Below are 50,568 nucleotides of genomic sequence, written 5' to 3' on the forward strand. Positions count from 1 at the left end.
TTCATGGGCGCCAACACTTATATCGGCAATGCGCCGAACTTCATGGTCTTTGCTATCGCCAGACATCGCGGCTTCAAGGTGCCGGGCTTCTTCGGCTACATGGCGTGGTCCGGCCTGGTGCTGATCCCGACGTTTTTGATCGCGGGGTTTTTGTTTTTTAGGTGAAGCGGTGCAGAGCTTTACCTCCCCTTGTGGGGAGGTCGGGCCAGGTCCGGGTGGGGCTCGGCGCCAGCTCCCGCTGCTTCGCAGTGACCTTCAGCCCACGCCCACATAGCGCCGAACCGCGGAGGGGTCGGCGCGCAGTTCCTCGACATCGACGGTCTCGCGGTTGCGGCCGTTCTCGATGAATGAGATGCGGTCGGCGACCGACAGCACGGCGTCGACGCGCTGCTCGACCAGGATCGTCGAGACGCCCAGATCGCGCAGCTTCGCCACCGTCTCGCGGATCTTGGCGATCATCGAGGGCATCAGCCCTTCGGTGGGCTCGTCGAGAAGAAGCACCTGCGGCTCGAGGCAGAGCGCACGCGCCATGGCAAGCATTTGCTGCTCGCCTCCGGAAAGCGTGCCGGAGCGTTGCTTCAAGCGCTCTCGCAACAGCGGGAAAAGGTCGAGGACGCGTTCCCGCGTCGCCTTGCCCTTGCCGCGGGTCATCAGGCCGATCTCGACGTTTTCCGCCACCGTCATGTCGGCGAATAATCGCCGGCCCTGCGGCACATAAGCGACGCCCGTCTTCGGCACGTCATGTGCGGCAAGTCCGGTCAGCTCCTTGCCGGCCAGTCTGATCGAACCGGCAGCGGCCGGAACCAGCCCCATGATCGCCTTCAGCGTCGTCGTCTTGCCGGCGCCGTTGCGGCCGAACAGGCAAAGCACTTCGCCCTTGTTGAGGACAAGGTCGAGCCCGTAGAGCACCTGCACCTCGCCGTAAAAACAGTCGAGGCCGGAAATGGCGAGCAGCCCGCTCTCGGTGCCGGGGAGATCAGCCATGGGTCGCTCCGAGATAGGCATCCTGCACCTCGGCATTGGCGCGGATCTGCTCGGGCGTGCCCTCAGCGAGAATCTTTCCCGAATTGAAGACGGTGATGCGGTCGGCAAGCTGCATGACCACCGGCATGTTGTGCTCGATGAGCAGCACGGTGGCATGCTTGGCGATCTCGCGCACCAGTAGGACGAAATTGTCGATCTCGCTGTCGGCCAGCCCTTGCGTCGGCTCGTCGAGGATCAGCAGGCGCGGCCTCAGCGCCAGGCCCATTGCCACCTCCAGCAGGCGCTGGTGGCCGTAGGAAAGCTGGCCGGCCGGGGTGCCGGCGCGGTCGGCGAGGCCGGTGCGTTCCAGCGCCGCCATGACGCCGCTCCTCACCTGCCCCTTCGAGCGGCCGTCGGTCAGCGTGCGCTGCACCGGCAACGCGACATTGTCGTAGGCCGTGAGATTGGCGAAGACGCTGGTGATCTGGAAGGTGTAGGCAACGCCGAGGCGAACCCTTTTGTAAGCCGGCATGGTCGTGATGTCGGCGCCGTCGAAGACGATCATGCCGGAGGAGGGTTGGATGCGGCCGCTGAGCAGACTGACGAAAGTTGTCTTACCGGCGCCATTGGGGCCGATGATGGCGCGGATTTCGCCCGGCATCAGCGCGAAATCGACGCCGTCGACGGCGCGCAAGCCCCCGAAACGGCGCGAAAGACCCTTGGTGGTGAGCAGCGGCATCACGGCAACCATCCGAGCCAGCGCTGGCGGACGCTGCCCAGAACGCCCTTCGGAAAGAAGAGCACCAGCAGGATCAGCGCCACGCCGACGATCAAAAGATAGGCGGAGGTGAAGCCGCTGGTGATGTCGGTGACATAATACATGAACAGCGTGCCGATGAGCGGCCCGAGAATGGTCGCGGCGCCGCCGAGCAGCACCCAGAGCAGTGGCAGGATCGAATACTGCACCGACGCGAAGCTCGATCCAATATAGCCGAACAGCAGCGCATAAGCCGCACCGGACGCGGCGCAGATGGCGCCTGAGGCAATGACGGCGACGAGCTTGTTGGCGACGGTGTCGTAGCCCAGCATCTTCGTGCGCTCCTCATTCTCGCGAATGGCGACCAGCACGCGGCCGAAGCGGGAGCGAACGATAACAAGCGTGATGAGCAGCACGACCGAGAACAGCGCCAGAGCGCTCATGTAGCGCACAGTCGGATTGGTCAGGTCGAGCGATGCGCCGCCGATCGCGATTATTCTCGACGGCTGCTGGATGACAAGGCCCTGGTCGCCGCCGGTCCAGGCGGCGAAATAAAGGATGAGCAGATAGAAGACCTGCGCGAACATCATGGTGACGATCATGAAGGCCACACCCGATGTGCGCAGCGCGAGCAGGCCGATGACCAAGGCAAGCAGGGCGCCGCAGGCAACCCCGGCGACGAAGGCTTCCGGCACGCCCCAGCCCAATTGATAGACAGCCAGCCCGGCACCATAGAGGCCGGCCGAGAAGAACATGGCGTGACCGAGGCTGAGCAGGCCGACATAGCCGAAGAGCAGGTTGTAGCCCATGGCGAAGACGGCAAGCGCCATGATGCGCGCGAACAGGCCCTGATGATAATCGGGCAGGACGAAATTCAGCGCGAACAGGAGCGCGATGACGCCGATATGCAGCGCGTAGGTCTTCGCGGGGGAAGCATCCTTCATCGCGCCGCCGTCCCGAACAGGCCTTGCGGCCGGAACACCAGCACCATGGCGACCACCAGCGTGGCGATGATCTTGGCCAAGGTCGGCGAGAAGAACACCGAGACGATGCCGTCGGAGAGGCCGATCAGGATGGCGGCGACCACCGTGCCGCGCAATGAGCCGAGGCCGCCGATGATGACGACGATGAAGGACAACAGCAGCGGGTCCTGCCCCATCAGGTAATGCGCCTGGCTGATCGGCACGATCAGCACCGCCGCGATTGCCGCCAGCATGGCGCCGATGGCGAACACGCCGGCATAGACGCGCTCGACCGGGATGCCGAAGGCCTGCGCCGTCTCGCGGTCATACTGGGTGGCGCGCATGATCAGGCCGATTTTCGTCCGTGTCAGCACCAGCCAGGTGATCACCAGCAGAACCGCGGAGGCGGCAATGACCGAAAGCTTGTAGCCTGAATAGCCGAACCACGGCAGCAGGATGCGGTAATTGAAGGGTGGCTCGACCGGGCGCGCTTCCGGGCCGTAGAAGGTCAGCGCCAGTTGCTGGATGATATAGAGCATGCCGATGGTGGCGACGATGGTGCCTTCGGGATTGTAGTTCAGCCGGCGCAGCACCAGCCATTCGGCAAGAAACGCGACCAGCCCGACCAGCAACGGCGCGATCACCAGCGCGGCGACGAAGCCGATAGCGGGATGGCCGGAAATCGCCGTCGAGATCGCCCAGGCAAGCACGGCGCCCAGCATGAAGAACTCGCCATGCGCGACATTGACGATGCGCATGACGCCGAACACCAGCGACAGGCCAAGCGCCGTCAGCGCCAGCACGGCGGACGTGACGAGGCCTTCCAGGGCGGCGAGCAGGAGGTGGGGTCCGAAGTGCATGGGCTAGATACCGGCGGATGCGCGAGGCACCCCCCACTGCCCTGCCGGACTGTCCGGCAGGACAGAGGGGGGTGGCTTGGCGCTCACGCTCGGTGAAACGTCGAAGCTCACAGCGCTTGCGTCGTGTAATCCCCTTCCGGCTCGTAGAGGCCGTCCTCGATCTTGGTCTTGTGGACGACCTTCAGCTTGCCGCCTTCGACCTTGGAGATGTTCTGGATGCCGAAGCATTGGTGGATCTTGCCGTTAAAGGTTTTCGGACCCTGCGGATGCTCCGGCCCTTCGGCGAATTCCTTCAGCGCTTCGGTTGCCTCGACCAGCTTGGCGCGGTCTTCCGGCCCCTTGTAGCCGGCATCCTCCATCGCCTTCTTGACGACATAGAGCGTCTCCCAGCAGCCGAACATGTGGGCAGCGGTGGAGACGTCCTTGGGGTCGCCGACGGCGGCGCCATTGTCGTCGATGCCGACGGCGGCGCGATAGGCCTTCTGCGCGGCCGAGTCATCGGGCTGCGCGTAGCGCGGCGAGCCTTCCCAGAAATGGCTGCCGTCGAGGAATTCGAGGCCGGGGCTGTTGATGTCGACGGCCTCGAGGGAGTCGATGAAGCCGAAGAGCTGCGGCCTTTGCGAGCCGTAGAACTCGCCGAGTTCCTTGACGAACGTGAGCACGGCCGGACCGACCATGACGTGGTAGATCACCTCGGTCTCGGCCGGGATCTGCGGGAAGTATTTGGTGAAGGACGACTCCGTCGGGGGGATGGCGATCTGCGCGATCACGTCGGCGCCTTGCGCCTTCAACGCCGGCGGCAGGTAGTCGCGATGGTCGTAGCCGAAGGCGAAGTCGGGGAAGATCTGCGTCACCTTCTTGCCGGCATTCGCCGCGATCCACGGCGCCATCGACTGGATCTGGCTCTTCACGTCGGTGATGCCGGGCTGGAAGACGTAGCGGTTGAGCTTGGTCGAGGCGACGTGGTGGCCTTCGCTGACCACGAAATAGGGGATCTTGTTTTCGCCGGCGGCGGGCGCCGAGCCGATCACCACATGCGAGAACAGCGTGCCGAAAACGATGTCGGTCTTATGCTGCGTGGCGAACTTGCCGACCACCTCGGCGCCGCGGGCAGGATCGGTGCCATCATCTTCGATCACCAGTTCGACCTTGCGGCCGCTGATACCGCCGGCATCGTTGATCGCCTTGACGGCGGCAGCGCTCGTCTTCTCGTACCAGCGGCCGTAGGCGGCGCCGATGCCGGTGCGGTGCGACTGGAAGCCGATCTTGATCGGCGCCGAACTCTGCGCCTGGCTGTAGCGAACGAAGCCGGGCGCGAGCGCCAGGCCGGCGCCGGCGGCGATGCCTTTCAGCGCTGTGCGGCGGGAAAGCGTGCTTTTGGAGAGGTCGAAAAATCCGTTCTTGTCAGCCATGTCCGTTCCCCTGTTTTCAGTTTTTTGACCAGCGATAAGGCGGCTCGATCCTCCGCGCTCGGAGGACGCGAAAATTGCATGTGTACAAACTAAATCACCAAAGCCGTGACGTGGCAAGCGAGCTTCCACTCCAGCGCCGCCGCGCGTCCTCTAGGGGACGCGCAAAGGACGCTGGAGCACTTTCATTTTGCGCATGATCCTTTCCGAAAATCGAACCCGATTTTCGGGGTCATGCGCGCGTCATGACGGGCCCTTGTCTCATCCGGCCGTCGGCGTAGCAAGCAGCCATAGGCCGAATATGGTGTAGGCGATCATCAGAAGCGTCAGCGGCAGCTGGCTGAGCGCCGCGCGCGACGGCTGCGGGTGGAGTCGCCAGGCTAGGCCGTGTGCGATCAAGACCGCTAGCACATGGCCGACGATGATGACGCCGGCCTGCAGATTCCAGAGCCACCAGGCCGACTCGGCGCCGGCGACAACGCCCGCCTCGACCATCCTGTCGGCGGTGCCGAACAGGTTCCAGCCGAGCGCGAACGGGTCGGACAAAGCGACCAGCGCGTATTGGCCGTCGACGAGCAGCGCCGTGAGGTAGTGGGCGATGTGGTAGGCGAGCGCGATCGGCACGATCGACCAAACCAGGAGGCCGGCGGCTTTCTCGAACGGTTGCCCGTCGCCGGCAAGGCGCTGGCCGAGTGAAACGGCAAGCGCGAACACGGCCGCCAACAAGATGAATGTCAGCACCAAGCCAAAGCTGCCGATGCCGATCAACGCGGTGCGGCCGGGAAATTCCAGCGGATTGACGCCGAACAGGCCGAGCCAGAAGAAGGTTTTGGAAAGACCGTCGAAGGATACGGACGAGAGCGCCAGCAGCAGGAACGCCGTGCCGCTTGCCGGCAGCGACGAGGCGGAAAGCAGCTTCGCACCGGGCCAGCCGAGGTGGAGCCGGCCTTTCTCGCGCTGCAAAGGCGCGAAGCGGGCGACCATGGAGAAAAAGACGGTGAGGAATTCGCCGCGCCGACTCCAGTCTCCGTAGCCGAAGACGCATATGGCGGCGAAGCTGAGCAGCCAGTAGATGCCGGCGGCGAAGGCCAGGCGCGACGGATCGTCGGGCGCGGGATCGATGAGCTGGAACCAGGCGAAGCCGAAGAACAAGACGAACGCCGGCCAGTAGCCGAGCCATTTGGGAAGGCGCGATGGGTCGGCTTCGTCAGTGCGAAGGCTGAAGACGCGAGATGCAACACGCCAGGGGCCGTACCACGGGTTGAGCCAGGACCAGAGATCGCCGAGTGCGCCCTGCAGCAGCGTGAAACCGGCCCAGAGCAGTGTCCAGATCACCAGAGGCAAGGGGTTGGAGAGTGGATCACGGCTGCCGAACAGGCCGGTGGCGATGAGAAGCACGAAGCCGGCAAAGGAAAGCAGGCTGAGGACGGTGCGCGGGTGATCGCTGACAGTGAACAACGAGAGGCGCCGGCGCCAGAAGCGGTCAAGAGCGGCGGGCGGCAGCAGCGCCAGCGTCAGAAAGCTGAAAGCGACCGCAAGCGCGCCACCAGCGATGTAGTAGCCCGTGGGAAGAAGCAGGACGTGGCCGCGGTCAGAGGCGTGGGCGAAGGCGGGGGTGGGGAGGAGAGGTATGAATGAGGCCGCCATTGCGAATGACGTATTTCGAAGCCGTCGATTTCCACCGACGTGCTCCTTCGCACCCACCTCTGTCCTGCCGGACATCTCCCCCGCAAGGGGGGAGATCGGATGTCGCGCGCGATTTCGCCAATTTTGACCGCCGCAGAAAGAGGCAGATTGCGCGAAACTGCCAATCTCCCCCCTTGCGGGGGAGATGTCCGGCAGGACAGAGGGGGGTGGGCGGGAACTCAAGTTATCCGGTTATCCGAAATTCTATTCGAGCAGTCCTCACACCTTGACCAGCTGCTCCACCCGCCCCTTCTCGCCGAAGATGCGCAAATAACGCTTGACCTCCTTCTCATCGCCGGTCGACTTGGCGGGGTTGTCGGAGAGCTTGACCGCCGGCCGGCCATTGGCTTCGCTGACCTTGCAGACCAGCGAGATGGCGTCGAGGCTGTTGGTCTCGGTCGGCGCGCAGCCTTCGAAATCATTGGTGAGGTTGGTGCCCCAGCCGAAGGACATGCGCACCTTGCCGCGGAAATGCTTGTAGGTCTCCTCGATGGTCTCGACCTCGAGCCCGTCGGAGAAGATGAGCAGCTTCTGTTTCGGATCCTTGCCCTTCTCGCGCCACCAGGCGAGGATCTTCTCGCCGCCTTCGATGGGCGGCGCGCTGTCGGGGCGGAAGCCGGTCCAGTCGGCGATCCAGTCCGGCGCGTCGCGCAGGAAAGCGGACGTGCCGAACGTGTCGGGCAGCACGATCAGCAGATTGCCGCCATAATAGCGCTGCCAGTCCTGCAGCACCTTGTAGGGCGCCTGCCTCAGCTCCTCAACGGAATTGGCAAGTGCCGCAAACACCATAGGCAGCTCGTGCGCATTGGTGCCGAGCGCCTCGAGGTCGTTGTCCATGGCCAGAAGCACGTTCGACGTGCCGGTGAAAGCCTCGCCGATGCCTTCCTTCAGCGCCTCGACGCACCAGCGCTGCCACAGGAAGGAGTGGCGGCGGCGGGTGCCGAAATCGGAAATGCGGATGCCGGGCAGTGCCTTCAGCCGCTCGGTCTTGGCCCACATCTTGGCCTTGGCGCGGGCGTAGAGCACGTCGAGCGCAAACTGGCCGAAGGAGCGCATGGCGGCGCGCGAGCGCAGTTCGTTGATGATGGCGAGCGCCGGTATCTCCCACAGCGTGGTGTACATCCAGGGACCGGGGAAGGACAGTTCGTACTGGCCGTCGCGCTTGGTGAGTTCATAGTCGGGAAGGCGGAAATCCTCCAGCCAGGCGAGGAATTCCGGCTCGAAGATCTGCTTGCGACCATAGAAGGTGTTGCCGCCGAGCCAGATCATCTCCTTCTTGGTGAAGCGCAAGGTGCGAGCGTGGTCGAGCTGCTCGCGCAGTTCGCCTTCGTCGATCTCGTCGGCGAGCCGCACCGAGGTCGTGCGATTGATCAGCGTGAAGGTGGCGTCGACGTTGGGGTACATGCCCCAGATCATCTGCAGCATCAGAAGCTTGTAGAAATCGGTGTCCAGCAGGCTGCGGACGATGGGGTCCAGCTTCCAGGTGTGGTTGTAGACGCGCCGCGCTATATCGGTTCGTGCCATATCTGCTCACCCAAAAAGCGCGTCGCGCTTGCGTGATTCCAAGCGCGGCGCCTCAAGTCCCTGTTATGAAGCATTCCGGACGGAAAACCGCCGCGCAGCTCCCAGAATTGTTAACCAGCTGCGGTCTTAGCATTGTATTTTTGAAAGCGCTTCCTGCTTTGCAAGCTGGCCCGACAAAAAGCAGCTATGCAAGTCCAGCGATCATGACGCTGCGCCAGAGCATTTCACCGTTGCACGGCAACCGCGAAATGCTCTTGGCTTTCTTGTTGTTGACGCGAATCTCCGGACGGAAGACCGCTCACACTTTTCCTGGAATCGCTCTAGCCCCGATCACCTTGAGCGCCGGGCGCTTCCTGCGGCTCGGCACACGGCCGGCGACCGGGGCATCGGCGCGGCCCTCGTCCTGCTCCTTTTCGGCAAACAGCCAGTCGATGAAAAGCTGGACGATCGGCGCCGAGCGCATCTCGTTACGGCAGACGACATAGAAGTCATCGACCGCCGGCACCGACAAAGCGAAGGGCGAGACGAGCATGCCTCTGGCGAGCAGGGCGCGCGCGGTCACGGAATCACCGAGCGCCACGCCGTGGCCGTGGACGGCGGCCTCCACCGCTATGCGCGCGTCGCCGAGGTGATGGCGGCGGCCGCGCTCCAGGTCGAGCGCGTCGGCGGCGGCCAGCCAGGTGTGCCACTCGCGGCCGTCGTCGCCATGCAGGAAAACGTGGTCGGCAAGGTCGCGCACACTGCGGATCGGGCGGTTGTTGATCAGCGTCGGGCTGACCACCGGAAACAGCTCGAGACCCGACCATTTGCGTATCCAGCAGTCGCTCCAGCTGCCATCGCCATAATGCACGCAGACGTCGATGTGCGGCGCGCGGATGTCCCTGGCGTCGTTGGAGGGGATCAGCGTCAGCTGGATGTCGGGATATTGCGCGGTGAAGGAGCCGAGCCGCGGCGTCATCCACAACAGGAGCAGCGCCGGCACGCAGGACACCGACAGCACACCGGTGCTTGCGGGGCGTGTCATGCGTTGCGTCGCGGCGGCGATGCCGTCGAAGGCCGCCGAAACCGCCGGCAGGAACTCAGCGCCGTGCGGCGTCAGCTTCACGCGCTGACCCGCGCGCTGGAAAAGCTTTACGCCGAGCGATTGCTCGAGCGCCTTGATCTGGTGGCTGACCGCGCCATGCGTGACGTTGAGCTCGCCTGCCGCCTTGGTCAGCGAGGCATGTCGCGCCGTCGCCTCGAAAGCGCGCAACGGGTTCAACGGCGGCAAGCGCTTGGCCAAGGACAGCTCCCGACTTTGTGAGATTTTCTCACAGCAAAGACCCTAACAATATCAATTGATTTTTCAATACAGTTGCCCGACACTTTTGCCCGGAACAGCTCAACAGACGTAGATTTCGCAGGCGCCGGCGGGCAACGATCAGCCGGATGACTGCTGGCTTGGCAGGCGTCGGTGCAGCCGCCGCGCTGCAAGCAGTCACGGAGGAGGACCGGACATGGGTTACGATCGCGGCAAGCTCGAAGCGTTGCGCCGCAAATATGGCGAGAGCCATGGCGGCGAGATGTTCGATCCGAAATTCCGCAAGGTCGCCGACAAGATCTTCAGCAAAAGCGGCACCCGGCTAGCGCCCTATTCCGGCATCCCGACCTTCCTTGCCGCGCCGTACCGGCAGGTGGCGGCCGACAATCCGGATTTCGGCGACTTGCAAGTGGCGATGATCGGCGTGCCGATGGACCTTGGCGTCACCAACCGGCCGGGCTCACGCTTCGGGCCGCGGGCGCTGCGCGCCATCGAGCGCATCGGCCCCTACAATCACGTGCTGGAATGCGCGCCGACGCATGAGCTGCGCGTCGCCGACATCGGCGACACGCCGTTCCGCAGCCGTTACCGGCTGGAGATCAGCCACGAGGACATCGAAAAGCGCACCAACCAGATCGTCGACGCCGGTGTGCTGCCGCTTTCGGTCGGCGGCGACCACTCGATCAGCCATCCGATCCTGAAGGCGGTCGGTAAGCAGGCTCCGGTCGGCATGATCCATATCGACGCCCATTGCGACACCAGCGGGCTGTTCGACATGACCAAGTTCCACCACGGCGGACCGTTCCGCAACGCGGTCCTGGACGGCGTGCTCGATCCCACCCGCACGATCCAGATCGGCATTCGCGGCTCGGCCGAGTATCTGTGGGAGTTCACCTATGAATCCGGCATGACGGTGGTCCATGCCGAGGAGGTGACCAGCCTCGGCATACCCGCCATCATCGAGAAGGCGCGGAAGATCGTCGGCGACGGCCCGACCTACATCTCCTTCGACGTCGACAGCATCGATCCGGCCTTCGCCCCGGGCACCGGCACGCCTGAAGTCGGTGGGCTGACGACGCGCGAGGTGCTCGAGCTGCTGCGCGGCCTGAAGGGACTCAACATCGTCGGCGGCGACGTCGTCGAGGTGGCGCCGCAATATGACGCGACCACCAACACCGCCCATGTCGGCGCGCAAGTCCTGTTCGAGATCCTGAGCCTGATGGTGTTCAGCCCGGCAATCAAGAAAGGCTGACACGAGAGCGTTTCACCGCTTCATGGAATCGGCGAACCGCTCTAACGCTTTGTTTCTACGCAATTCCGGACGGAAGCTATACGAAGTCGCCAAGCGTAGACCGCTTCCCGCTTTTCCTGGAATTGCTAACCAGTACGGCCGTCGCGCTGGAGCCGGCGGCCGGTTTCAACAACAAGCTTCCAGCAGGGGAACTAAAATGACTCTTCGAAACACACTGAAATCCGCACTTGCGGCACTCATCATGCTCGGCGCCGCCGGTCTTGCCTCGCAGGCCAAGGCCGACGCCATCGACGACATCACCAAGGCCGGGGCCATCAATGTCGGCATCTTCTCCGACTTCCCGCCTTTTTCCTCGGCCAGCGCCGACATGAGCATCAAGGGCTATGACATCGACGTCGCGCAGGCGATCGCCGATTCCTTGAAGGTGAAGCTGAACCTCGTCAGCGTCACCGGCCAGAATCGCATCCCGTATCTCACCGACAAGCGCGTCGATATCCTGATGAGCGTCGGCTATTCGAAGGAGCGCGAGCAGGTGATCGATTTCGCCGCCGCCTACGCGCCCTATTACATCGCCGTCATCGGCCCGGCCGAGCTTGCCGTCAAAGGCAAGGACGACCTTGCCGACAAGTCGATCGCCGTCAATCGCGGCACGCTGGAGGATACCTCGCTCACCCAGGCGGCGCCCGCCTCGGCCGACATCCGCCGCTTCGACAACTACAATTCCGTCATCCAGGCCTTCATCTCCGGACAGACGCAGCTCATGGTGGTCGGCAACGATGTCGGCGCGCAGGTGCTGGCCAAGCAGGTTGCATTGAAGCCCGAGCAGAAGTTCCAGCTGCTGACCTCGCCCTCGCATATCGGCCTCAACAAGAACGAGGATAGGCTGAAGAAGGCGGTGAACGATGCGGTCGCCAAGATGCTGGCGGACGGCAAGCTGGACGAGAGCTCGAAAGCCTGGCTGAAGACGCCGCTCAATCCCGACAACCTCAAGGATTGATCTCGCTTGGCGGTTCAGCGCGCATGAAGCGCTGAACCGCTCCCGTACTTGTTTCTTGCGCTACACGCTTTCCAACAGGGCCAATCGCGATGGGCTACAGCCTGGACTTCGGCTGGCTTGCGGGTGCAGCGGGCGTGATCGCGCGCGGCGCGGCGATGACGCTGCTTCTGATCGTCGTCACCACGCTGGCCGGCACTTTCCTCAGCATCCTGGGCGCCGCCGGACGCCGGAACGGCCCGAGGCCGCTCAAGCTGGCGATCGGCTGGTATGTCGAGGTGATGCGCAACACTCCGTTCCTGGTGCAGCTGTTCTTCATCTTCTTCGGACTGCCCAGCCTCGGCATCCGACTCGATCCGATCCTGGCCGCCATGCTGGCGATGACGCTCAACATGGCGGCCTACACGATCGAGATCGTCGGCGCGGGTCTGGACGCGGTGCCGCGCGGGCAGACGGAGGCAGCACTTGCGCTCGGGCTCAGGCCCAGGCAGGTGTTCATCAAGATCGTGCTGCCGCAGGCGCTGAAAGTGATCTATCCGGCGCTGACCAGCCAGATCGTCATCATGATGCTGGAATCGGCCGTGGTGTCGCAGATCGCGGTGCGTGAACTGACCTACGAGGCCGACATGCTGCAGGCGCGCACCTTCCGCGCCTTCGAAACCTATCTGGTGGTGACCATGGTCTATCTCGGCCTGTCGATGGGGCTGCGCCGGCTGCTGGTCAGCGGCGGACGCCGCGCACTCGGAGCCGGCGTGTCATGATCGAATTCACCCTCTGGGACATATTGCGCAACCTTCTGCTCGCCGCGCGGTGGACGGTGCTGTTGTCGCTTGCGGCCTTCGTCGGCGGCGCGCTGGTCGGGCTGGTCGTGCTGTTCTTCCGCATAGCCAAGAACAAATGGATCAAGCGGATCGCTTCCGGCTATATCGCGCTGTTCCAGGGCACGCCGCTCCTCATGCAGCTTTTCCTGATGTTCTTCGGCCTGCCGATGTTGGGGCTGCGCATCGAGCCATGGACCGCCGCGGCGCTCGGCCTCACCTTCTTTGCCAGCGCCTATCTCGCCGAGATCTGGCGCAGCGGTGTCGATGCGCTGCCGCGCGGCCAGTGGGACGCCGGCGCCAGTCTCGGACTGCATTATCTGCAGGAACTCAGGCTGATCATCCTGCCGCAGGCCTTCGCCATCACGCGCGCCCCGACCGTCGGCTTCCTGGTGCAGCTGATCAAATCGACGGCGCTGACCTCGATCATCGGTTTCGAGGAGTTGGTCAGGACCTCCAACGCCATCAACAACGCGACCTTCGAACCCTTCACCGTCTACGGGCTGGTGGCGCTGATCTTCTTCGTGATGTGCTTCCCGCTGACGCAATATGCGCGGCGGCTTGAGCGTGTCGCCGCACACTGAAGGTCGACGAGGGCCGCCGCCTGACCGGCGGCCGCCCTTCTCAATGGCTGAACGACAGTGCCGGCGCGATGCGATCGCGCCGCAGCCAACGGACGAGCAGGAGCACCGCCACCACCGCCAGGCCTGACGAAAGGCCGATCCAGATGCCGACGCCGTTGAAGCCGAAATGGAAGGCGAGCAGCACGCCGAGCGGAAGGCCGACCCCCCAATAGCCGATCGCGGCATAGATCATCGGCACCTTGGTATCGTGCAGGCCGCGCAGCATGCCGGCGGCCACCGCCTGCGCGCCGTCGAAGATCTGGAACAGCGCGGCAAACACCAGGAAGGACACGGCAAGCGTGATCACCCTGGCATTGGCCGGATCGGCGAGATCGATGAAGGCGCTGATCAAAAGATGCGGCCATAGGATCATCACCAGCCCCATCAGCGCCATGAAGGAGACGCCGATGACAAAGCTGGTCCAGCCGGCGCGCGAGACGCCCTCGGGATTGCCGGCGCCATGTGCCAGGCCGACGCGCACGGTGACCGCCTGGTTGAGGCCGAGCGGCACCATGAAGGAGATCGAGGCGATCTGGATGGCAATCGCGTGGGCTGCCAGCGAATCCGCGTCGATCAGACCCATCAGCAGGGCTGCCGCATTGAAGATCGTCACCTCGAAGGCGAGGATGCCGGCGATCGGCAGGCCGAGCCTCAGCAGGCCGCGGAAGCGCGGCCAGTCGGAGCGCCAGAAGCGGCCGAAGAGGTGATAGCGGCGGAATTTTTTCTCCAGCACCACCACGGCCGCCAGTCCAACAAACATCAGCATGCTGGAAAGCGAGGTGGCGAGGCCCGAGCCGGCGATGCCCATCGGGCGGACGCCGAGGTTGCCGAACATGAAGACCCAGTTGAAGTAGGCGTTGCAGGCGACGGCGACGAAAACGATGATCAGCGCCCAGCCGGGCCGCTCCAGCGCCGAGATGAAGGAGCGCAGCACGATATAACCGTAAAAAGGCAGCACCGCCCATTGCAGCCAGTGCAGGTAGATGCCTGCCTGGTGCGCGAGGTCCGGCTTCTGCCCCATGGCCAAAAGCACTTCTTCGCCATGCCAGAGGAACAGCCAGATCGGGATCGAGACGAGGACCGCCAGCCAGAGTCCTTGGCGCACGGTGCGGCGCAGGTCGCGCACCGAATGGCGGCGGCGGCCGAGCTCGGTCGCCATCATCGGCGAGGTGGCGAGCATCAGGCCAAGCCCGAAGATCAGCGGCATGAAATAGAGGTTGGAGCCGAGCGCGCCGGCGGCCAGCGTGTCGGGTCCCAAACGGCCCATCATCATGACGTCGGTCGCGGTCATGGCGGTCTGGCCGAGATTGGTGAGCACCATCGGCCAGGCAAGCGACAATGTTGCCCTGATTTCCTGACGCCAAAAATTTTCCGGCGCGCGAGCGCCGGCTTCGATCGCAGACATTTTCCGCTCTTCAGACCACGGCGCGTCGGGACTCGCCCGGAAGCCGCACGCAAACGGCGCAAAATGGCGCCGTTTGCGCCGTCTTGTGAACGAAATGCGACATATTGGCAAGGAGGAGGAGCGGCGACCTATTGAGCCAGCGGGAAGCGCAAGAGCCGGGCCTTCTATTGGATGGTGTCGAGCGCCTGCCGCTGGCGGTGCATTTCGAGGAAGATGCGATAGTCGCGGTCGAAGCGAGCGCCGGCCGCCGGATTCGGGGGCCGCGTCCTGCCGCCCTGCTGCATGGCCACGCAAGCGGCGTTGAGGTCGGGGTAAAGCCCAGCGGCGGTCGCAGCGACCATTCCGGTGCCGAGCAACACCGCCTCGTCGGCCAGCGGCTCGATGACGGTGCAGCCGGTGGCATCGGCATAGAGTTCCATCAAGAGCGGGTTCTTGGTGTGGCCGCCGGTGACGTGCAGCGTGTCGATCAAATAGCCGTTCTCGTTCAGCGCCTCGAGCACATGGCGCACGCCGAGCGTGATGCCGACGGCGGTGCGCCAGTAGAGCTTGCACAGGCTGTCGAAGGAGGAATCGAGTGTCAGCCCGCTGACGACGCCAACCGCGTGCGGGTCGGCGAGCGGCGAGCGATTGCCGTGGAAATCCGGCAGCACATGCAGGCGCGCCGCCAGCGCATCGCCCTCGGCGGCGCGCAGTTCGGCGACGCGCTTGGCGATCCTGGCATGCATTGCCGCATCCGGCTCGCCGCCGGCGCCGTGCCAGCGGATGATGTGGTCGAGCAGAGCGCCGGTCGCCGACTGACCGCCTTCCGACAGCCAGAGCTTTGGCAACGCCGCGCCATAATATGGTCCCCAGACGCCGGCGAAAGGCTGCGGATCCTGCGACATCGCCATGACGCAGGACGAGGTGCCGGCAATCAGCGCCAGGTGCCGGCTGATGCCCTTCTCGTCGCCGGCGAAGCCGCCGAGCACACCGAGCGCGCCGGCATAGGCGTCGATCACCCCGGCGCCGACCCGGCATTTTTCCGTGAGGCCGAGATCTGCCGCCGCATCGGCCGTGAGTTGCCCGATATCGGTGCCGACGGGGCTCGCCTTGTCCGGAAGATTGCCATGCTCGAAGAGATCGCCGATGCCGACGAGCTTGAAGAAATCGCGCCGCCAGCCCGTCTCCTCATGCGCGAGATAGGTCCATTTGGCCGTCAGCGTGCATTGCGAGCGGGCGAGCGATCGGGTCGCTTTCCAGGTCAGGAAATCGGCGAGATCGAACAGATAGCCGGCTTCATTCCAGGTTGCGGGCAGGTTGCGCTTCAGCCACATCAGCTTCGGCGTTTCCATTTCCGGCGACATCACCCCGCCGATATAGTCGAGCACTGCATGGCCGCTTCTGGTGCATTCGTCAGCTTCGGCGATGGCGCGATGGTCGAGCCAGACGATGGTGTCCCAGCGCTTCTCTCCCGTGACCGAGACGCTCAGCTGATCGCCCCGCCTGCCGCGCACCACCAGCGAGCAGGTGGCGTCAAAGGAGATGCCGACAATATCCGATGCGGCGACGTTCGTCTTCTCGCGCGCGGCCCGCACGGCGGCGCAGACTGCCGACCAGATATTTTCCGAATCGTGCTCCGCGTGATCGGGCTTAGGCTGGTGCATGGCGATCGGCCGCTCGGCGCGGCCGAGCAGGTTGCCATGCGAGTCGAGAATGCCCGCGCGAGCGCTCCCGGTGCCGACATCGACCGCGCAAACGAAACTCGTCAAGATGCTTTTACTCTCGCTCCCAGGTCTGCAATCAGGTCGGGCAATTGCAGCATGTCAGCGAATATAAAGTCCGGTTCGGTCGACGCAAGCCGCGCCTTGAGCGCAGGGTTGTTTGCATGCGATCCGCCGGTGAAGGCAAAGACACGCATCCCCGCCGCTCGCGCCGCGGCGATGCCGGCCGGGCTGTCCTCGATGACAAGGCATTTGCCCGGATCAGCGCGCATCGCGGCGGCGGCATGGAGAAACAGGTCCGGCGCCGGCTTGCCGCGCTTGACCATGGCGGCGCTGAAGAGGTGCGGCTCCAGCAGGCCCAGCAGGCCGGTGACCTCGAGCGCGTAGCGGATGCGCTCCAGCGTGCCGGAAGAGGCGACGCAATGGGGCAGGCCAAGCTTCGGCAGGATCTCCTTGATGCCGGGGATCGGCTTCAGCTCCTCGCGGAACTTGCGCATCAGCTCGACGCGCATGGCGGTGAGATGCTGGTCGCTGATCTCAAGCCCGAAATCGCTGCCGAGGATCTCGCGCACGCTCTTCATGCTCTTGCCGAGGAAATGCTCGTAGGCGGCGTCCTCCGAGACCGTGCCGCCGGCGAGCTCGATCATGCCCAGCAACGCGGTCACCGAAAGCGCCTCGCTGTCGACCAGCACGCCGTCACAGTCGAAGATGACGAGCTCGGGCGTCATTGCGGCTGCGTCCAAAGAGCTTCAGAGCTTATCGGCGAGATAGCGCGTCAAGGTTTCGCGCGCGCCGTTCGCCCACAATTCGTTCAGCGCATGGGCGAAGGCTTCGGCAAAGACGGCGGAGCGGCCGACATCGCCATAGATGTCGTCCATCGCCAGCCAGGCCTCGGGCGAGTTCTTCGCCGCTTTGGCGGTCGCCTGCATCCGGTCCCAGTTCGGATCGTTCGGCTCGATGACGGCGCCGCTGTCGGTGGTGCCGAAGCAGTAGCGGCACCAGAGCGCGGACTCCAGAGCCAGGCCGGCAACACCTTTCCCCGCCTTCAGTCGGTCCGCGGCGGTCGGAATTATGAATTTCGGCTGGCGGTTGGAACCGTCGAGGCAAAGCCTTCGGATGGTGTCGCCGATCTTGGGGTTGGAGAAGCGGCGCTCGATGAGCTGGTAGTAATCCTCGAGCACCGTGTCGGGCACCGGCGGCACGGTCGGGATGATCTCGTCGCGCTCCACCTTGGCGAGAAAGCGGCGCACCAGAGGCTCCTGCATCGCCTCATGCACGAAATGGATGTCCATCAGGCCCGCCGGATAGGCAATGGCTGCGTGGCCGCCGTTCAAGATGCGGATCTTCATCAGCTCGTAAGGCGAGACATCCTTGACGAACTGGACGCCGGCCCGTTCCAGCGGCGGCCGGCCGGCGGTGAAATGATCTTCCAGCACCCATTGTTTGAACGGTTCGCAGAAGACCGGCCAATTGTCCTCCAGCCCGAAATCATTGGCCAGAATGCTGCGCTCGCGATCGGTGGTGGCCGGCGTGATGCGGTCGACCATGCCGTTCGGGAAAGCGACGTTGTCCCTCACCCAGTTGGCCAGAGCCTCGTCGATCAGCCGGGCAAGGCCGATGACGCCGTCGGAGGTGACGTGGCCATTGTGGGGGATGTTGTCGCAGGACATGACCGTGAACGGCACGATGCCGTCGGCGCGCCGGCGCACCAGTCCGGCAAGAATGATGCCGAAGACCGTCTTCGGTGCCGCACCGGGCTGGGCATCGGCGACAATGTCGGGATGGGCCGGATTGAACTTTCCGGAGGCCGGATCGATGAAATAGCCGCCCTCGGTGATGGTCAGCGACACAATCTTGATCGCAGGGTCGGCGAGCTGCTCGACGATCGCCTCAGCATCGCCCGGCATCAGGAAATCGACCATGGCGCCGGTGACGCGGGCGCTCATATGGCCCTGGTCCTGCTCGACCACGGTGGTCAGCCAGTCCTGCTCCTGCAGCCTGGCGCGGCCGGCCTTCTCGCCCTCGAACACGCCGGCGCCGATCAGCGCCCAGTCATGGCCGAGGCCGGAATTGAATAGGTCGTCGAGATAGACAGCCTGGTGCGAGCGGTGGAAGTTGCCGACGCCGAAATGCACGATGCCGGCCTTCAGCGCGGCGCGATCGTATTTCGGACCGGAAACCTTCGACGGAAGCTTGGCGAGGTTCGAGGAAGAGAGTTTCACGGTCATCTTACTTACCCTTTGGCCGATATGCAGCCCGACAATCCAACCCCCAATTCACCCGCTTGGGGGAGCGGTGAGGGGCAGCATCCGTTTGCCGGTATGCGCCCCTCACCTGCCCCGCGACGCGTCCTCCCCGGAGGAAGAGGGGCGCGCTTCCCCCTCAACTCATCCATTGACCGCCATCGACGTTGTAGGTCTGGGCGACAATGTATTCGGCCTCGTCACTGGCGAGGAAAACCGCCATGCCAGTCAGATCTTCGGCTCGACCCATGCGGCCATAGGGCACGCTTTCGCCGACGAGCCTCTTCTTCTCGCCCTTCGGCCGGTTCTCATATTTGGCGAACAGCGAATCGACGTGATCCCAATGCTCGCCGTCGACGACGCCCGGTGCGATGGCGTTGACGTTGATGCGGTGCTTGATCAGGTCGAGTCCGGCCGACTGGGTAAGCGAGATGACGGCGGCCTTGGTGGCGCAATAGACCGCGACCAGCGGCTCGCCGCGGCGCCCGGCTTGGCTCGCCATGTTGATGATCTTGCCGCCCCGGCCAGCAGCGATCATCGAGCGGGCCGCCGCCTGCAGCATGAACAGCGTGCCGGCGACATTGACGGAGAAGAGCTTGTCGTAGCTCGCGCGGCTGATCTCGACGATGGGCGCAAGGTCGAACAAGGCGGCATTGTTGATCAGGATGTCGAGGCCGCCGGCGTTCGCTTCGACGGCTTTCACGCCGGCCTCGATCGAGGACTGGTTGGTGACGTCGAGCCGGATCGCGTAAGCGGCAGAGCCGATATCCTTTGCCGTCGCTTCCGCCGCTTCGAGATTGATGTCGGCAATCGCCACCCTGGCGCCTTCGCGAACATAGGATTCGGCGAAGGCCCTGCCGATGCCGCGCGCCGATCCGGTGATCAGCGCCGATTTGCCTTTGAGCCTCACTGCGCCAGCGCCTTGCCGTCGGCGCCGAAGCGATGGAGCTTGGCCTTGTCGGGCGTCAGGTAGACGGTGTCGCCGTGCTTGACGGCAACCTCGCCGTCGGCGCGCACATTGATCGTGCCGATGCCATCGGTCTGGACATGCAGGAAGGTGTCGGAGCCGAGATGCTCGGCAACGCCGACCGTCGCCTTCCAGTCGCCGGCCGTGGTCGAGATGTTGATGTGCTCGGGCCGGATGCCGATGGTCTTGGCGCCGTATTTGTCGGCCGGCGCGCCTTCGATCAAGTTCATCTTCGGCGAGCCGATGAAGCCGGCGACGAACAGGTTCTTCGGCGTCTTGTAGAGTTCCATCGGCGAGCCGACCTGCTCGATGTTGCCGGCATTGAGCACGACGATCTTGTCGGCCATCGTCATGGCCTCGACCTGGTCGTGGGTGACGTAGATCATCGTCGTCTTCAGCTGATGATGCAGCTCGCTGATCTCCAGCCGCATGGTGCCGCGCAGGGCTGCGTCGAGGTTGGACAGCGGCTCGTCGAACAGGAAGGCCGATGGCTGGCGCACGATGGCGCGGCCGATGGCGACGCGCTGGCGCTGGCCGCCGGAGAGCTGGCCCGGGCGCCGCTCGAGATAGTTGGTGAGGTTCAAGACGCGCGCCGCGTCCTTGACCTTCTTATCGATGGTCGCCTGGTCCTCGCCGGCCATCTTCAGCGGGAAGGCGATGTTCTTGGCGACCGTCATATGCGGGTAGAGCGCGTAGGACTGGAAGACCATGGCAAGCTTGCGCTTGGCCGGCGCCTCGCGGGTGACGTCGCGGCCATCGATGCTGATGGTGCCGCCGCTGGTGTCCTCCAGCCCGGCGATCAGCCTGAGCAGCGTGGACTTGCCGCAACCCGAGGGGCCGACGAACACGACGAACTCGCCGTCCTCGATGGCGAGGTCGATGTTCGGAATGATCGTCGTCGACCCGAAGGACTTGGAGACGTTCTTGAGCGTGATGTTTCCCATGGTTTCCTCCCCGGATTTCGTCCGCCGCTTACGGCTTACTTCACGGCGCCAAAGGTCAGGCCGCGCACCAGCTGCTTCTGGCTGAACCAGCCCATTATCAGGATCGGCGCGATCGCCAATGTCGAGGCCGCCGAGAGCTTGGCCCAGAACAGGCCCTGCGGACTGGAGAAGGAGCTGATGAAGGCGGTGAGCGGTGCGGCCTCGGTGGTGGTCAGGCGGATCGTCCAGAACGCCTCGTTCCAAGCCAGGATGATGTTCAAGAGCATGGTCGAGGCAATGCCGGGAACGGCCATGGGCGTCAGCACATAGATGATCTCGTTCCACAGCGAGGCGCCGTCCATGCGCGCCGCTTCGAGGATCTCGCCCGGGATCTCGCGGAAATAGGTGTAGAGCATCCAGACCACGATCGGCAGGTTGATCAGCATCAGCATGATGGTGAGGCCGATGCGGCTGTCGAGCAGGCCGGTGTCGCGGAAGATGAGATAGATCGGGAACAGCACCGCGACGGCCGGCATCATCTTGGTGGAGAGCATCCACATCAGGATGTCCTTGGTCCGCTTGGTCGGCGAAAAGGCCATCGACCAGGCCGCCGGCACGGCGACGATGAGCGCAAGGACGGTCGAGCCGACCGACAGGATCACGGAATTCAGGAAGAACTTGAAATAACCGCTCTGCGCCTGCACCTCGGAGTAGCTTTCGGTGGTGCCGGACGGGATCAAGGCGAAGCCCTGGATCGCCTCCTGTTCCGACTTGAAGGAGGTGATGATCGTATAAAGGATCGGGAAGAAGATCAGCAGGGCGACGACCCAGGCCGCGACTGTTGCGATCGTCTTGTGCTGGGTGGTGACTGCGCGTGCCATGTCAGGTCCTCCCGTATCGGCGATGTTGGCGGCAGGGTCGACCCCCACTCCGGTTTGCTGCGCAAACCACCTCTCCCCCGATCGACGGGGTAGAGGAAGCGCGGGGCTTCGATGCAGGCGTTTCCTCTCCCCCGGGCAGGGGGAGAGGTGTCCGGCGCAGCGGGACGGAGTGGGGGTGGTTCAGCGCAAGTGGCATCGTCTTGCCCCTACTTGTCCAGGTTCCTGCCGACCGCGCGCATGACGAAGAAGGCGACGATGTTGGCGAGAATGACCGCGATGACGCCGCCTGCCGACGCCTGGCCGATTTTGAATTCCAAGAGCGCCTTCTGGTAGACGAGGAACGGCAGGTTGGTGGAGGCGTAGCCGGGACCGCCATTGGTGGTGACCAGGATCTCGGCATAGACCGAGAGCAGGAAGATGGTCTGGATCAGGATGACGACGGTGATGGCGCGCGACATGTGCGGCAGCGTCAGATACCAGAAGCGGCTGAGGAAGCCGGCGCCATCCATCTCGGCTGCCTCTTTCTGCTCACCATCAAGCGATTGGAGCGAGGTGAGCAGGATCAGCGTCGCGAAGGGCAGCCATTGCCAGGCGACGATCAGGATGACGGCGGTCAGCGGGTGCTGACCGAACCAGTCGATCGGGTTGGCGCCGAAGAAGCGGGCAATATCGGCAAAGACGCCGTATTGCGGGTGCATGATCATGTTCTTCCAGACAAGCGCCGCCACCGGCGGCATGACGAAGAACGGCGAGATGACCAGGATGCGCACGAAGCCCTGACCCCAGATCGGCTGGTCGAGCAGCAGCGCCAAAAGGATGCCGCCGATCACGGTGATGGCCAGGACACTGACGACGATGGTCAATGTGTTGAGGATCGACTGCAGGAAGGCGGGGTTGGAATAGAAGAGCTTGTAATTGGCGAACCAGACGAACCCATCGCGGATCGGATTGAGCGGGTTGTACTGGAGGAACGAGAACCACAGCGTAAAGACCAGTGGCACGATCATCCAGACGAACAGCAGGATCACCGACGGCGCCATCATGAAACGGGCAAGCGAACGGGTTTGCTGAGTAGCCATGACGGTCACCCTCCCAAGGTCAGCCGGATTTAGACTTGTGCCAGAATTCCTGATTACAGAGGTGGCCGCCCGAACTGGGTTTCGGGCGGCCTATGCCGGTCATGATCCGCTACCGGCGTTCGGCACCGGGAGGAGCCTTACTTGAGGTAGCCGCCTTCGGTCATCGCGGCGGTCGCCGCGTCCTGGGCCTGCTTCAGCGCATCATCGACGCTCGACTGGCCGGCAAGAGCGGCGGAGAAGAGCTGACCGACGGTGGTGCCGAGGCCCTGGAATTCCGGGATGGCCACGAACTGCACGCCGACATAGGGCACCGGCTTGACGGTCGGATGCGTCGGGTCGGCGGCATTGATGGAGTCCAGCGTCATCTTCGCGAAGGGCGCTGCCTTCTGGTACTCCGGATTGTTGTAGAGCGAGGTCCGCGTTCCGGGCGGAACGTTGGCCCAGCCTTCCTTCGAAGCCACCAGTTCGAGGTAGTGCTTCGAGGTCGCCCAGGAGACGAACTTCTCGGCGGCGTCGGCCTTCTTGGTGCCGGCGGGGATAGCGAGAGACCATGCCCACAGCCAGTTGCCGCGCTTGCCGAGACCCTTGTCGGGCGCCAGCGCATAGCCGACCTTGTCGGCGACCTGGGAGGCCTTCGGGTCGGAGACGAAGGACGCGGCGACGGTGGCATCGATCCACATGCCGCACTTGCCCTGCTGGAAGAGCGCAAGATTCTCGTTGAAGCCGTTGGAGGACGCGCCCTCAGGACCGTCTGCCTTCATCAGGTCGACATAGAACTGCAGCGTGTTCTTCCATTCCGGCTGGTCGAATTGCGGCTTCCAGTTCTCATCGAACCAGCGAGCGCCGAAGGAGTTCGACATGGCGGTCAGGAAGGCCATGTTCTCGCCCCAGCCGGCCTTGCCGCGCAGGCAGATGCCGTTCACGCCATTGGCGCGATCGGTCATCTTGTCGGCGGCTTCCTTGATGAAGTCCCAGGTCGGCGCGTCGGGCATTTTTAGGCCGGCCTTTTCCATCAGGTCCTTGCGGTACATGACGAAGGAGCTCTCGCCGTAGAACGGCGCGGCATAGAGCTTGCCGTCGACCGAAAGGCCGCCGGCAATGGCCGGGATGATGTCCTTGACGTCGTAGTCGTCGCCGAGCTTCTCGAGCGGCAAGAGCCAGCTCTGCTTGGCCCAGATCGGAACCTCGTAAGTGCCGATGGTCAAGACGTCGTACTGGCCACCCTTGGTGGCGATGTCGGTGGTGACGCGCTCGCGCAGCACGTTTTCTTCGAGCGTGACCCAGTTGAGCTGGATGTCGGGATTGGCCTTCGTGAAGTCGTCCGTCAGCTTCTGCATGCGGACCATGTCGCCGTTGTTGACGGTGGCGATGGTGATGGATTCGGCATGCGCGGCGAATGCAAGGGCGCTGGCCGACAACAGGCCCAGGGTGAGCGTGCGAAGTTTCATCAATTCCTCCCTAAAACCAAGATGAGCATTTGCCTTGGCTGTGGGCAATTACTCACTAAGTGTGAATTATGTCAAGCCGGAATCGATGCTGCAGCGCAGCACAAATCGATGCCGCGCCCGTCTGGGCGATGCGTAGCGGAGACGGCAGGCTGTGATGCCGGCCTACTGACAGGCGATCTCGGCGAGAATCCAATCGCGGAAGGCGCGGATCTTCGGCACGTTGCGCCGGGCAGTGGGATAGACCAGCCAGTAGGCGTGGCCGTCGTCGCCGACGAGGTCGAAGGGCTGGATCAGCCGGCCGTCGGCAAGCTCGTTCTTGAACAGGGCGCTGGTGACGATCGCAACACCTTGCCCGGCCATCGCGGCATTGGCCTCATAGGCCTGCGCGCCCATGCTGGTGCCGGGACGGCTGGCGAGTTCCTCCGCGGGCAGGCCGGCGAGCGCGAACCATTCCTGCCACCAGATGTCGCCGGGATCGAGGATGGGGAGCTTGAGCAGGTCGGCGGGCTCCTTGACGCCGCCGATGCTCGCCGCAAGCCTGGGGCTGAGCACCGGGGTGAAGTCGGCCCTGAACAGCATATGCGTTTCCACGCCGGGCCATTTGCCGCCGCCGGAGCGGATGGCGATGTCGACGTCCTCACGCGCGAAATCGACGACTCGGTTCGAGGTGTCGACACGCACGGCAAGCGAGGGGTGCGCGACCTGAAAGGATCCCAGATGCTGCGCCAGCCAGTTCGAGGCGAAGGTGAGCAGGGTGGAAACGCAAAGCACGCCGTCGGCGCCGGCTCGGGCGGCCGCATAGGCGCCGCTCAGCAGCGCGAATGCCTCGCTGACAGCCGGCGCAAGACGCTGGCCGGGTTCGGTCAGCTCGATCTGCCGTGGACGGCGCAGGAACAGCGGCGCGCCGATGCGCTCTTCCAGAAGCTTGATCTGATAGCTCGCGGCGGCCTGGGTCATGCCGAGCTCCTCGGCGGCCTTGGTGAAGGAGAGGTGCCTGGCCACGGCCTCGAACACCCGAATCGCCTGCAGGGGCGGGAGCTGGACATTCTGCCGGGAGCTCAGATCGGGCATAAGGCCTCTTTATGGGTCATGATCGACGTTTGATTGGAAGCACGTGCCGATCAGCCCGATATTTTGGGTCGACGATCACTCCAGTTCAAGCATAGCGAAGGCTGACGATCATGACCCCGATGCAGGAAAAACTCGATTCGACCCCAATACATGGATGGATTTCGCTGCTGGCGCGGGAATTGTCGTGGTTCGCCAACCGCAGGCGCGGCTATGTCGATGTGCGAGAACTGTCGGAGCACCTGCAGCGGGATATGGGCTTCCTCGACGGCAACGATCCGCATGGACGCTACAAATAGCCGGGTTTCTTTTTATCGCCAACGGCTCGTCGCGTCAGATTCGCCCGAGCCCAGCATCACGATCACGCGCCGCCGAGCAGGGCGGTGGCTGTCCGTTCATCGGTGATGAGGCCATTGACCAAACGACGGTTCACGGCGGCGAGAATGCCCGGCAGCTTGCGCTCGCCCATGGCAAGCGCGATGACCAAGGACTTCTCGCGTGACGGCAAGGCGGCGGACGAAACGCGGTCGTTGGTGATGCCTTCGATCATGCGGCCTTCGCGGTCGAAAACCCAGCCGACGATCTCGCCGACGCCGCCGGCTTTCTGCAGTGCCTTCAGTTCCCCCTCCGAGATGAAGCCGTCCTCGTAGAGCGGCGCCTTCGGGCCGAGATCGCCGATGCCGACGAATGTGACGTCGGCTTCCGCGGCCAGCGCCAGCGTCGGCTGGATCATTGGCTGGCTGAGCAGCATGTCGCGCTCTTCCGGCGAGGAGGCGATGACCGGCAGCGGCATCGGGAAGGAGCGCGCCTTGACCCGGTCGGCCATGGTGAAGATGACGTTGTAGAAGGCGGCCGAGCCGTCGGGCGAGATGTTGCCGGTCAAGGACACCACCTTGTGCTGCGGGCACTCCATCGGCGGCAACAGCTCGATCGCCGCCTTCAGGGTGCGCCCGGTGCCGATCGCCATGACGATGGGGGCGGCGGAGCGCAGCCGCCGCTCGATCTCGGCAGCCGCCGCCTCGGCGACGCCGATCGTCGTCGAGGACGAGGTCGGATCGCTCGGCACCACCTCGACGAGATCGAGCGCGAAACGCGACTTCAGCCGCGCGCCAAGGTCGAGGCAATTGGCGATCGGATGATCGACGCGGACCTTGATCAGCCCTTCCGACATCGCCAGCGAGACGAGCCGCTGCGCCGTCTGCCTGGAAATGCCGAGCTTGGCGGCGATCTGATCCTGGGTGTTGCCGGCAACATAGTAGAGCCAGCCGGCCCGCGCGGCGTCGTCCAACCTGGTGCTGCCGGTTTCCTGTCGCGCGTTCACATTCTGCCTCCCCAAGCCCGACAATAGCGGGCCCTCTAGATTACAGCGAAAGCGGCCCTGCGCAATTGTCAAATTGAAAGAGCAATTGCTTGCGCCGCTGCCGACCAAGGTTGGCCCTGTTCGCACTCGCTTCAACCATTTGCCGGGAGAGCGGTTTATCTCTGACCGGAAACCCATTAAGGGATCGGCAAAAGGAGCCTTGCATGACGCCGAAAGCGGTTTTCTGGGACATGGACGGCACGCTGGTCGACAGCGAGCCGCTGCACGAGGCAGCACTTGTGGCCGCTTTGCGCAGCGTCGGCATCACGCCGCCGACCGACCTGCACGAACGCGTGCTGGGCGTCGCGGCATGGCCGGTCTACGAAATGCTGCGCGACCAGTTCGGCCTCGACCTGCACTTCGATGACTGGATCGTGCGCAAATACGACCACTATCTGCCGATGGCCGAGACGCTCAAGCCGCGGCCCGGCGCGATCGAGGTGTTCAACCAATTGCGCGCGCTAGGCGTCGAGCAGGCGGTGGTGTCCAATTCCGACCGGCTGATCGTTGACGCCAATCTCGGCGCGGTCGGTCTCGTCTATCCCGGCATGCACACGGTGAGCCGAAACGACGTACGCCAAGGCAAGCCGCATGCGGAACCCTTCCTGCGCGCGGCTTATCTCGCCGGCGTCGATCCGGCCGACGCGGTCGCGGTCGACGACAGCCGCACCGGCGCGATGGCCGGCCTGGCTGCCGGCATGAAGACGATTTTCTGGCCGGAAGCGCCGATGGAAGGGCCGCCCGGCGCAATCGTCATCAACAGCGCCGAGGAACTGCGGGCGCAATTGGGTCTCTGAATAGACTTTCCAGGCCTCGACGCTGCCCCTCATCCGCCTGCCGGCACCTTCTCCCGGTGACTACGGGGAGAAGGGACACGCTCCGACGCTGCGATTTCCCTCTCTCCGTGCTTCACGGGGAGAGTGTGAGGGGCAGCGCCCGGCTTCGAAAATAAGCGAAAGCCAAGCCTCCAGCGTCACCCACAACCGCGGAGCTCAGTTCCTGTAGACCGGCTCTTCCTCGTCGAGGATTGCCTTCAGTTCGGCAAGGTGGCGCTCGGCCTGCCCGGGATAGTCGTCCATCTCGCTCGCCGTCTTTTCCGCGATCTCGTCGGAGAGCGTGCGCAGCGGCCGACCGGTCCACAGCGCCTTGATGTAGGTCTCGGCGGCACGCTCGAAATAGAACATGCGATTGAAGGTGTCGGCGACAGAATCCCCGATGACCATCACGCCGTGATTGCCCATGACCATCACCTTGACCTTGGGATCGACGAGCAGTCTTGAGCAGCGCTCGCCCTCCTCTTCGAAGGCCAGCCCGCCATAATGAGGGTCCACGACATGACGATTGAAGAACATGGCCGAGTTCTGGTCGATCGGCGGCAAGGTGGAGTCGGCCAGCGAGGCAAGCACCGTGGCGTGGATCGAATGCACATGCATGGCGCAGCGCGCATGCGGCACGTTGCGGTGGATGGCGCCGTGCAGGCCCCAAGCCGTCGGGTCGGGCGCGTTGGGGCCGGAGAGCGTTTCGGGATCGTTGGCGTCGATCAAAAGCAGATCGCTCGCCTTGATACGCGAGAAATGCACCTGGTTCGGGTTCATCAGGAACTTCGTGCCGTCCTCGTTGACCGACAGCGAGAAATGATTGGCGACCGCCTCATGCATGTTGAGCCGCGCCGTCCAGCGGAAGGCGGCGGCGAGATCGACCCGCTCCTGGTAATAAGGCAGGTTGGTCAGCGTTTCCTTCTGCAGACGGGCAAGGCTCATCGAAAATCCTCCGGTTTGGCCGAGCATGCCGTGCATGGCGGCTGCCAGCAACCGCAAACTGATGGGTCAGGCGGCAGGCCGCGCCGATTGCAGCCCGCCCAGCTCGACGATGAACTCGATCACCTCCTGCAGACCCTTGCCGCGCGACAGATCGGTGAAGCCGAATGGCCGCTTGCCGCGCATGCGGGCGGCGTCCGCCTGCATGACGTCGAGGTTGACGTTCACATAGGGCGCCAGATCGCTCTTGTTGATGACGAGGAAGTCTGAGCGGGTGATGGCCGGGCCGCCCTTGCGCGGTATCTCCTCGCCCTGGCAAACGGAAATGACATAGAGGGTCAGATCGGCAAGGTCCGGCGAGAAGGTGGCGGCGAGATTGTCGCCGCCGGATTCGATGAAGACGATGTCGAGGTCGGGGAATTTGCGGTGCAGCTCGGCGATCGCCCGCAAATTGATCGAGGCGTCCTCGCGGATGGCCGTGTGCGGACAGCCGCCGGTCTCCACGCCGACGATGCGCTCCTCCGGCAGCGCCTGCAGGCGCGCCAGCATCATGGCGTCTTCCTTGGTGTAGATGTCGTTGGTGACGACGGCGATCGAGAACCTGTCGCGCAGCGCCTTGCAGAGCTTTTCGGTGAGCGTCGTCTTGCCGGAACCGACGGGACCGCCGATACCGATGCGCAGGGGACCATTGGCTTGGCTCATGCCGGAAACTCCGTGATGGCGAGGATTGCGAAGCCCAGCCCGATCAACAGGCAGAGCGGCGAGTAGAGGCGCTGGTCGAGCCGTGCGAAAGGCTGCTCCGGCGTCAGCCCGCGCCACCAGGGCGTGAAGCCGGCGATGCCTCGCCCGAAGAAGACGATGCCGAAGAGCAGCGCGGTAGCGGCAAGGCCCTGCCTGGGAAAGGGCGAGGCGAAGACGCCTTCAAGGGCCAGCGGCCATAGCGTCGCGAGCGCCAGGCACGCGGCGACGGCAAAGCTCGCGACGGGCGAGGGCATGTCATCCACGCCGCGAAAGCCGACGACGGCGCGGGCGCAGGATTTCGCGTCCTTTCCCGGCCAGATGCCGCCTATGCCCCAATAGACATGCAGCGTGGTGATCAGCAGCAGGATGAGGGAGAGGACAAAGGCAAGTATGATCATGAGCGGAACAGACGCGAATATTGGGTTTCGTGCTTCATCGCCGCAATGTCGGATATCAAGGCCGAGCCGCCGAGGTCATCGAGCGTGGAGTTCGCGGCGCGAGCAGCTGTCGCGAGCGCCAGCGGTTCGAAGCCGGCTAACAAAGCGGTGGCATCGACCTGTCCTACAACGCCGAGCCGGATAGCGGCCTGCACGAGGTTGGAGAAGAAGGCCTGCAGGAAGGCCGACAGCGCGTCCGCCAAGCCGATGCCATCGCTGCCAGCGATCGCGCCGACAGCGACGCAATAGGGGCACTCCGCAGGCAGCCGCTCGAGCGCATGACAAGGCCAGGCAGAGGCGGCTTTTTGGAAGGCGGCGCCTTGGAGCATGGTTTCCACGTGACGCTCCTGCGATCCGGCAAGCGCCTCGGCAAGCGCGGCAACTTCGGCGATATCGCCGCCGTCACGCGCACGCCGCCAGCTTTCGGCAAACAGCACCGCATCGTTCCAGCCCGAGCCCATCTCGACCAGCGTCCCCAGCCACTCGGCGAGATCCCGGCGATCGGCGACTAGTCCGTCATGCACGGCGCGCTCGAGACCGTGACTGTAGGAGAAGCCGCCGACCGGAAAGGACGGCGACAGCCAGGCCATCAGCCGCAGCAGTGCGGTACCGGACGGCTGGTCAGTCATGATGATGATGGTGATCGTGGTCGTGGTCATGATGGCCATGCGCGTGATCATGATCGTGATGGTCGTGGCCGTGATGATCATGCGCATGGCCATGGTCGTGGCCATGTCCGGAATAGGCGCCGCGCACGGGACTGAACGGTTCCAGCACCTCGCGGACCCTGGCGCCGAGCCCCTCCAGCATCGCTTTGATGACATGGTCGCGCAGGATGAGGATACGGTCCGCCTCGATTGCCGCCGCGAGGTGGCGGTTGCCGATATGCCAAGCAAGCTCGGTGAGATGCACGGTGTCGCGGGCGCGGATGTCGTAGACCTCTTCGGGCGCGGCGACGATCTCGAGCTGGCGGCCGTCCTCCAGCACCAGCCGGTCGCCATTGCCGAGCGCCACCGGCTCGGGCAGATCGACCAACACCCTGTCGCCGCCGGCGGTTTCGATGGCGCGGCGGCGCAGATGCCGCTCGTCATGCGTCAAGATAGCCTTGTCGAAAGGTGTCGCCGCTCCGCCCTCGCCGGCCGGGAGCACCGAGACGGCGCGCGGAAATTTGGTGAAATCGGTGTTGATGTTGAGCTTCATTTCATGGCTCCGCCATTGGCTTGCGCCCGCGCCCGGGCGGGTCGCGACAGCACGCGATCGAAATAGGCGTTGACGCGATCTGAGTCGACCGGGAACCGGCCGGCGCGCGCCCAACCACCCATATCGCCGAGCAGAACGTCGACGGCGGAAAAGCGGTCGCCGAGCGCAAAAGGCTTGTCGCCGAGCCGGCGGTCCAGCGCCTTGACTTCCGAAGCGAAATCATGGGCGGCGGCAGGGCCGACATCGACGCGCAGCTCCCTGGGCAGGATGAAGCGGTGGCGCAGCTTGTTCCACAGCGGCGCCTCGAACTCGCTCTGAGCAAAATGCATCCAGGAATCCATCTCGGCGCGGCCGGCGAGCCCGGGATTACCGCCCATCCCCTTATCGGCATGCTTGTCCGCTAAATAGACGCAGATCGCCGCCGAATCAGTGATCGTCAGCTCGCCGTCGATCAGGTTCGGCACCTTGCCGGAAGGGTTCAGCGCATAGGTCTCGGGCGAGCGCAGCTTCACCTCTACGAACTCATAGGATTGCCCGAGCTCCTCGAGCATCCAGAGCACGCGGCCGACCCGGGAACCTCGTGATCCGACGGCCTTGTACATGGTTCGAATCCTGCCTTTTCCCGGAGCCTAGACCATCCAAGCCATCAGCCCAATGACGATCAGGCGATGAGGTCGAAGAGCCGCAGGAATGAAATCCGGTAGCTAAAACAGAAAATACCGCTGCGCCATCGGCAGCACCGTCGCCGGCTCGCAAGTCAAGAGCTCGCCGTCGGCGCGCACCTCATAGGTTTCAGGGTCGACCTCGACATGCGGCGTGGCGTCGTTGAGCACCATCGAATGCTTGCCGATGCCGCCGCGCGTGTTCTCGACCGCGACCATCGCCTTCTCTACGCCAAGCCTGCCCTGCAAGCCGGCATCAAAAGCCGCCTTGGAGACGAAGGTGACCGAGGAGTTGGTCAGCGCCTTGCCGTAGGCGCCGAACATCGGCCGGTAGTGCATCGGCTGCGGCGTCGGGATCGATGCGTTGGGATCGCCCATCGGGGCGGCGGCGATTGTGCCGCCTACCAGCACCATCTCCGGCTTCACGCCGAAGAAGGCCGGGTTCCACAGCACGAGATCAGCGCGTTTCCCGGCCGTCACGGAGCCGATCTCCTTCGACAGGCCATGCGCGATCGCCGGGTTGATGGTGTATTTGGCGATATAGCGGCGAACCCGGAAATTGTCGTTGTCGCCCGTCTCCTCAGCCAGCGCGCCGCGCTGGCGCTTCATCTTGTCGGCGGTCTGCCAGCAGCGGATGCCCACTTCGCCGACGCGGCCCATGGCCTGGCTGTCGGAGGAGATGATCGAGAAGGCGCCGATGTCGTGCAGGATGTCCTCGGCCGCGATCGTCTCCTTGCGGATGCGGCTTTCGGCAAAGGCGATGTCCTCGGGAATCGACGGCGACAAATGATGGCAAACCATCAGCATGTCGAGATGCTCGGCCAGGGTGTTGACCGTGTAAGGCCGCGTCGGGTTGGTCGATGACGGGATGACGTTGGGCAGGCCGCAGACCTTGATGATATCGGGCGCATGGCCGCCGCCGGCGCCCTCGGTATGAAAGGCGTGAATGGTGCGGCCCTTGATCGCTGCAACCGTGTTCTCGACAAACCCGGACTCATTCAGCGTGTCGGTGTGGATCATCACCTGCACGTCATAGTCGTCGGCGACCGAAAGGCAGCAGTCGATCGCGGCCGGCGTCGTGCCCCAATCCTCATGCAGCTTCAGCGAGCAGGCGCCGGCGAGCACCATTTCCTCCAGCGCTGCCGGCTTTGAGGCATTGCCCTTGCCGGACAGCCCGATATTCATCGGGAAAGCGTCGAAAGACTGGATCATGCGCGCCATGTGCCAGGGGCCGGGCGTGCAGGTGGTGCCAAGGTGCCATGCGCCGGACCGGTGCCGCCGCCGAGCATCGTGGTGATGCCGCTCATCAGCGCTTCCTCGATCTGCTGCGGGCAGATGAAGTGGATATGCGCGTCGAAGCCGCCGGCCGTCAGGATCTTGCCTTCGCCGGCGACGATCTCGGTGCCCGGACCGATGATGATGGTGACGCCATCCTGGGTGTCCGGATTGCCTGCCTTGCCGATCGCGGCGATGCGACCGTCCTTCAGGCCGATATCGGCCTTGACGATCCCGGCGAGCGCGTCGACGACCAGCGCGTTGGTGATGACGGTGTCGACGGCGCCGCCCGCGCTAGATACCTGGCTCTGGCCCATGCCGTCGCGGATGACCTTGCCGCCGCCGAATTTCACTTCCTCGCCATGGACGGTAAGATCCTTCTCGACCTCGATAAAGAGCTGGGTGTCGGCAAGCCGCACCTTGTCGCCGACCGTGGGGCCGTACATCTGCGCATAGGCGGCACGGGAAATTCTTGCCATCAGCGATTGCTCCCAAAAGCGAGTTTGTGTGGGCGCGGAGCGCACATTGTCGCCATCCAATGGTCATGCAATGACCCGCTCGACGACACCTTCCGATCCCATTTGGCGGTTGAGGTGACCGAGTCAGCCCAAAACGACCGTTTTCCAAACCGAGGGAAGGAATATCCATGCGAAAGACGATACTTTTCGCGGCCGCCGCCAGCTTGGTGATGGCGGGTGCGGCCGGCGCGCAGCAGCCCGCGCCGCAGCCGAGCCCGGCGCCTGCGGCACCTGCTGCCGCCGCGCCCAAGGCGCCGACGATCGAGAGCGTCAGCATCGTCGATATTACGGAACTGCCAAAGGACACGCAGACGCAGGTCAATCAGATCGTCGCCCAACGCGGCGACGCCGGCCTGCAGACCCTGCGCAAATCGATCGACGCGACACCCAAGGTGAAGTCCGCGCTCGAAGCCAAGGGAATGAGCTCGGCGCAGGTGATCGCCGCCAGCCTGCAGCCCAATGGCGCGCTGACGCTGATCACCAAGAAGGCGAGCTGACGACCAACGCTGGCGGGCCGGTTGCAGGCCCGTCAGCATCATCGCGAACGGAACCTCCCGCAAACAAGACTCGTTTCGCCTTTTTCGCCCCGCCACAAGTTCAACCAGGAGCGAGCGATGGCGAGCGCCCCGTGCCCCGGAACAGGATTTCCAGCCCTTGTCTTTCCAGCTCTTGTCTTTCCAGCCCTTGTGGTGGCCATGCTTCTCGTGGTCGCCGCCCCAGCGTTCGCCGCGCAGCCGGCGGACGGCAAGCCGCCACTGGACAGCACCAAGCCGGGCGCGACGATCGTCGATTCCGATGTGCGGCAGGAGGAGGCGCTGTCGAAGACGGAGGCCGGCAAGGTCATCACCGCCATCGACCGCACGCGCGACAATATCGGCACCGTGCGCAAGACGACCAAGCTGGATACCGTCGATATCGTTTTCCTGACGGATGCCGCGCGCAGCGAAGGCGGGCCGCCGCCTGCGATCGAGAACAAGGTAAAGCAGCATCAGGAAGACGTCGCGGAGCTGCGGCAGGAGATCGAAGCGAACGCCCTGCTCTTCAACGCCATCGATTCGCGGCGCGTGCAGGCCGAGGACGTGCTTGCCGTCGGGTTCGACAATCCCGGGAAGGTCGTCATCTACGCGGCCGCCAAGCCGCCGAAGTGATTTGAGCGCGCCGCCACGCCTCACAGCTTGCCCATCACCTTCTGTTGAAATCCATAGACCTCGCGCCTGCCGCCGAGCGGCACCAGCGTGACGTCACGTTCCTGGCCCGGCTCGAAGCGCATGGCCGTGCCGGCGGCGATGTCGAGCCGCATGCCGCGGGCGCGTTCGCGGTCGAATTTCAGGCCCTCATTGGTCTCGAAGAAATGATAGTGGCTGCCGACCTGGATCGGACGGTCGCCGCTGTTGGCGACCTTGAGCATCACCGTCGGCAGGCCCTTGTTCAGCTCGATGTCGCCCTTTGCCGTGATGACTTCGCCGGGGATCATCGCAGCCTCACAGCACGCCGAAGGCAAGGCCCGCGCCGACCGTCGCGCAGGCGGCGCCGGCAAGACGCGCCAGGGCGCGGAAGCGGAGCCCAAGTCCGAGCGCGGCCGCGATGCCGATGCCATGAAGAAGCGCCGTCGCCACGGCGAAACCCGCCATATATTCGAGGCCGCCGGCATTCTCCGGCACTTCAGTGCCATGCGCATGGCCGTGGAATAGGGCGAACAGGCCGATGATGGCCACACCCGCCGAGACCGGCAGGTCGACCGCCAGCGCCACCAGCAACCCGAGGGCAACGACCGAAGCGAGGATACCAGGCTCGACGAAAGGCACCGGCACCTGCAGCATGCCGAGTGCTGCGCCCGCCACCATCACGCCGACGAAAGCGAGCGGCCATGCCCACACCGCCTTGCCGCCTTTCATCGCCGCCCACAGGCCGACCGCGATCATGACGGTCATATGGTCGAGGCCCGACAGCGGGTGCATGAAGCCCGCCGTGAAGGACGAGGTCGTGCCGACGCCGACATGGGCGTAAGCCGGCATCGCCGCCGCCAGGAAAAGAATCGTGGCAAGCGCGGTGCGTTTCGTCGAAGCGGAAATCATGGGCGGGTCCTCTTCAAATTGCCGACTCAGGCGGCCTTGCGGGGGCCGCAGCCCCCGGCCTTGAGCACGCGCTTGGTCGAGGCCGGGTATTTTTTCAACTTTGCCGCCGGCCGAATCGGCCGCGGCGCGAAATTGCCGCCGCAGTTCGGGCAGACACCGCCGAGAACATTTTGCGCACAATCGGCGCAGAAGGTGCATTCGAAGGTGCAGATCAGCGCATCCGCCGCCTCCGGCGGCAGATCCTTGTCGCAGCATTCGCAATTGGGTCTGAGTTCCAGCATTGGATCCTCCTCACCGGATCGGTTCGTGCACGGTCACCAGCTTGGTGCCGTCGGGAAATGTCGCCTCGACCTGGACGTCGTGGATCATCTCGGCAATGCCGTCCATGACCTGGGCGCGCGTGACGACATGGGCGCCGGCCTCCATCAGCTCGGCCACCGTGCGGCCGTCGCGGGCGCCCTCGACGACGAAATCGGTGATCAGCGCGATCGCCTCGGGGTGGTTGAGCTTGACGCCGCGTTCCAGTCGTCTGCGCGCCACGATCGCCGCCATGGCGATCAGCAGCTTATCCTTTTCACGCGGCGTCAGGTTCATGCGTCTTCTCGGTACTCAAGATCAAAGTATTCGAAGGTCAAAGTGACCATAATTTGGGCAGGCCAGCCCGTCCGTTGAGCAGCTCGACGAGCGGAATCAGCCGCTTGCGGAGCAGGTAGCCGTCGCCGGCGGTGAGCCTCGCAAGAAGCTTGCCAGATTGCGCGACGCTCCAGAAACTGGCGCCACCCTGATCACCGATGATCGCGCGGGCAGGTTCCAGCAGGGTTTCCGCACGCGGGGAGACGAGAAGCATCGTTGCACTTGCAAGCGCGCCGCCGGCCACGGCCTGGCGCTGGAGGCCGGCCGCGATATCCGGGCCGATACGAAAGTCCTCGGCGTGGATGAGCCTGCCACCCTGGCGAACCCGCCAGCGGTCATGGAAATTGCCCAGGACCGTCCGTTCGCCCATCGCAAGCCGGCCGAACAGCGTCGCCTCCAGGAGCAGCGCCTCGGCCCCGACCGCCAGCTCGACATGCAGCGCGCGGGCAAAGACCGCGCGGTTGAAAACGATGGTTTCCTGCGGCAGCCAGGCAATGCTGCCGCCGGCGCCAACCGTGAGGCTGACCTTCGTCTCGGCCCGGTCGGATGCGGCGCGATAGATCTTCTCGCAGGCCTGGGTGGTGATCGATGCCGAGGCGCCCTCGCCGACCTCGATCTCCCAGCCAAGCCGGTCGCCGCCGGTCAGCCCACCGGCCGTGTTGATCAGCACGGCCTCGAGCGGGTCGCCTTGCACCGCCGGCATGCGAATCTTCGCCGATCCGTCCTGATAGAGACGTTGAAGGCGGGTCCTGCCGCCGCTCTTGCCGCAGAAAAGCCTGCCTCGCCCGGCAACACGTTGCGCGGCAGGCAGCGAAATCAGGATATCGTCGATCGTGTCCACGGCGCCAACGTTAAGCACTCCACCGGCTTTGTCGATATATAGCTTGTTGCTTGACATCGTTTCGGTTTCTATAGAGGGAGCCACCTTGGAGCGGTCACACGGATTCCTGGCGAGGTAAGGGGCGACGACGTTTGTGAATCCGGGGACACAGGGGCGCTGATCAGTTGGCGTCGGAAAACGACAGGGGAAGGAACCGAATGGCTGACCAGCTGACGACCGAAATCATCGAAAAGATCAAAGCGCATGCCGAACCTGGCGGCGAAGAAATCACGCCGAGCACGGATCTCAACACGCTGGGGATCCATTCGCTGGAATTGACCGAGATCATCTTCGATCTTGAGGAGAAGTACGGCATCGAGATCGAGATGAACACGGTCGACGCCTGGAGCAACCTCAAGAACGTCGGCGACATGGTCGAGGCGGTTCGCGAACTGATCGCGAAAAAAGCCTGACTGCATGCTCAAGCGCGTCGTCATCACCGGCATTGGCGGAATATGCGGGCTCGGCACCGATGTGCCGGCGATCTGGGACGCCATGCGCGCCGGCCGCTCGGCAATCGGCCCGATCGACAATCCTTCGCTGCATGACCTGAAGGTCAAGGTCGGCTCCGAAATCAAGGCGTTGCCCGATCACGGCATCGACCGCAAGCAGGTGGTGTCGATGGACCGCTTCAGCCTGCTGGCGGTGATCGCGGCGCGCGAAGCGATGCGGCAGTCCGGACTGGTCGCGCATACCGACAACACCTATCGGATGGGTGCCGTTGTCGGCGTTGGCGTCGCCGGCTTCGAAACGATCGAGGAGAATTACCGCGCGATCCTGATCGAGGGGCGCAACCGCGCCGCTATCTTCACCGTGCCGAAGGTTATGCCAGGCGCGGCCGCCGGCCAGGTCAGCATGAGTCTCGGCCTGCGCGGACCCGTGTTCGGCGTCACTTCGGCCTGCGCGTCGGCCAATCATGCCATCGCCTCGGCCGTCGACCAGATCCGGCTCGGCCGCGCCGACGTCATGGTCGCCGGCGGCACCGAGGCGCCGCTGGTCTGGGGCGTGCTCAAGGGCTGGGAGGCGCTGCGCGTGCTCTCGCCCGACACCTGCCGGCCGTTCTCTGCCGACCGCCAGGGCCTGTCGCTCGGCGAAGGCGCCGGCATGGCGGTGCTGGAAAGCTACGACCACGCAATGGCGCGCGGCGCCACTATCCTTGCCGAGATCGCCGGCGCGGGCCTCTCGGCCGATGCCTCCGACATCGTCGCGCCGACCGTCGAGGGACCGGAAGCGGCGATGCGCTTCTGCCTGGTGGATGCAGGGCTCAATCCCGAGGACGTCGACTATCTCAATGCGCATGGCACCGGCACCAAGGCCAACGACCAGATCGAGACCGCGGCGATCAAACGCGTCTTCGGCGAGCATGTGAGCGCACTCTCGGTCTCCTCGACCAAGTCGATGCATGCGCATTGCCTTGGCGCCTCGGGCGGGCTGGAGATGATCGCCTGCGTCATGGCGATCCGCGACGCCATCGTGCCGCCGACTGCCAATTTCCGCGAGCCGGACCCCGAATGCGATCTCGACGTGACGCCGAATGTGGCGCGCGAGCGCAAGGTGCGCGCAGCGCTGAGCAACAGTTTTGCCTTCGGCGGCACCAATGCCGTGCTGGCCTTCAAGGCGATCTGAGACGGGCGATCTGAGACGGGCGACCCGGCACGGGCTTTCGCCGGCGCCGGACGCGTTCTCATCCTTGCGGGTGCTTTGGTTGACTGACCGTGCACGGCAGGTCGATTGGCGGCCATATTGATCCCAGAGGGCCGGGGTCCTAAGTCTTGCCCACCCGCCACGCGCGCCGCCACGCGCCCATCCGCATCCGGAGCCCCGATGACCGACCTGTCCGCCTTTCCGATCGCCAAGCGCTGGCCGGCCAAGCATCCCGATCGCCTGCAGCTCTATTCATGGCCGACGCCCAACGGCGTGAAGATTTCGATCGCGCTGGAGGAGATCGGCCTGCCCTATGAACCGCATCCGGTCGACATCGGCAAGAACGAGAGCTGGACGCCGGAGTTCCTGTCGCTCAACCCGAACGGCAAGATACCGGCGATCATCGATCCGAACGGGCCCGGCGGCAAGCCGATCGGGCTGTTCGAATCCGGCGCCATCCTGCTCTACCTCAGCGACAAGACCGGCAAGCTGATCCCGGCCGATCCCATCCGGCGCTACGAGACGATCCAGTGGGTGTTCTTCCAGATGGCCGCGATCGGCCCGATCTTCGGACAGGTCGGCTTCTTCAACAAATTCGCCGGGCGCGAGATCGCCGACAAGCGCCCGCTGGAGCGGTATCGCGACGAGTCGCGGCGCCTCATCGGCGTCCTGGAAACGCGGCTCAAGGGCCGGCAATGGATCATGGATGACGAGTTCACCATCGCCGACGTCGCGACGCTGGGCTGGGTGCGCAATCTGATCGGCTTCTACGAAGCGCGCGATCTGGTCGGCTTCGACGATTTCCCCGGTGTCGCGGCATGGCTGGAGCGCGGCCTCGCACGGCCCGCCGTGCAGAGGGGCCTGACTATCCCGGTCAGGAGGTGAGTCGCTCTATTTGGGCTTGGCCTTGGCGCCGCCTCGGCCGAGCACGGATGCGGCAAGCCGCGCGGTGGCCACCACCGCGCCGGTCGCCACGCTTGCCACAGTGCGGATCGGCCCCGAGCTTGCCGCCGGCTTATGCGGCTTCGCGGCCTTCGCGGGGGCCTTGTGCGCGGTGCCGGGCACGACTTTCTTGGGCGCCGCCTTGCCGAAGCTCGGCTTGGCGTCCTTGGAGCGCTGGGCCGTTGCGGTAGCTGCACCAGCTCTGGATTGATTGGCTCTGCTTCTTGCAGGCGCGGGTTTTCTGGTCTTGGTTGCCATAAGACGGTTCCCTGTTATCGCGCAATTCCGGAAGCCGTTACACACTTTCTCTCCTGGAATCGCGTCAGTGCCGGACAATTCGGGTCATGGAGATAACGACCTGTAAATCTTAAGGTTCCCGCCCGAAAATGGTGAAAATTGAGCAGGTTAACCAATCACCAGATCGGCCTCTCGGCGACGCGCCAGCACGCGCTCGATATTGGGCATGTCGTTGGAGGCGATCCAGGCGCGGGCGTCCTCGTCGGACTTGCCATGGCCGCGCCAGCGCTCCATCAGCCGGCGCTCGAGCTCGTCGCGCGGGACATCGACGAAAATGGTGAAATCGAACAGCTCTGCCAGCCGCGACCACGGCTCCTCGTCGAGCAGCAGATAGTTGCCCTCGACCAGGATGAACTTGGTGTCGGCGGAAATGATCTCGGCGGCGGCGCGCGAGAGTTCGATGCTGCGGTCGAAGACCGGAATGGCAATGTCCGGCTCGCCGGAGCGGATCCGCTTCAAAAGCGTCTCGAAGCCGGCAAAATCGAAGGTTTCCGGCGCCCCTTTTCGCGCGCGCAGGCCGCGCCGGTTGAGCACGATGTCGTCATAGTGGAAGCCGTCCATCGGCACGACTTCGGACGTGCCCTCCGGCAGCAATTCATGCAGCCTGCCCGATATGGTCGACTTGCCGGCTCCCGGCGGGCCGGCAATGGCAACGACGAAACGCTTGGCCTTGCCGGCGCGCTTGAAGATGGCGGCAGTGATATGGGCTAAGTCAGACATCAGCGCCTCTTCGCTAGCGACTCCGGCCGCATCTTGGCGGCACCGGGGAGAAATTTCAAACGGTTATAAGGCTCTGCCGCGCGCCCTTGAGATCGGTCGGCATCCTCTGGCGGAGCAAGGGTTTCAGGCGGGTACGGAACGGCTGATGCGCAGGAAGTCGCCGTCGAACGGTATCTCCTTCGCTGAGCCATTCTGGGCAAGGATGCGCAGTCGATCGGTCGCTTGTTCCAGGCCGCTTGGCGGTTCGACGTCGGCTGCCGGAACCGCGCCGATGACGTGGCGGAAGGAGACGCTGCGCCCTTCGGCAAGCGCGAAGGCCGTCGCCACGCCTTCATGCTTCAGCCAGTTGTCGCCGAGCGAGGCGGCGTGGCCGACCGCGGCGCGGCCGTCCTCGATGCCAAGCACGCCGACATGGCGGCCGCTCCAGGGCGCATAGTCGCGCCCGCCATTGCTGAACCACAGCATGGTGACCGGCAGCTCGGCCGGGTTCTTCAGCACCAGCACCAGATCCTGCTCGGCGCGGCGGGCGAGCGCCGTCCAGCCCGGCCCGCCATGATCGGCCTCGACCAGGGTGATGAAATCCTCGCGCCGGTCTTCCATGCGGTAGTCGGCGAGATCGGCGGTGCCGCCGGCCGCGAGCGGGAAACGGGTTAGGTCGGTGGCGCGGGCGGGATAGGCCAGACGAAACCGGCCGCGCGCCGGATCGGGCTCCAGAGGGGTCTCAGGCGTGACCGCCAGACGTTTCGGCGAGAAGGCGAGCCGGCCGCCGTCCTGCATCGCCGTCATCGGATGGTGGGCGACGGAAATGGCGCCGGAACCGCCGGAGAAGATGTGTTCCTGGTAGAGGAAGGGATGGTTGTCGCGGAGCGTGAAGACCTTGTCGACGGAAGCACCCATCACCTTGCGGCGCAAGCGGAAGACGGCGCGCCAGCCGCCGGCGATGGCACTGCTTTCGACGACATCCCACTCGCTGTTGGCCGTCCAACCGTGGAGGGGAGCAGCTTCGACATCGCTGGTGGAGAACGGCGCGCAGAGGAAGTCGCCGGACAGGCGCACCGTGCCTTCGGGGAGGTTTTGCGGCAACGTCGCGCGCGGCGAGCCGACCCAGGGCGCGCGGTGCAGCGGTTTTAGGCGGCGGCCATCGGCCTCGATTTCCAGGGCGGCGATGTGGCCGACGGCGAGATCGAGGGAGACCGAGATGCCTTTTGCGTTGATGCTGAGGGTGTCCATTGCCAAACCTCGAATCTTCGGTGACAACAAAGCCTGACCGGCGGCAGCGGCGCAAGCAGGGCGATAGGCATTTTGCATCAGGCGAATGCCACCAATTGTCGAACTCGGCGCTGCCGACCTTGAAGGCAATTCAACCTCCTGCAAACCGCAAAAACTGGGCAAATGCCTCATTCCCGCCGTTAACCAGTTGGACGGAGCGGATGCGGTACGCTAGCTTCGCCGCATCTCAGCAACCGTTTTTGAACAATCTTGTCCACTCCGCTTTCGCTCCTCCAGAAATTGATGACCGCGCTGGTGCTGCTGCTCCTCATTGCCGGCTGCACCACCGCCGCGCCGCCGGAAACCGTGCTGGCCGTGCCGGCGCAGCCGCAGAAATATGCCGCGATCGTGGTCGACGCTTCGACCGGCAAGACGCTGTTCGAGGTCAATTCGACGGTGCAGCGCTATCCCGCGTCGCTGACCAAGATGATGACGCTCTACATGCTGTTCGAGGCGCTGGAGAGCGGCCGGGTGAGCAAGGAAACGCAGATCCCGGTATCCAACCACGCCGCCTCGCAGCCGCCGACGAAGCTGCGCTTCAGGCGCGGCGAGACGATCGACGTCGATTCCGCCATCCGCGCCATGGTGGTGAAGTCGGCTAACGACGTGGCGGTGGCGGTGGGCGAATATCTCGGCGGCGGCAGCGAGGAGCAGTTCGCCGCCATGATGACCGCCAAGGCGCGCCAGCTCGGCATGACCAGCACCAATTTCCGCAACGCCTGCGGCCTGCCCGACGACGGCCAGGTGACGACGGCGCGCGACATGGCGGTGCTGGGCATCGCGCTCCAGCGCCGCTTCCCGCAGCATTTCCACTATTTCTCCGAAAGCGATTTCATGTTCCGCGGCCGGCTGGTGCGCGGCCATAACGACATGCTGGGACGGGTGCGCGGCGTCGACGGCATCAAGACCGGCTATATCCGCGCTTCCGGCTACAACATCGTCACCTCCTACAATGCCGACGGCAGGCATCTGATCGTGGTGGTGATGGGCGCCCAAAGCGCGCGCCAGCGCAACGACCATGTCGAGGCGCTGATCCAGCGCAGCTTGTCGCCGATGAGCGCCGATGCCCAGACGCGGCTGATGTATGCCGGCCAGCAGCCGGCCGCTTCGGCACTTCCGGGTTTGCCGGCGCCGGGAGTGCCGGCGCCCAGTTTGCCGGCGCAAGGGTCGTCGCTGCCGGGTTTGCTGGCGCAGTAGCGAAGCCCGGGTGGCGGCGGCCTGCTCAAGCGACCGGCCAGATAGCCCGCCGGCGGTGACCATGGCTCCAGCGAGGCAGGACCGATGCGTTCGGCGGTGGCGCTGCCCCTCACCTGCCTGCCGGCATCCTCTCCCCGTAAGTGACGGGGAGAGGGGCGCTCTCATCGCCGGTTTCGCCAATAGCCAGCGGTGCAGAGGAAGGCGCCGAGCCTGCGCCCAGCCTCCTTCTCCCCGTCTATACAGGGAGAAGGTGCCGGCAGGCGGATGAGGGGCGGCGCTGCCCCCAGAGATTTGCTGTTGCTCAGCAAGCCCTTTCAACCAAATCTCCCTGAATTGGATCTATGTCCTGTGCGCGCCGAAAGCGCATCCATCCATCACAACAACTTGTTCGGTCACACCAGCTTCACAGTCGCGATGGATATGCCGCGCCGGCTCGGCGTATCGTATCGAAGCCCGAGAAGAGGAGCACTGAGCATGGCCGGCGACCCAAAGGCATCCGCGCAGACAATAGCCGACAACGAAAACGACTCGGGCGGCGAATATCTCGAGGCGGCCACCGTGCCGGAAGATCAGCATGAGGCGGCGGACGAGATCCTCGAAGCGCCGGAGGTGCCGGATTCGGAGCCGCACCTGCCCGGCGCGGCGCGTGCAAAGCCCAAGAAAAAACCGTCGGCGATCAGCGGCCGGAAGTTCCGCAAGCGCGACCTGGTGCGCGTCGACGACCTGAGGCCGAGCCTCGCCGACCGCATCCGCTCCGACCATCCCGACCTGCCGCGCGGCGCCCGCATCAGCCGCGAGGAGCTCGCCCGCTACCGCATGCGCTACATGGAGGAATTGCTGCAGCAGGAGCACGGCGAGTTCTCCGAGCTCGACCGCCAGGTGGTGGAATCGATCGCCAGACAGGACACGATCTCGGAGAACTCGGAAGAAGAGTTCGAGGAGCGCCGCTCCTTCGCCGACCGCGTCTCGGACGACATGGCGGCCTTCGGCGGCAGCTGGTGGTTCCTGATCTCGTTCGCGGCGGTGCTTCTGATCTGGATCGGCCTCAACCTCTTCGAGGGCGCGGCCGCCGCCTTTGATCCCTACCCATTCATCTTGCTCAACCTGCTCCTATCCTGCATCGCCGCCATCCAGGCGCCGATCATCATGATGAGCCAGAAGCGGCAGGAGGCGAAGGACCGGCTGCGCTCCTTCAACGACTACCGGGTGAACCTCAAGGCCGAGCTCGAAGTGCGGCATCTGCACGAAAAGCTCGACTACCTGATCTCACGCCAATGGCAGCGCCTGGCCGAGATGCAGCAGATGCAGCTTGATGCCATGCACGAGCTGACCGCGAAGAAGCAGAAGCGGGCGACGCGCGGGTTGCAGCGGAGGGTGGCGAAGAGCGAGGTGGAGGGGTGAGGGCTGGCGAGAGCTTGCGCCTGAACAACGCTCGGAAGTCGCGATGCATTGCCGAAGTGGGGCCGCCGGCCTCCGAGCCTACATCAGTTGGGACCGCTCGCTCTCGACTCCAGCACCTCCACCGGACGAATGCGAGCCTGCCCGCTACGGCGAATATTCCGCCAAGCCAATTGCCCGTTGAAGCCGGCACGCGCTTCCGCTAAGAAGCCGTGGCTGGCCGGCTCACCGGCTGGTTCGTTTTCCGGTTTCCCGGGAAGCACCCGTAGCTCAGCTGGATAGAGCGCTGCCCTCCGAAGGCAGAGGTCACAAGTTCGAATCTTGTCGGGTGCGCCAATAATATCAATGAGTTAATCAGGATTTGGCGACAGGTAGTCGCCTCCTCCCACACATTTTTCCCACACAACTGATCAGTCTTCCAGATTTTGTCGATCTCGCTATAAGGTCGGCCGAAAGGAGGCAGTACATGGCCAGGCGCATCTACACGTTCGGATACGAGGGTCTGACCATTGAACGTTTCATTGAGAGGCTGCAATCAGCGCGCATCAATCTGGTTGTTGACGTCCGTGCGACGCCGCTATCTCGCAAACGCGGCTTCTCGAAAGCGGCATTTGAGCAGGCTCTCAGCGCCGCCGGAATTGCCTACGTACACGCCAAGGCCATGGGGTGTCCAAAGGCCGTTCGGGACCGATACAAACGAGATGGTAGCTGGTCGACCTACACAGCGAGCTTCCTCCAGTACCTGAGCGGCCAAGAGGCAGCTCTCGCAGAAGTGGCTAATATCACGCAGTCGAAAAATTCGTGCTTGGTGTGCTTCGAAGCGGACCACAGATTCTGCCATCGGACATACGTGGCGAGGGCTGCTGCCCGGAAAACTGGATCTCCTATAACCCACCTCACAGATCAAACAGAGATCGTTGAGCCGTTTGGAGCAGTTGCCGCTTAGGCGGGTAGATGAGGCTGACAATCAGCCATTGGTCGGGAAACCTGTGAATCGTTCCCATCAGGAACATGAGATCCGCCGCTGGCAGATCGCGCTCTAGCTTGGCTCGAAAAGGGGGCTCCCAATCCTTGCCGTACTGTCTGCGGCAATTCCAATAAAGAGCGCCGATTTCCCAATCGACGATCTTGTGACGGTAATCGACGTCGATGCCTCCGGCGGTGCACTGATAGCGATAGTGAAAATCGTAGGGCAGTTTGCGAAGAGTCTTGATCGCTGGCGCGTCCGCGTCATCGAACAAGCCTGCCTGACGCTGGTGTTGCAACAGTTTTGTCTGCTCCTGCGGGGTCCAGTCAGGATTTGCTGTTGGGGTGATATCGAGCGCAACTATCTTCGCCGGCCTCAGAAGCGAAAGGGTGTTCCCGGCAACTTGGCGAGCCTTCTCGACTGCTGCGAAATCGCTAAAGATCGAGACTTTGTCTATCCACTTCCACCGTTCGGCCCACCCATTCTTAGTCGAGAGCGCAGCTTCCGCCCGCCGAATTGTGTCAACCTTAATGTGGTGGCTCTCTGGGCGGTTGTCGTCTCTCGCGCGTTCGATCGTAGCTTCGATGATTTCCCACTTCTTGAATTGTTGGTCGTCCTTGATCAATCGGAACGGAACCGGGAACAGCCTGATTAACGAGCCTGTTTCCTCCATTCCGGCTACGCATGACGTCTCAGAATATTTGCTGCTCGGCGACGGATATGTCTTGCATAGCACAAGGATATCGGCGGTTCTCGTCACCATCGTTTGGCGCTCCCTAGCACAACGTCTCGCACGCCACGCCGTCGCCGTCCCGATCCAGCTTCCCGCCCCATGAGCAGTTCTGCAGATACCATTGGGCCTCGTCGCACGAACTGATCTGCTTGCACGTCCGCCGCGGCTCGCACGAATAGCCGCTCTGCGCGACCAGCTTGCGGCTGACGATGCCGAGCGGCTGGCTCGCCGGCGCCGCGCCGTCGGCGTGCGACGCACGCCAGTCCCACGGCGCTTCGAATCTGCCGACCCACAGCCCGACCTTCGCCGCTTCTGCTTTCGCCTGCTGCTTCGCATAGACCCCATTGCTGTATCGCGGCCAGTCCAGCGCCTGGCCGTGCTCGACCATCCATGCCGCCACGCTGGCGCCGTCGGCGCGCCGGCAGTCGCCGACGAAGCGGTGATAGCGGTCCCACGTCACGAACGTGCATTGTACCGGCCGCGAGGTCGCCAGGAAGCCATCCAGCGCTTCGGCCGATCGCCGGCCGCAGGGATATTCGAAGCCCTTGGCATCGTCGCAGTATTGCTTGCCCTCCGGCGCGTCGATGCCGTTGAAGCGGATCCGTTGCCCGTGGATCTCAATCGTATCCCCGTCGATGACCGATGCGACGCCGGTGATCGGTCCCGGCTTGGCGACCGCCACGTTTTGCAGACTGATCTGGTGCAGGCTGTCGCTATGCCGCATGGCAGTGAGCGCGGCCAGGGCGCCGGCCGCTGCAACGGTTACGAAGATGAGGCGTCGCGGAACGCTCCGCCAACGCGCGGCGCGGGAGCGCTTTGCGCCGCTGCGCTTGTGCCACTGGTCCGATCGGTTGTCGTGCCGCGACCTGTCCATCGATTTCACTGTTGCTCGTCGCTGAAGAAGATTTTGCGGGCTTCTGGCACTTGGGCCACGATGCAATTCAGCGCATCGTCGAAGTCAGGAAAGCCGGCAGCCATGTCCGGCCCCTGTATCAAACACTGCTTGTAGAGAGCTTCGAAGGCCGGTTTATCAGACAGGGCGTATAGGCCTTGGACCAGGCGAGCGATGGCGACTGACTGGTCGCCCCGGCACTTCGTGTAAGCGTCGCTTTCGGTGGTTTGGTATCGGTGCAAGCAAAGTTTATCCGCCATTGCGAATAGTTTTGGCATAGGGTTGTCATCGGCTCTGGCGGGCAAGCCTGTCGCAAAGATGATTGCTCCAAGCGAAATTAGCGTAGCGACGTGATTGTGCGTCAAACGGCTCCGTACCCTCATCCCTCGACGGGGCGCTAGCACCCCGTGATTCCCATTTGACGGGCGGCGGCGCATCTCATCGCGACGCCATTCCCGTCCAGCGAAAAGACCCTAAAAGTTTCATCGTTGTTGCATGTCGCTGTTATCGTGCCGTCGCCTAGGCGTCGCGCGTCGACAACCAGCGGACAAGCATCTGACGGAAAGTTGTCTTGAATGATCTGCTGTGCGACCTCGGCTGGCTCGCCGTTGGGAGCGCGGCTAAACTGAGCGTAGGCCAAGGCCGACGACATCAACAGAGTAGCTGCGATTGTGACTGCCCGTGTAGATATTGCGCTCACATTGCGCCTCCGGGCCGGCTTTCGGCCGAACGACCGCCGCACCGCGAACCATCTGCCGCTACACTTCCGTCGGTCGGGCAATTTCCTGTGTAGCCGCCGCCCGAGCCGGACTTGTAGTGCTGGATGACGGCTACGCTCCGCGCGCCATCCCCCTCAATATGCGTGTTGTTGCTGTTCGGGTTGAACGGGTCGACGGTCTGCAACAGACGATTGGTATTGTTGGCGTCGCCTGACGCCAACGTCATCGTGTCGTAATTGTTGAGATAGTCGGCGGCGCAGCCGGATACTGCGACCATCGCCGCAACGCAAAATAGAGTTCGCCCAAACATTGTCCCCACTCCCCAACGGAAAGATGACATGGCGCGCTCTATTTTGCAAATGTGCTGGATTCAGCCAGAAAGGGGGTGTCTACGTTTGGAGCAAGGCGCCGCCGTATTGAGCCCATAAGCGGTCGCAGTCCCACTTCCTGAGGCTCGGCGTTCCCGGCAACCCGTAGAGCACCATCGCGCCACGAACGTCGTAGCCGAGCACGGTCGCGTTGGCGACGAACTGGATGGCGTGCCCTAAGGTTATGGCGCCGATCCGCGTTTCAATTTTGCTGGTGAGGTCGACCACTCCGAAGATTTCCGCGTCGTCGCCTCTGCCGGCCAGAACAGCCGACGAGATCGCATCGTCCAAGGCCAGGAGCATCGCGGAGTCCCCCGTAGCGCTCCTGCTAACTTCGGCGGGCGGAATTGGTTCCGCGTCCCGTCCGAAATGTCGGTCTATCAGCAGGCGCTAACGGAACGTCCACGGTCGTGCGATATTGAATCAAGTTGGCATTGTTGGGTCGTTCCATGCGCAAGCCTGCCGCCCGGCGTCCGGCTATCGTTCATTCCTCCGCTGCTGCCGACCCTGGTCGACATGCCACCGGAAGGCGACGGATGGATTCACGAGGTAAAATTCGACGGCTACCGCTCTCAGATCGTCCGCGACGAAGGCGGCATTCGCATCTTCACTCGCCGTGGGCTCGACTGGACAGCCAAGTACCGGGATCTCGTCAAAGCCGCCGGCGAGCTCAACGCTGAAGGCGCGATTATCGACGGCGAAATCGTCGTCTTGGATGAGGCGGGACATTCCGACTGGCGAGCTACGCAAGGCCATCACCAGGCGCCAGCACGACCTCTATTTCGTGGCTTTCGATCTGCTGCACCTGAACGGGCACGATCTGCGCGACATGCCGCTGATCGATCGGCACGATATCCTCGAGGCGCTGATTCCGGAGGGCCAGCGCATCCAATTCAGCCAAGCGTTGCCCGGTGACGCAAAATCCATTTTCCATCTGATCGACCAGGCCGGGCTCGAGGGCATGGTGTCGAAGCGCAAGGCGTTTATCGCAGCGGAAATTCGACAGCCTGGCTTAAGAGCAAATCCTACGCCGTCGACGAATACGATTTACTCGGCGTCGAACGGGAGCCGGGCAAACCGGCATTTGCCCTCATGGCCGAGCGCGGCACGGGGCGTTATGTTGGCTCGGCATTCATCACGTTGAACCGCGAGATGCGGGAACGGCTGTGGCAGCGAGTGCAAAAGCATTCCGGGCCGGCGCCGAAAGGAATGAAACGGCCTGCAACCCAATGGGTGAAGCCTGGTCTTGTTGGACGTGTGAAGCACATGCGCGGCGAAGAGGATTTACGCCACGCGTCGCTGCAGGACTTTAGAGAGAAATAATTGGCACGACGGCACTCGACCCTGGCTCGCACATTTATCTTATGAGATTGACTGGCGCTCAGGCCCGTCGCATTGGAGATAAGGCAGGGGATTCGCGATGTTCAAAGTAGCGATTGTTGTGGCTTCATTGGTGCAGCCGGTGACGCTGAGTAAGGAAGCCTTGACGATCTGTGGAGCTGCTTCTCAGTCGGCTGAGACCACTATGAAGCTCCGCCAGATGGGGATCTCGTTGGTCAAGGTCATGGATGCGATCAATCGCACCGCCCCAAACCCGGATAAGCCTGGTGAAGTTGCCGCAGTCGAGAACCAGCAGAGGCAGGCGCTCGCCGCCTATGACCATCCGCGCTACGAAACCGAAGACATGCAGCAGAGGGCCATCGCTGATTTTCGCGACGAAGAGTATCGTGTCTGCCTGGAGGCGTTCACCAAATAGACGCTTTTACGTAGCCTTGCCGGCTCGGATCATTGCCCGCGCAATCGCGAGCTCAGCCTCCACCTTGGCGTTTCCTTTGTGGGTCATGTTGTCCGCGGCGATCAGACGCCGAAGCGAGCGCATGACCTCGCCGCGCGTCCAGCCTGCCTCGATCATGCAGTCGACAATTGCCTGAAAGCCCGGCTCCATCGCTTCCTGACAATCGATCTCTCGATCGGTGTAATCGTCTTCGCGCCTTGGTCTGCTGATCATCCGTTGCCGTCCACTGTGCTCTCTTCGTCAACTGCATGAGGCACCGGAAGATACGCGTTGGCGACGAGCCATTCGCCGACAATCGTTTCCAGCAGATCGGGCTTAGCCCTGCCCATCTCGGCCGCCAGGCTGGTCAGCGCGTCATCGGTGCGCGGATCAAGGCCGATCCCGCCAGCGTTCCTGATCACGAGCGCGGCCCGCCGCAGCAACACTTGCAAATCGGCCCGCGAAGCGTCTGCGATATGGTCGGCAGCGCTCTCCAGTTCACGCACGAATTGATGGCGGGACATCGGTCCATGCTCCTACAGGAATTTCTCACCTTCGCCGCGGTGTTCGAAACAGAACCAGTGCGGCGCCTGCTTCGGTTTGGCGAAGCCCCAACCGGCGTCTTTGCTGCAGCCGTCGTGCTCGCAAATGTGATGCTGGACGCCGGCCGGCGTGGCGTATTCGGGTCGTGGCAGTCGGATTTCGTCGCTCATGGGCAACAGTGAACGAAATGAGAACAAAAGAGTCAAGCGGCCCCTTGACCGGATGGGAATATGTTCTCAATTCGAGTGGATGCCCGAGCAACCGGAAAAGTGGCCGAGAGGCGCCCCATGGACCCTGACGAACGCCCATGACGCGGGGCAGGTGGCGGGCATTCGCTGCGCCCGCTGCAACGTCACGCGTTACTACAAACCGAACGAGTTGCGGGAGGTGATCGGCAACGTCACAATCGATGATGTTCGGGACAAGGTCCGCTGCCAGCAGTGCAAGAGTCGGGAGTGGATGAGCGCGCAGCTATTCCACCCAACCGGTGAGCAGGCGCACACGATCCGCTTCCGCCGCCTGGTGCAGATCCGATGGGAGAAGCGGGTGATCTGGCGGGATGAGTAGTATGCAGGTGATTGTTGCTATCGAACGTGTGCCCCAAAGCTCTACGACGGACTTGCTCTTGTCGTGGACGGGGTTAAGCTGTTCAGGGGCAATGAGGGGGCGATGTCATGGGGTGGCGTTTTCGTAAGTCGGTTCGTC

At 63.8% G+C, this 50,568-nt stretch carries 58 protein-coding genes, 1 tRNA gene and 2 pseudogenes (1 of these 61 running past the window's edge); 19 read left to right on the forward strand and 42 right to left on the reverse strand.

Features of this window, described 5'->3' with window-relative positions; all coding sequences use genetic code 11:
- A protein-coding gene (locus EOD29_RS22170) for a sodium:proton antiporter (RefSeq protein ID WP_095825560.1) crosses the window boundary here: on the forward strand, positions 1-165 show its 3' end. It extends 1,236 nt beyond the left edge of the window; only the last 165 of its 1,401 coding nucleotides appear in the window; its start codon lies off the left edge, out of view; its stop codon occupies positions 163-165.
- Positions 166-255: 90 nt separating this feature from the next.
- On the opposite strand, the gene EOD29_RS22175 is transcribed toward EOD29_RS22170, so the two are convergent.
- The 8 genes from EOD29_RS22175 to gcvA (EOD29_RS22215) form a co-directional block, all read right to left on the reverse strand.
- The gene (locus tag EOD29_RS22175) at positions 256-984 is read right to left on the reverse strand and encodes an ABC transporter ATP-binding protein (protein WP_067324011.1); all 729 of its coding nucleotides are present in this window, start codon (positions 982-984) and stop codon (positions 256-258) included.
- Positions 977-1,705, reverse strand: coding sequence for an ABC transporter ATP-binding protein (locus tag EOD29_RS22180; protein WP_067324686.1), 729 nt, complete (start codon positions 1,703-1,705; stop codon positions 977-979). The genes EOD29_RS22175 and EOD29_RS22180 overlap by 8 nt, the downstream gene beginning before the upstream one ends.
- A complete protein-coding gene (locus EOD29_RS22185; RefSeq protein ID WP_067324009.1) occupies positions 1,702-2,664 on the reverse strand; it encodes a branched-chain amino acid ABC transporter permease in 963 nt (320 codons plus the stop codon). The genes EOD29_RS22180 and EOD29_RS22185 overlap by 4 nt, the downstream gene beginning before the upstream one ends.
- Positions 2,661-3,542, reverse strand: a complete 882-nt coding sequence (locus tag EOD29_RS22190; RefSeq protein ID WP_095799109.1) for a branched-chain amino acid ABC transporter permease — start codon at positions 3,540-3,542, stop codon at positions 2,661-2,663. The genes EOD29_RS22185 and EOD29_RS22190 overlap by 4 nt, the downstream gene beginning before the upstream one ends.
- 107 nt (positions 3,543-3,649) lie before the next feature.
- The gene (locus EOD29_RS22195) at positions 3,650-4,954 is read right to left on the reverse strand and encodes an ABC transporter substrate-binding protein (RefSeq protein ID WP_095799108.1); all 1,305 of its coding nucleotides are present in this window, start codon (positions 4,952-4,954) and stop codon (positions 3,650-3,652) included.
- 258 nt (positions 4,955-5,212) lie between these two features.
- Complete coding sequence (locus tag EOD29_RS22200) at positions 5,213-6,673, reverse strand: hypothetical protein (protein WP_095799107.1); 1,461 nt, start codon at positions 6,671-6,673, stop codon at positions 5,213-5,215.
- A gap of 183 nt (positions 6,674-6,856) precedes the next feature.
- Positions 6,857-8,161 carry a nicotinate phosphoribosyltransferase gene (gene pncB / locus EOD29_RS22210; protein WP_095799106.1) on the reverse strand — a complete coding sequence of 435 codons (1,305 nt, stop codon included), beginning with the start codon at positions 8,159-8,161 and terminating at the stop codon, positions 6,857-6,859.
- Positions 8,162-8,459: 298 nt separating this feature from the next.
- Entirely contained in the window at positions 8,460-9,443 is a 984-nt protein-coding gene (gcvA, locus tag EOD29_RS22215; RefSeq protein ID WP_095799105.1) for a transcriptional regulator GcvA, read from the reverse strand.
- 214 nt (positions 9,444-9,657) lie between these two features.
- On the opposite strand from gcvA (EOD29_RS22215), the gene speB reads away from it, so the two are divergent.
- From speB to EOD29_RS22235, 4 genes are all read left to right on the forward strand, one after another.
- Positions 9,658-10,713 carry an agmatinase gene (speB, locus tag EOD29_RS22220; RefSeq protein ID WP_127247895.1) on the forward strand — a complete coding sequence of 352 codons (1,056 nt, stop codon included), beginning with the start codon at positions 9,658-9,660 and terminating at the stop codon, positions 10,711-10,713.
- 196 nt (positions 10,714-10,909) lie between these two features.
- A complete protein-coding gene (locus EOD29_RS22225) occupies positions 10,910-11,710 on the forward strand; it encodes a transporter substrate-binding domain-containing protein (RefSeq protein WP_067323996.1) in 801 nt (266 codons plus the stop codon).
- Positions 11,711-11,799: 89 nt separating this feature from the next.
- Positions 11,800-12,468 (forward strand): amino acid ABC transporter permease, encoded by a 669-nt coding sequence (locus EOD29_RS22230; RefSeq protein ID WP_095799104.1) that lies wholly within the window; start codon positions 11,800-11,802, stop codon positions 12,466-12,468.
- Positions 12,465-13,109 (forward strand): amino acid ABC transporter permease, encoded by a 645-nt coding sequence (locus EOD29_RS22235; protein ID WP_066999193.1) that lies wholly within the window; start codon positions 12,465-12,467, stop codon positions 13,107-13,109. The genes EOD29_RS22230 and EOD29_RS22235 overlap by 4 nt, the downstream gene beginning before the upstream one ends.
- A gap of 40 nt (positions 13,110-13,149) precedes the next feature.
- On the opposite strand, the gene EOD29_RS22240 is transcribed toward EOD29_RS22235, so the two are convergent.
- From EOD29_RS22240 to gcvA (EOD29_RS22285), 10 genes are all read right to left on the reverse strand, one after another.
- Positions 13,150-14,553: an MATE family efflux transporter gene (locus EOD29_RS22240; protein WP_127216549.1), complete on the reverse strand. Its 1,404-nt coding sequence runs from the start codon at positions 14,551-14,553 to the stop codon at positions 13,150-13,152.
- A gap of 164 nt (positions 14,554-14,717) precedes the next feature.
- Entirely contained in the window at positions 14,718-16,304 is a 1,587-nt protein-coding gene (locus EOD29_RS22245) for an FGGY-family carbohydrate kinase (protein ID WP_127247896.1), read from the reverse strand.
- On the reverse strand, positions 16,298-16,981 hold the full coding sequence (locus tag EOD29_RS22250) for an HAD family hydrolase (protein WP_095799101.1): 684 nt from the start codon (positions 16,979-16,981) through the stop codon (positions 16,298-16,300). Before EOD29_RS22250 ends, EOD29_RS22245 begins: the two co-directional genes overlap by 7 nt.
- Positions 16,982-17,002: 21 nt before the next feature.
- Positions 17,003-18,481 carry a mannitol dehydrogenase family protein gene (locus EOD29_RS22255; RefSeq protein ID WP_095825550.1) on the reverse strand — a complete coding sequence of 493 codons (1,479 nt, stop codon included), beginning with the start codon at positions 18,479-18,481 and terminating at the stop codon, positions 17,003-17,005.
- Positions 18,482-18,635: 154 nt separating this feature from the next.
- A complete protein-coding gene (locus EOD29_RS22260) occupies positions 18,636-19,406 on the reverse strand; it encodes an L-iditol 2-dehydrogenase (RefSeq protein ID WP_095799099.1) in 771 nt (256 codons plus the stop codon).
- Entirely contained in the window at positions 19,403-20,407 is a 1,005-nt protein-coding gene (locus EOD29_RS22265) for an ABC transporter ATP-binding protein (protein WP_066999175.1), read from the reverse strand. The genes EOD29_RS22260 and EOD29_RS22265 overlap by 4 nt, the downstream gene beginning before the upstream one ends.
- 35 nt (positions 20,408-20,442) lie before the next feature.
- Complete coding sequence (locus EOD29_RS22270) at positions 20,443-21,267, reverse strand: carbohydrate ABC transporter permease (protein WP_067323984.1); 825 nt, start codon at positions 21,265-21,267, stop codon at positions 20,443-20,445.
- A 206-nt stretch (positions 21,268-21,473) separates the two neighbouring features.
- The gene (locus EOD29_RS22275; RefSeq protein WP_066999170.1) at positions 21,474-22,346 is read right to left on the reverse strand and encodes a sugar ABC transporter permease; all 873 of its coding nucleotides are present in this window, start codon (positions 22,344-22,346) and stop codon (positions 21,474-21,476) included.
- Positions 22,347-22,483: 137 nt separating this feature from the next.
- Entirely contained in the window at positions 22,484-23,794 is a 1,311-nt protein-coding gene (locus EOD29_RS22280) for a sugar ABC transporter substrate-binding protein (protein ID WP_066999167.1), read from the reverse strand.
- Positions 23,795-23,956: 162 nt separating this feature from the next.
- On the reverse strand, positions 23,957-24,865 hold the full coding sequence (gcvA, locus tag EOD29_RS22285; RefSeq protein ID WP_066999164.1) for a transcriptional regulator GcvA: 909 nt from the start codon (positions 24,863-24,865) through the stop codon (positions 23,957-23,959).
- Positions 24,866-24,975: 110 nt separating this feature from the next.
- On the opposite strand from gcvA (EOD29_RS22285), the gene EOD29_RS22290 reads away from it, so the two are divergent.
- Positions 24,976-25,161: a hypothetical protein gene (locus EOD29_RS22290; protein WP_127215805.1), complete on the forward strand. Its 186-nt coding sequence runs from the start codon at positions 24,976-24,978 to the stop codon at positions 25,159-25,161.
- A 62-nt stretch (positions 25,162-25,223) separates the two neighbouring features.
- Here EOD29_RS22290 and EOD29_RS22295 read toward each other — a convergent pair whose 3' ends face one another.
- A complete protein-coding gene (locus EOD29_RS22295; protein WP_127247897.1) occupies positions 25,224-26,183 on the reverse strand; it encodes a sugar-binding transcriptional regulator in 960 nt (319 codons plus the stop codon).
- A 203-nt stretch (positions 26,184-26,386) separates the two neighbouring features.
- Between EOD29_RS22295 and EOD29_RS22300 the strand changes: the two genes are divergently transcribed.
- Entirely contained in the window at positions 26,387-27,019 is a 633-nt protein-coding gene (locus EOD29_RS22300; protein WP_066999155.1) for an HAD family phosphatase, read from the forward strand.
- A gap of 195 nt (positions 27,020-27,214) precedes the next feature.
- Here EOD29_RS22300 and EOD29_RS22305 read toward each other — a convergent pair whose 3' ends face one another.
- From EOD29_RS22305 to ureC, 7 genes and pseudogenes are all read right to left on the reverse strand, one after another.
- Positions 27,215-27,982, reverse strand: a complete 768-nt coding sequence (locus tag EOD29_RS22305; protein WP_067324682.1) for a class II aldolase and adducin N-terminal domain-containing protein — start codon at positions 27,980-27,982, stop codon at positions 27,215-27,217.
- A gap of 66 nt (positions 27,983-28,048) precedes the next feature.
- Positions 28,049-28,681: an urease accessory protein UreG gene (gene ureG / locus EOD29_RS22310; protein WP_066999151.1), complete on the reverse strand. Its 633-nt coding sequence runs from the start codon at positions 28,679-28,681 to the stop codon at positions 28,049-28,051.
- The gene (locus EOD29_RS22315; protein ID WP_127247898.1) at positions 28,678-29,118 is read right to left on the reverse strand and encodes a DUF3995 domain-containing protein; all 441 of its coding nucleotides are present in this window, start codon (positions 29,116-29,118) and stop codon (positions 28,678-28,680) included. Before EOD29_RS22315 ends, ureG begins: the two co-directional genes overlap by 4 nt.
- Complete coding sequence (locus EOD29_RS22320) at positions 29,115-29,837, reverse strand: urease accessory protein UreF (protein ID WP_245466656.1); 723 nt, start codon at positions 29,835-29,837, stop codon at positions 29,115-29,117. The genes EOD29_RS22315 and EOD29_RS22320 overlap by 4 nt, the downstream gene beginning before the upstream one ends.
- Complete coding sequence (ureE, locus tag EOD29_RS22325; RefSeq protein WP_067323973.1) at positions 29,779-30,357, reverse strand: urease accessory protein UreE; 579 nt, start codon at positions 30,355-30,357, stop codon at positions 29,779-29,781. The genes EOD29_RS22320 and ureE overlap by 59 nt, the downstream gene beginning before the upstream one ends.
- Positions 30,354-30,959 (reverse strand): glutathione S-transferase family protein, encoded by a 606-nt coding sequence (locus EOD29_RS22330; protein ID WP_127247899.1) that lies wholly within the window; start codon positions 30,957-30,959, stop codon positions 30,354-30,356. The genes ureE and EOD29_RS22330 overlap by 4 nt, the downstream gene beginning before the upstream one ends.
- A gap of 102 nt (positions 30,960-31,061) precedes the next feature.
- Positions 31,062-32,776, reverse strand: a pseudogene (gene ureC, locus EOD29_RS22335) (urease subunit alpha).
- Positions 32,777-32,940: 164 nt separating this feature from the next.
- Between ureC and EOD29_RS22340 the strand changes: the two are divergent.
- Together EOD29_RS22340 and EOD29_RS22345 are read left to right on the forward strand one after the other, a co-directional pair.
- Positions 32,941-33,309 carry a hypothetical protein gene (locus tag EOD29_RS22340; protein ID WP_127247900.1) on the forward strand — a complete coding sequence of 123 codons (369 nt, stop codon included), beginning with the start codon at positions 32,941-32,943 and terminating at the stop codon, positions 33,307-33,309.
- Between the two features lie 117 nt (positions 33,310-33,426).
- A complete protein-coding gene (locus EOD29_RS22345; protein ID WP_245475386.1) occupies positions 33,427-33,960 on the forward strand; it encodes a hypothetical protein in 534 nt (177 codons plus the stop codon).
- Positions 33,961-33,980: 20 nt separating this feature from the next.
- On the opposite strand, the gene EOD29_RS22350 is transcribed toward EOD29_RS22345, so the two are convergent.
- The 5 genes from EOD29_RS22350 to EOD29_RS22370 are packed head-to-tail and all read right to left on the reverse strand — an operon-like array spanning position 33,981 to position 36,361.
- Positions 33,981-34,286, reverse strand: coding sequence for an urease subunit beta (locus EOD29_RS22350; RefSeq protein WP_127247901.1), 306 nt, complete (start codon positions 34,284-34,286; stop codon positions 33,981-33,983).
- Positions 34,287-34,293: 7 nt separating this feature from the next.
- Positions 34,294-34,887, reverse strand: coding sequence for a HupE/UreJ family protein (locus EOD29_RS22355; RefSeq protein ID WP_127247902.1), 594 nt, complete (start codon positions 34,885-34,887; stop codon positions 34,294-34,296).
- A gap of 26 nt (positions 34,888-34,913) precedes the next feature.
- Complete coding sequence (locus tag EOD29_RS22360; protein ID WP_067323959.1) at positions 34,914-35,168, reverse strand: DUF1272 domain-containing protein; 255 nt, start codon at positions 35,166-35,168, stop codon at positions 34,914-34,916.
- Between the two features lie 10 nt (positions 35,169-35,178).
- The gene (locus EOD29_RS22365; RefSeq protein WP_095799087.1) at positions 35,179-35,481 is read right to left on the reverse strand and encodes an urease subunit gamma; all 303 of its coding nucleotides are present in this window, start codon (positions 35,479-35,481) and stop codon (positions 35,179-35,181) included.
- 37 nt (positions 35,482-35,518) lie between these two features.
- Positions 35,519-36,361 carry an urease accessory protein UreD gene (locus tag EOD29_RS22370; protein WP_164763808.1) on the reverse strand — a complete coding sequence of 281 codons (843 nt, stop codon included), beginning with the start codon at positions 36,359-36,361 and terminating at the stop codon, positions 35,519-35,521.
- Positions 36,362-36,558: 197 nt separating this feature from the next.
- Here EOD29_RS22370 and EOD29_RS22375 point away from each other — a divergent pair, with 197 nt between their 5' ends.
- The 3 genes from EOD29_RS22375 (at position 36,559) to EOD29_RS22385 (ending at position 38,929) form a co-directional block, all read left to right on the forward strand.
- Complete coding sequence (locus tag EOD29_RS22375) at positions 36,559-36,813, forward strand: acyl carrier protein (RefSeq protein WP_040975089.1); 255 nt, start codon at positions 36,559-36,561, stop codon at positions 36,811-36,813.
- A gap of 4 nt (positions 36,814-36,817) precedes the next feature.
- On the forward strand, positions 36,818-38,026 hold the full coding sequence (locus EOD29_RS22380; protein WP_067323955.1) for a beta-ketoacyl-[acyl-carrier-protein] synthase family protein: 1,209 nt from the start codon (positions 36,818-36,820) through the stop codon (positions 38,024-38,026).
- Between the two features lie 198 nt (positions 38,027-38,224).
- The gene (locus EOD29_RS22385; RefSeq protein WP_127247904.1) at positions 38,225-38,929 is read left to right on the forward strand and encodes a glutathione S-transferase N-terminal domain-containing protein; all 705 of its coding nucleotides are present in this window, start codon (positions 38,225-38,227) and stop codon (positions 38,927-38,929) included.
- 6 nt (positions 38,930-38,935) lie between these two features.
- Here EOD29_RS22385 and EOD29_RS22390 read toward each other — a convergent pair whose 3' ends face one another.
- The 3 genes from EOD29_RS22390 to EOD29_RS22400 form a co-directional block, all read right to left on the reverse strand.
- Entirely contained in the window at positions 38,936-39,244 is a 309-nt protein-coding gene (locus EOD29_RS22390) for a hypothetical protein (protein WP_127247905.1), read from the reverse strand.
- 147 nt (positions 39,245-39,391) lie between these two features.
- Positions 39,392-40,003, reverse strand: a complete 612-nt coding sequence (locus tag EOD29_RS22395; RefSeq protein WP_067323950.1) for a nucleoside triphosphate hydrolase — start codon at positions 40,001-40,003, stop codon at positions 39,392-39,394.
- A gap of 123 nt (positions 40,004-40,126) precedes the next feature.
- Positions 40,127-41,233: a hypothetical protein gene (locus tag EOD29_RS22400; protein ID WP_127240521.1), complete on the reverse strand. Its 1,107-nt coding sequence runs from the start codon at positions 41,231-41,233 to the stop codon at positions 40,127-40,129.
- A gap of 282 nt (positions 41,234-41,515) precedes the next feature.
- Between EOD29_RS22400 and EOD29_RS22405 the strand changes: the two genes are divergently transcribed.
- From EOD29_RS22405 to EOD29_RS22420, 4 genes are all read left to right on the forward strand, one after another.
- Positions 41,516-42,469, forward strand: coding sequence for a D-alanyl-D-alanine carboxypeptidase family protein (locus tag EOD29_RS22405; protein WP_127247923.1), 954 nt, complete (start codon positions 41,516-41,518; stop codon positions 42,467-42,469).
- Positions 42,470-42,943: 474 nt separating this feature from the next.
- Positions 42,944-43,870, forward strand: a complete 927-nt coding sequence (locus EOD29_RS22410; RefSeq protein WP_127247906.1) for a DUF1003 domain-containing protein — start codon at positions 42,944-42,946, stop codon at positions 43,868-43,870.
- Between the two features lie 256 nt (positions 43,871-44,126).
- Positions 44,127-44,203, forward strand: a tRNA-Arg gene (locus EOD29_RS22415).
- A 130-nt stretch (positions 44,204-44,333) separates the two neighbouring features.
- Positions 44,334-44,813: a DUF488 domain-containing protein gene (locus tag EOD29_RS22420; protein ID WP_127247907.1), complete on the forward strand. Its 480-nt coding sequence runs from the start codon at positions 44,334-44,336 to the stop codon at positions 44,811-44,813.
- On the opposite strand, the gene EOD29_RS22425 is transcribed toward EOD29_RS22420, so the two are convergent.
- The 5 genes from EOD29_RS22425 to EOD29_RS22445 form a co-directional block, all read right to left on the reverse strand.
- The gene (locus tag EOD29_RS22425; RefSeq protein ID WP_127247908.1) at positions 44,764-45,597 is read right to left on the reverse strand and encodes a hypothetical protein; all 834 of its coding nucleotides are present in this window, start codon (positions 45,595-45,597) and stop codon (positions 44,764-44,766) included. The two genes, EOD29_RS22420 and EOD29_RS22425, sit on opposite strands and share 50 nt — an antisense overlap.
- Before the next feature lie 13 nt (positions 45,598-45,610).
- Positions 45,611-46,441 (reverse strand): excalibur calcium-binding domain-containing protein, encoded by an 831-nt coding sequence (locus tag EOD29_RS22430; RefSeq protein WP_127247924.1) that lies wholly within the window; start codon positions 46,439-46,441, stop codon positions 45,611-45,613.
- Between the two features lie 5 nt (positions 46,442-46,446).
- Positions 46,447-46,737, reverse strand: coding sequence for a hypothetical protein (locus EOD29_RS22435; RefSeq protein ID WP_127247909.1), 291 nt, complete (start codon positions 46,735-46,737; stop codon positions 46,447-46,449).
- A 418-nt stretch (positions 46,738-47,155) separates the two neighbouring features.
- The gene (locus tag EOD29_RS22440) at positions 47,156-47,455 is read right to left on the reverse strand and encodes a hypothetical protein (RefSeq protein WP_245475387.1); all 300 of its coding nucleotides are present in this window, start codon (positions 47,453-47,455) and stop codon (positions 47,156-47,158) included.
- Between the two features lie 112 nt (positions 47,456-47,567).
- A complete protein-coding gene (locus EOD29_RS22445) occupies positions 47,568-47,837 on the reverse strand; it encodes a hypothetical protein (protein WP_245475388.1) in 270 nt (89 codons plus the stop codon).
- Between the two features lie 225 nt (positions 47,838-48,062).
- Between EOD29_RS22445 and EOD29_RS22450 the strand changes: the two are divergent.
- Both EOD29_RS22450 and EOD29_RS22455 read left to right on the forward strand, forming a co-directional pair.
- Positions 48,063-48,869, forward strand: a pseudogene (locus tag EOD29_RS22450) (ATP-dependent DNA ligase).
- A 97-nt stretch (positions 48,870-48,966) separates the two neighbouring features.
- On the forward strand, positions 48,967-49,302 hold the full coding sequence (locus EOD29_RS22455) for a hypothetical protein (protein WP_127247912.1): 336 nt from the start codon (positions 48,967-48,969) through the stop codon (positions 49,300-49,302).
- A 6-nt stretch (positions 49,303-49,308) separates the two neighbouring features.
- Here EOD29_RS22455 and EOD29_RS22460 read toward each other — a convergent pair whose 3' ends face one another.
- From EOD29_RS22460 to EOD29_RS35995, 3 genes are read right to left on the reverse strand one after another with little or no spacing between them, the layout of a single operon-like run.
- Positions 49,309-49,554, reverse strand: coding sequence for a hypothetical protein (locus EOD29_RS22460; RefSeq protein WP_127247913.1), 246 nt, complete (start codon positions 49,552-49,554; stop codon positions 49,309-49,311).
- On the reverse strand, positions 49,551-49,844 hold the full coding sequence (locus tag EOD29_RS22465; RefSeq protein ID WP_127247914.1) for a hypothetical protein: 294 nt from the start codon (positions 49,842-49,844) through the stop codon (positions 49,551-49,553). The genes EOD29_RS22460 and EOD29_RS22465 overlap by 4 nt, the downstream gene beginning before the upstream one ends.
- Positions 49,845-49,856: 12 nt before the next feature.
- Positions 49,857-50,033, reverse strand: coding sequence for a hypothetical protein (locus tag EOD29_RS35995; protein ID WP_164763805.1), 177 nt, complete (start codon positions 50,031-50,033; stop codon positions 49,857-49,859).
- Here EOD29_RS35995 and EOD29_RS22470 point away from each other — a divergent pair.
- Positions 50,032-50,430: a hypothetical protein gene (locus tag EOD29_RS22470; RefSeq protein ID WP_127247915.1), complete on the forward strand. Its 399-nt coding sequence runs from the start codon at positions 50,032-50,034 to the stop codon at positions 50,428-50,430. The two genes, EOD29_RS35995 and EOD29_RS22470, sit on opposite strands and share 2 nt — an antisense overlap.
- Positions 50,431-50,568 lie beyond the last annotated feature (138 nt).

Source organism: Mesorhizobium sp. M1A.T.Ca.IN.004.03.1.1 (assembly GCF_003997555.1).
GTDB lineage: Bacteria > Pseudomonadota > Alphaproteobacteria > Rhizobiales > Rhizobiaceae > Mesorhizobium.

Coding starts and splice junctions, on each gene's coding strand:
- EOD29_RS22175 (WP_067324011.1), bottom strand. CDS start 984: ATGGCTGATCTCCCCGGCACCGAGAGCGGGCTGCTCGCCATTTCCGGC.
- EOD29_RS22185 (WP_067324009.1), bottom strand. CDS start 2,664: ATGAAGGATGCTTCCCCCGCGAAGACCTACGCGCTGCATATCGGCGTC.
- EOD29_RS22190 (WP_095799109.1), bottom strand. CDS start 3,542: ATGCACTTCGGACCCCACCTCCTGCTCGCCGCCCTGGAAGGCCTCGTC.
- EOD29_RS22195 (WP_095799108.1), bottom strand. CDS start 4,954: ATGGCTGACAAGAACGGATTTTTCGACCTCTCCAAAAGCACGCTTTCC.
- EOD29_RS22200 (WP_095799107.1), bottom strand. CDS start 6,673: ATGTCCGGCAGGACAGAGGTGGGTGCGAAGGAGCACGTCGGTGGAAAT.
- pncB (WP_095799106.1), bottom strand. CDS start 8,161: ATGGCACGAACCGATATAGCGCGGCGCGTCTACAACCACACCTGGAAG.
- speB (WP_127247895.1), top strand. CDS start 9,658: ATGGGTTACGATCGCGGCAAGCTCGAAGCGTTGCGCCGCAAATATGGC.
- EOD29_RS22225 (WP_067323996.1), top strand. CDS start 10,910: ATGACTCTTCGAAACACACTGAAATCCGCACTTGCGGCACTCATCATG.
- EOD29_RS22230 (WP_095799104.1), top strand. CDS start 11,800: ATGGGCTACAGCCTGGACTTCGGCTGGCTTGCGGGTGCAGCGGGCGTG.
- EOD29_RS22235 (WP_066999193.1), top strand. CDS start 12,465: ATGATCGAATTCACCCTCTGGGACATATTGCGCAACCTTCTGCTCGCC.
- EOD29_RS22240 (WP_127216549.1), bottom strand. CDS start 14,553: ATGTCTGCGATCGAAGCCGGCGCTCGCGCGCCGGAAAATTTTTGGCGT.
- EOD29_RS22250 (WP_095799101.1), bottom strand. CDS start 16,981: ATGACGCCCGAGCTCGTCATCTTCGACTGTGACGGCGTGCTGGTCGAC.
- EOD29_RS22255 (WP_095825550.1), bottom strand. CDS start 18,481: ATGACCGTGAAACTCTCTTCCTCGAACCTCGCCAAGCTTCCGTCGAAG.
- EOD29_RS22265 (WP_066999175.1), bottom strand. CDS start 20,407: ATGGGAAACATCACGCTCAAGAACGTCTCCAAGTCCTTCGGGTCGACG.
- EOD29_RS22270 (WP_067323984.1), bottom strand. CDS start 21,267: ATGGCACGCGCAGTCACCACCCAGCACAAGACGATCGCAACAGTCGCG.
- EOD29_RS22275 (WP_066999170.1), bottom strand. CDS start 22,346: ATGGCTACTCAGCAAACCCGTTCGCTTGCCCGTTTCATGATGGCGCCG.
- EOD29_RS22280 (WP_066999167.1), bottom strand. CDS start 23,794: ATGAAACTTCGCACGCTCACCCTGGGCCTGTTGTCGGCCAGCGCCCTT.
- gcvA (WP_066999164.1), bottom strand. CDS start 24,865: ATGCCCGATCTGAGCTCCCGGCAGAATGTCCAGCTCCCGCCCCTGCAG.
- EOD29_RS22290 (WP_127215805.1), top strand. CDS start 24,976: ATGACCCCGATGCAGGAAAAACTCGATTCGACCCCAATACATGGATGG.
- EOD29_RS22300 (WP_066999155.1), top strand. CDS start 26,387: ATGACGCCGAAAGCGGTTTTCTGGGACATGGACGGCACGCTGGTCGAC.
- EOD29_RS22305 (WP_067324682.1), bottom strand. CDS start 27,982: ATGAGCCTTGCCCGTCTGCAGAAGGAAACGCTGACCAACCTGCCTTAT.
- ureG (WP_066999151.1), bottom strand. CDS start 28,681: ATGAGCCAAGCCAATGGTCCCCTGCGCATCGGTATCGGCGGTCCCGTC.
- EOD29_RS22315 (WP_127247898.1), bottom strand. CDS start 29,118: ATGATCATACTTGCCTTTGTCCTCTCCCTCATCCTGCTGCTGATCACC.
- EOD29_RS22320 (WP_245466656.1), bottom strand. CDS start 29,837: ATGATCACGCGCATGGCCATCATGACCACGACCACGATCACCATCATC.
- ureE (WP_067323973.1), bottom strand. CDS start 30,357: ATGAAGCTCAACATCAACACCGATTTCACCAAATTTCCGCGCGCCGTC.
- EOD29_RS22330 (WP_127247899.1), bottom strand. CDS start 30,959: ATGTACAAGGCCGTCGGATCACGAGGTTCCCGGGTCGGCCGCGTGCTC.
- EOD29_RS22340 (WP_127247900.1), top strand. CDS start 32,941: ATGCGAAAGACGATACTTTTCGCGGCCGCCGCCAGCTTGGTGATGGCG.
- EOD29_RS22345 (WP_245475386.1), top strand. CDS start 33,427: ATGGCGAGCGCCCCGTGCCCCGGAACAGGATTTCCAGCCCTTGTCTTT.
- EOD29_RS22350 (WP_127247901.1), bottom strand. CDS start 34,286: ATGATCCCCGGCGAAGTCATCACGGCAAAGGGCGACATCGAGCTGAAC.
- EOD29_RS22355 (WP_127247902.1), bottom strand. CDS start 34,887: ATGATTTCCGCTTCGACGAAACGCACCGCGCTTGCCACGATTCTTTTC.
- EOD29_RS22360 (WP_067323959.1), bottom strand. CDS start 35,168: ATGCTGGAACTCAGACCCAATTGCGAATGCTGCGACAAGGATCTGCCG.
- EOD29_RS22365 (WP_095799087.1), bottom strand. CDS start 35,481: ATGAACCTGACGCCGCGTGAAAAGGATAAGCTGCTGATCGCCATGGCG.
- EOD29_RS22375 (WP_040975089.1), top strand. CDS start 36,559: ATGGCTGACCAGCTGACGACCGAAATCATCGAAAAGATCAAAGCGCAT.
- EOD29_RS22380 (WP_067323955.1), top strand. CDS start 36,818: ATGCTCAAGCGCGTCGTCATCACCGGCATTGGCGGAATATGCGGGCTC.
- EOD29_RS22385 (WP_127247904.1), top strand. CDS start 38,225: ATGACCGACCTGTCCGCCTTTCCGATCGCCAAGCGCTGGCCGGCCAAG.
- EOD29_RS22390 (WP_127247905.1), bottom strand. CDS start 39,244: ATGGCAACCAAGACCAGAAAACCCGCGCCTGCAAGAAGCAGAGCCAAT.
- EOD29_RS22395 (WP_067323950.1), bottom strand. CDS start 40,003: ATGTCTGACTTAGCCCATATCACTGCCGCCATCTTCAAGCGCGCCGGC.
- EOD29_RS22400 (WP_127240521.1), bottom strand. CDS start 41,233: ATGGACACCCTCAGCATCAACGCAAAAGGCATCTCGGTCTCCCTCGAT.
- EOD29_RS22405 (WP_127247923.1), top strand. CDS start 41,516: ATGACCGCGCTGGTGCTGCTGCTCCTCATTGCCGGCTGCACCACCGCC.
- EOD29_RS22410 (WP_127247906.1), top strand. CDS start 42,944: ATGGCCGGCGACCCAAAGGCATCCGCGCAGACAATAGCCGACAACGAA.
- EOD29_RS22420 (WP_127247907.1), top strand. CDS start 44,334: ATGGCCAGGCGCATCTACACGTTCGGATACGAGGGTCTGACCATTGAA.
- EOD29_RS22425 (WP_127247908.1), bottom strand. CDS start 45,597: ATGGTGACGAGAACCGCCGATATCCTTGTGCTATGCAAGACATATCCG.
- EOD29_RS22430 (WP_127247924.1), bottom strand. CDS start 46,441: ATGGACAGGTCGCGGCACGACAACCGATCGGACCAGTGGCACAAGCGC.
- EOD29_RS22435 (WP_127247909.1), bottom strand. CDS start 46,737: ATGCCAAAACTATTCGCAATGGCGGATAAACTTTGCTTGCACCGATAC.
- EOD29_RS22440 (WP_245475387.1), bottom strand. CDS start 47,455: ATGGTCGCAGTATCCGGCTGCGCCGCCGACTATCTCAACAATTACGAC.
- EOD29_RS22455 (WP_127247912.1), top strand. CDS start 48,967: ATGTTCAAAGTAGCGATTGTTGTGGCTTCATTGGTGCAGCCGGTGACG.
- EOD29_RS22460 (WP_127247913.1), bottom strand. CDS start 49,554: ATGATCAGCAGACCAAGGCGCGAAGACGATTACACCGATCGAGAGATC.
- EOD29_RS22465 (WP_127247914.1), bottom strand. CDS start 49,844: ATGTCCCGCCATCAATTCGTGCGTGAACTGGAGAGCGCTGCCGACCAT.
- EOD29_RS22470 (WP_127247915.1), top strand. CDS start 50,032: ATGGGCAACAGTGAACGAAATGAGAACAAAAGAGTCAAGCGGCCCCTT.
- EOD29_RS35995 (WP_164763805.1), bottom strand. CDS start 50,033: ATGAGCGACGAAATCCGACTGCCACGACCCGAATACGCCACGCCGGCC.